Genomic DNA, 57,671 nt, shown 5'->3' with positions numbered 1-57,671 from the left:
CCGCTTTTTAATTTTAACGCCCAGGATTTTAAAGGGTTTCTGAGACATTCTTGGGACGGCAATCGCGTCGGTTAAATTGTTTTGATCAAGAAAACTGGGAGAGCAGGGTAAAATGACAAAATCAGACAACATGATGGCTTTGAATGCGGCCGGCATGTAGTTTGGCGGTGTGTCTAAAAGTACAAAATCGTATTGTTTACGCAGGTGCTCAATTTTATCCATGGGCTTGTCATCGAATAGCGGCTCAATGAATTTGATGGCAGTCCCCTGTTGTGCCCACCGAATGGCGTCAGGTTTGTCTTTATCCATGTCAGCGACAATGACTTTATATCCATGTTCAATCAGCGCTCCCGCCAGATTGACGCTGGTAGTCGTTTTGCTACTACCCCCCTTTGCTTGACTTACCGCGATGACAAATCCCATAGTTGCTCCTCAAAGAAGACGCTTCGATCAAACAATACCTCTTTGACATTGTTTTCGCCCGTTTCTTAATTAACTTTAGCAGAATCTTAAATGCCTGGATTTTCCAGACTTAAAATTCCTGTATTAAAGTCATAAGCAAATATCTCGGCATATCGCCCCCAGTCAATCATGGTGCGCAATACGCGTTCTGCCTCTTTTTCGCTTAAATAGTCTTCCAGCTTGGATAAAAAACGTTCTTCTGACACCCGATGCCCGATTTTTTCATCCAGAACCCGGCGAATATAGCGGGCTAACGGCACGTTTTCCAGCAATCGGCGCGCGAACAGCGTCTTGCGCTCCTGCAAATCCGCCTCCGAAAACTGCTTGCCCAGCTCGCTCAACTGGATATCGCCATGCGATACCTTGGCAAAACCTAAAATCTCCAGGGTTTCAAGAATAGGGAATAAATCGTCGATGTTCATCATCAACTCGTCGGCCAATTCCGGCAAATCAATGCGCTCTTCAAACGACGTCATGGTTTCAATCAAACCGGACAATTCCGACGGCTCAACGTCCGGTAAACGGTAACCTAAACCAATTTGCCGCTCCCGCAGTGCGCGCTTGGCTTTTTCTTTTGGACCCGTGGTCATTAAAGTATAGATAGTATCGACCAAATCGCGAAATTCCGGCGTTTCGGGATTTCGGGGTTGATGCAGAGGCACCTGCAATTCGGCGCGGATATAGCCAGGATCACTGCCAAAAATAACAATGCGATCAGCCAGCATCGCGGCTTCTTCAATATTATGGGTCACTAACAGAATGCCATTGGTATTGGTTTTTTTCTCCTGCCATAGCTCGAGCAAGTCTGATTTCAAATTCTCGGCGGTTAACACATCCAGAGCAGAGAACGGCTCGTCCATCAACAACACGTCAGGATTAATCACCAGGGCGCGGGCAAATCCTACGCGCTGGCGCATTCCACCTGACAATTCCTTGGGAAAGGCGGACTCAAACCCGTCAAGGCCAATAATATCAATGGCATCAATGGCGCGTTGCCGCCGTTCTTCACGGCCTACTCCCTGCGCCTCCAGCCCTAACTCCACGTTTTCAAGAACGGTAAGCCAGGGCATCAACGCAAAGGATTGAAACACCATGGCAATGCCCGGCACAGGACGGGTCACGGGTTGCCCCCGATACGTCACTGTACCCGAAGACGGCGGGACCAGACCGGCAATAATGCGCAGCAACGTCGACTTACCAGAACCTGATTTACCGAGCAAAGCAACGATTTCACCTTCCTGTAGTTTGAAATTCACGTCTTCCAAAACCAATAAATCCTGGGCGGACGCCTTTTTAAAGGATTTGCGGCAATTTTCAAGGGCGATAATCGTTTCTGCCATAGGATGCCTCAGTTGAAATTAAAGCGCTCTTCCGCCAAACGGTAGAGAGGTCGCCAGATTAATTGATTAAACGCCAGTACATAAGCACACATCATCATGGTTCCTAACGCAATACGGGGAAAATCCCCGGCAATGGTACTGGCCTGAATGTATTCGCCAAGGCCGGTGGCACGCAGGGTGGTATTCCCCCAGGTCAGCCACTCGGCCACAATGCTGGCGTTCCAGGCGCCGCCTGCGGCGGTAATGGCGCCGGTAATGTAAAAAGGAAAAATACCGGGCAAGGCCAGACGCTTCCACCAGGGCCATCCCTTCAATCCAAAATTATCCGCCGCGAGGTATAAGTCGCGCGGGATGGTGGAGGCACCGGCAATCACATTAAATAAAATATACCATTGTGTACCCAAAATCATCAAAGGCGTGACCCAAATCTCAACGTTTAAATGAAATTGAACGATGGCAATCACAAACAGCGGGTAAAACAAATTGGCAGGAAACGCAGCAGCAAACTGGATAACTGGTTGAATTTTCTGAGCAAGGCGTGGACGAAGACCAATCCATACGCCGACAGGAATCCATAGCAACGAACTGAAAATAATCAGCACAATCACTCGCGTACCGGTAGCGGCCCCCAGCAGAAAGACGTGGATGATGTCGCTCAAATGCAGTTTAGCGAGAATGAAGCGCAGCAGGAACCACCCGCCAGCAACAATGGCCAGAATCAGCAGGGTATTCCATATCCAGTCCATGTGTCTCTGACGTCGGTAGTCAATTTCTTTAATGGCTTTCGGGCCTAAACGGCTAAACCAGCGGGCATTGACAAAATTGTCTTTAATGATAGCAACTCCCCGGCCCACCCGCTTCATCAGGCGGCTGCGGCGAATTAAATCAACCAGCCAGGACTGATACTCTTCCTCGTCAGGCGACTGCTCCATCTTAAATTTTTCCGACCAGGCAATCAGAGGTCTGAATAAAATCTGGTCATATAGAAAAATAACAATGACCATGGTCAGGATGGCGTAGCCTACGGCATGCAAATCGCGGCGTTCGATGGCCAAGGCGATGTAAGAACCGACTCCTGGTAAGCGGATATCCTGATGCGCGACGGCAATCGCTTCAGACAAAACCACGAAAAACCAGCTTGCCGACATCGACATCATCATATTCCATATCAGTCCGGACATGGAAAACGGCACCTCCACTTTCCAGAAACGCTGCCAGGCGGACAATTGAAACATGGCAGCGGCTTCCTTCAGGTCATGCGGCAGGGTTTTAAGCGACTGGTAGAACCCAAAGGTGATATTCCAGACCTGGGCGGTAAAAATGGCAAAAATCGACGCACACTCCGGTCCTAAAAGGCTGTTGGGAAACAAACGGATAAATCCGGTGACTGTGATCGACAAGAAGCTCAATACCGGCACCGACTGCAAAATATCAATGGCAGGAACAATGACTTTTTCCGCACGCCGGTTTTTAGCGGCTAAAGCCCCCACAATAAAGGTAAAAATAATCGACAGAATGAGAGCGATGAACATGCGCAATACCGTACGCAAGGCATAGAATGGCAACTTCTGCGGCGCAAGCGAAATAGGCAGGGGATCGCCCAATTGATAAGGACTTGCCATCTGCTGACCGGCCCAGCTTAAAAAATATATCACGGAGAAAATAAGGATCAGCAGAAAAAAATCCCAGCGGTTAAAAAAACGGCTGACGTTTTCGCGATTGGCAAAATAAAAACGACTATTGCGCACGAAGTCTCCCCGATTGATAACCTCATCAGTACTGCCTGAGATTAATAATCAATTAAATGACGCTTTGTTAGCGAATACACAGGTTCTGGCCGGGATTACACAAACCCAACCGTCACGTCCTTCTCTTGTTATTGTCCCTCGGAAATGAGACTGTCAATTTACGATCTGGCAATTTTGCGAGGCTGTCTCAGGGCATGAAACGACATCCCCAACGACAAGACAGCCTGGTGAAATTGCTGAATACAAAAACCGATTCTCCCTATCCTGCAAGCTATAAAATAGCATAAATGCCAAAAATCTCATAAACCCTGAGCATGGCTGCAGGACTTTTCAAAAAAAATCCCCGCCAGGGCGGGGATTGTCGGGGCTAGCCCAGTAGGGTCCAGGCCTGAGACCAGGCAAGACCAACACCCGGTTCATAATAGGCGGCTGACTGCGTGCACCAGCCGGAATAAGGCCAGGGTTTGCACTGATAGCGTTTGTGATCGAGACGGCCTAAAACGATGGTACCCGCCGTGTACGTGCTGATTCCGTCGGGGTAGACCAAATCCGTGCTGGTGGAAGGCTCAGTAAAATCAACCATCACATGGTAGCTGCCCGTGTCGGCATCACTGAGGTAAATTTTATTGGCCTGATTGGCAGCCAGCACCACCTGACCGCTTTCCGGGTCGAGTTGACCAATACGCACCAAGCTAGATGAATTATTGACCACCGTCCCTAAAGCCAGGGGCCACTGCGTGCCGGTGTGGTTGCTGTCATTGACGGTAATGCTATTGCTTTCCACTTCCACTTCGTGTTTAAAAACCCGTAAAGTGACTTTGGTGTTCACCGCAATGTCGCCAGTGCCATAAAAATTCTCAAGTTCATGCCAGGTTGGCGCCTGCGCTGCGCCGTCGATGAAAACATCACTGCACGCATAAAACGCTTCAGGACTGTCTTCGCGCTGCCAGATCATGTAAAAAATACGTTTTCCTGTCATATTGGCAGGCAAAGGACAATCCATTTGATAGCGGCCGTTGGCCAGGGTCACGCTGGTGATGGTACAAAAGGGGCTGGCTTCTAGATCAGACCATTTCAGAGGCGTGTTGAAATCATAGCCGTCTTTGGTGGCGTAAAATTTGAAATACTTGGTTTTATGCGGCGCTGTCGCTACAAAAACGAATTGAAAATGACCATTGGCGTCAGGATGCACAACGGAGGTGGTCCAATCGCTGCGCGCTAAATTGAATCCTTTAAAAAAATCCCTGCCGCCGGCACACAACTGCCCATCGGCAATCAGTTCACGGTGCTGATCATTGGCGGCCCCCTGGTTCACTTCATGCCAGTTATACAAAGGCTGCGTACCGCCCACCTGCACAGCCGCCTTACAGGCAGCGGACTTCGGGCTTTCCGGACCTTCTTTGTAGCATTGATAGGTTCTGGAAATGGGCGTTTCCAGCGACCCATGGGCGAACAGTGAAAAACTGGCCACTGCAAGGCCGAGACTTCCGACTAATTTTTTCATCATTTATCCTGTTATGAATTAAGTAAAAGAGACAGGCGCCTCAACGAGGCGCCTGCTTACATCAGTTACATACACCATTGATAACGCAATTTTTGAGGTCCGTGGCAAACCGGAAATTGTTGCTTTGATCAAACGTCACTTCCCAGTTGAACACGCCCCCGATATTGCCATAGGCGCGGGGAGGAACATACGAGCCGCAACTGCTGCTGCCGGCCGTTGCTGTTTTCAGGCACTGAATGGCGCGTTTGATGGTGCCTGTTGGAATCACCGGCGAACCGTCACCGCTGCCATTGGCATTGGCGGCCAGATAACCAATGACCACTTGCGAAGGATTAAGGTGGCTGATGTAGGGCTGGAACCCGGTGTTGCTGCCATTGGGTAATTGTGCCGGCCAGTTTTCAAGCAGGTCTGTCGCCATCGCGACACTGAAATCTGGGTTGCTGGTTGGCGTGGGACCGTAGCAAACCATGTCAATGCCGAACATGCAGCCGGTATTGTAAAGCTGAATACCAACCCAGGCTAAGGCATCATGCGTCTGCATAATGAGGGAAGCATAATTACCCCAGACCCCATCAAACCCGCTGGTTGCCGCCACGTTGGCTGTTTGTGGCGCCATGGTAATCAGCAGATTAGGATCCTGACTGTACATGGTATTGATGATGCTGGCTAAGACGGCAATGTCACCCTGCGGGTTGGCAAAGGTGCCGCCGCCATTCAATCCATGCTCGATGTCGATATCAAAGCCGTCAAACCCGTATTCGTCCATCAACCCGCGAAGCGACGACATGAAGGTTTGTTTGAACGCATCCGGTGACGCGGCCGCCGTTAAGGCCTGGTGGAAGTCCACCGTTGTATTCGGCAAGCTGGTCAACGCACCGCCTAAGGACAGAATGACCTTGATGCCTTTCTGATGCAGCGACTGGATGTAGGGCTTGGTTACCGTATCAAACGCCGGTGTAATCTGGCCCGGGTTACTGGTGCTGAATACCCCGAAAGCCACCATCATGTGAGTATAACCCGCATCGGCAAGCGCCTGCGCAGTCGGCGGCGTTTTCCAGCCTGGCAGATAACCAATGATGCGTCCATTACTGACCGGGTTAGCTGTTAAGGTCACGGTTTCAATGGCATTCGCCGTGGCTGTCAGGGGCTGGGGTGAGAAACTCAAGCTGTAACCGGATACCGCCTGACCGGACACCGTGTAAATGACGCCATCCGTTAAAGTCACCACGGAAGTGCCACTGCCGTTGACCAAATCCACGGCCTGCACAATCGGTGCGGATTGATTATTGGGGGTGAACGTCACCGTCAGCGTGGTTAACGACGCAGGCGCGCCCTGGACATTTAAGGTCACTGAATCCTGTACTACCTGCACACATTGGTAGGTGAGGCTGGTGCTCGGAACGGTGGTTTCGCTGGCAATGACAGAAGCCGGCGTAAAGACAGGCTGGCACTGGGTATTGTTGAAGGAAATGGGCGCTGTTGAAAACTGGTAAGACGCACCATTCTTCAATTGCGTCACCGTCACCGCATTACCCCAGGTCACGGTTTGCGCTTGTGCGGCGCCGGTTTGCGTATTGGTCAGCAACACCGAGGGATTTTCCGTATAGCCCGTCAATTCAGGCGGCAGCGCTTGCAGATTGATGGCAATTTTTCCAGTTTGCGGTACCAGCGCATAGCTGATGGTGGCATTGGCTGTCTGGTTAGCGGTAACGGCCACGGTACTTGGAACGGCTGTGCCCTGATAAACATTTCCATCGGTGCCGGTGACTGTTTCAGCGGAGAGTCCATAGGAGCCGGCAGCAAGGCCACTGATCAATTGCGTACCATTCCAGGGAAGTTGCACGTCCCGTACAGGCTGCCCGTTTAAGGTCACATGAACCAGCGCATAATTGTTAACCACATTGGCTGGTTTTGCCGCGCTGTTCGTCAACTGCAGGCTTCCAGTATTCACCGCGGTACCGGAATACACATTCACCGTGCCGTCCACGTGGCTGTCGGTAAAATCACCGTATTGAATAGTGATTGAACTGCCGGCGGGGAGTTGGTTTTTAGCGCCAGGGAAAGTGGGAAAGTGCAGGGTCAATGTAGCCAGGTAATTGCCACCCGGTTGTGGTTGAGAGCTGATATTCAAGGTATTGTCAGGATAAGACAAAGGCCCGAAATCGCCCCAGAACGAGGTATTTAGCGCAGCGGTTGTCTGAAAAGTAACCGTTGAGTTTTGAAAATCAACCGCTTGCCCGCAACTGTTGGTTAATTTTAAATTAATGGATTTCCAATGCTCGTTGCCGGTGGCAGTGAATTGGGAGGTAATGCAGGCGATGGGCTGAATGGTGGTCGGAGGAGGGGTCGAATACGCGGTAACCGTTGAAATGGTAGTCAGCGCTCCCAAACCCAATAATAAGTATTTCATTCTCTCCTCCCTGTGATAATAGGATTTTTAATCTACCATAAATTTTCCTTATTTAACAAATAGGTAGATCAATCGCTTTCCCGGCCTGTTTCTTATGGAGAAGTATTTTTGATTTTCGGGAACTTTTACTGAAAGGCCGTGTCTAACCCAGTGAGCATTTCCCCGAATGCTCATCCCGCATTGCCCTCTTTTGCGGGAATGCGCTCTCTGAGCGCAGTAACTTCCCCGGTATTTTTACCGGGGTTTTTTTGCTTTTAAAACCTGTCTATACTCTCGTAGTCATATGAAATTCTTCAGGCTAAGGATAAATCATGCCGCGTATCGCCCCGTTCTGGCTGTTCGTACTTCTGTTATTGCCGTTGACGTCGCAGGCTATACCTGACCAGACGCAATTGTCCGTCTGGGCCAATGAAGCCATTGTGGCCACTTACTCTTATGATCATAAAAATTACTTGAATCAGCAGCGCGCCATTGCCAAATATTTCAGCGCTCAGGGATGGACGCAGTACAGTGCCGCACTCAATGCCTCGGGCTTGCCGGAAGCCGTGCAGAAAAATGCCTATTTTGTCAGCGCAGTGGCTTTGTCTCCGCCCACCGTTAAAGCCATCAGTGACCAGCAATGGCAGGCTGTGATGCCGCTTTTGGTGGTGTACAAAAACCCCCAATATGAACAGAAGCAGACTCTGGAAGTGAACATCACCTTCAGTCAAGCTCCCTCAGGACAGGGAATACGAGGCTTAGCCATCAATACCCTGCAGGCTAAAATTAAAAAGCCGGCCTGCCGGTGTGACATGGAAGAGGAGGCTAGTTCAGCCAGCGATAGCCCACAATCGTTAAATGGAGTGCAATAAAAAACAGCAGCAGCAGAATGATAACATTCAATTTCTTCGGCATCTTGATGTCAAGAACAGCCTGCTCGGGAGCCTCTGGATTGTAATAGACCTCGACGGCTTCGTTACGCTCGAATGCCATTGCTGCCCGATAGGCGACTTTGCGGGCATGCGCACTGGAGAACGTGGTGTGTGCACTTTTCAACAGCAGGGCGTCCCCAATGTATTCCTGTTCGTTTACCCAATAGGCATAGGTGATTTTTGGCCACAACTGATGCCCTTCTTTTGTCCAGTTAAACTGCGTTATATGACCAGTCGTTTGCGGCCATTGAAGGCTCTTCTTCAGGTGTCGCCTTTCCTGCCAGAAATAAAAGAGCATACTCAACAGGAAAAGCAACCAGATCAGATCAAGAACCGCATGTCCAAACACACCCATTGTTTTCCTTAATTATGGCGCCTGCGACCCCTCGGGAGAGGGTGCGGGCACAACGGCCGCTTTTTTGGCACGTGCTTTAATGAGTAAGAAACCACCGACCACCAGCAATGCAATCAAACCCACCGACAGCCAGGGCCGGGTCGCAAACCAGGCGATGGCTGTGACGAGAATCCACACCGAAAGCCCCAGCAGGAAGGCGACAAAACCCGTACCAAAACCAACCAGAGTCCCCAGAAACGGCAACACATCCGCTAAAACCACCAGCGGATTTAAAATCAGCGAAAACCCACCAATCAACATGAGCAGTGTAACACCGCGAAGAATCCAGGCCAGCATGGTGTTTTCTGATTGCGCCTGCTTAAACATCTGCTCAGGCGATTGCTGTCCGGTTTCCAGCAACAACACGGTTTCACCGGCAGGAGCCAGATAGCCCTGCAGCGTGTTGCCCGTTTGTTGAGCCACAATACTGACTGTCTGCGGGTAAACCGCATTGAGATTAATGCGCAAATCGCCGGGCTGGGGATTTTGTGGATCCTGTCCCAGGTAAAGCTGGTCACCGCTGATATGGACAGGCTTGTTGTACTGGTTTTTCAGGGCATCGGCATTCACCTGGTTTAAATCAATGGGCTTGCTGACGTCAATTTGCGTAATCAACGAGGGAGGCAGTGAAAAATCCCCTACCTTGACCTCTTTGGCATACTGCTGCTGCGATGAAATGGGCATGGACGACGGGTTTTGATGCCCCTGCGGTTCTTTAAAACGACTGCTGTCAATGACACTGTCTGACCAGGTTTTATTATAGGAATAGGTCTTGATTGTTCGTTCCGAACCGCCCATCTGCGACTCGGTACGGGTTTCTGTTTTTTCCTGCCATTGGTACATCTCCACCTGGCGGTTGAGACCTATCGCTGTCACGGTAATATCAAGAACCCCATCGGTCAGTTTGTCGTTGGTTATCGCCTCGCCACTTAAATAGACGACTTTCATGTTATTTTTTTCATCAATGGGAGCATTGGGCACGGAAACCAGTACTTTTTGCGCCTGCTCAAGCGACTGGGCGGTATGCAGGCTGTGCCTTTCATTCCAGAAAGACAGTGCAATGGCCGCCGCAATCAGCACGAAACCAATTAAAATACCAACCAGTGCGTCCTTAAGACGGCTCCCCCATGAGCGCGTGCTGATTTCTTCAGTCATGCAGGCTTTCTCCCTTCAGCGAATCAATTAGTGCTTTTTGCTCATGTACACAATCGCTTGCGTCAACGCCTCATCAGAACAGTTCGTGGTTACGGATTCATTGCATAACCCGTTGTGATGCATTAAACCTTTACCAATTTTGACATTGTAAAGCAGGTAATCCATCGGGGTTTTAAATTGAGACGGGTTTTCTTTCGCTTTGACGGCCGCACGTTCAAAAACAGTGCTCCAGGCCTTCTCATCAAAGGCAGCGGGGGCTTTAACACCGCCTGCAAGATTCGGCGCATGGCAGTTCTGACAGGCAGCCTCGTACGTTTTTTGTCCTAAATCACTCTCGGCTAAAGCCAATGGGCTCATCGCCATGAGCAAGGCCAGACTCCATCCTCTGTACATATCCCTCTCCTTTTTTTTCTTTTATAATCAGTGTAGAGGGCTTACAGAAAATATTCCATGGCCTCCAGAGACTGAATGAAAAAGCTGCTTAAAAACAGCGCAGGGATGTCGCGGCCAGCCTGTCAATCCGCTATTTAAAGAGCCTGGGGGCAGGCAACCAATCGCGGATTACCCCTAGAAACTGCATGATGTACAGGACCAGCAGGGCCAAAAGAAACATGTTGAATAATAAATTGATCAAGGGAGCAATGACAACGTAGCCATTCACCAGCCATAATAGTAAGGCACAAATTAAAACCATGATGAATTGATTTGGATTAAACATGATCGCTGTCAATCGCATACCTTGTGTTTAATTTTAGGCCAAGTAATCGCATTCTGTCATCCCTGCTTTACCTGACATAAATAGATATCACGGAGAGAACTATGACTAATCAAGTATCTGCTGCACCGGAAGGATACAGCACCATTACCCCCTACCTCATTGTCGACGATGCCAGCCAGGCCATTGATTTTTACAAGCAGGTTTTGGGCGCGGTGGAAGTGATGCGTTTGGATAATCCCGATGGCAAGGTCGGCCATGCCGAACTTAAAATCGGCGACTCTAAGATCATGCTGGCTGATGAATGCCCGGAGATGGAAATTCATGCGCCGGACAATTACGGCGGCTCCCCTGTCGGGATTCATGTCTATGTCCATAACGTGGATGCCACCCTGGGCGAGGCCATCAAGGCCGGCGCCACGCTCTGCCGTGAAGCAGCCGATCAATTCTACGGCGATCGCAGCGGCGCGTTTAAAGATCCATTCGGCCACACCTGGTATGTCGCCACGCATGTCGAAGACCTTTCTGAAGACGAAGTCAGACGTCGCGCCGCTGAATTATTCGGCAAACAATAGCCAATTGGCTTGGCTATACTAGATTTAAGGGCTGTTGGTCATGCTGCAACAGGGAAAAAGGGTCTTTTCCCTGTCCATGTTCATTGGCTGTACCTCTTGTTACCAAAACTGAACTGAGTATAATCATTCGCACCCCGTGCGAGAAAAGGAAGGAGTCACTATGATCGCAAAGACACCGCTGCACGCCGCGCACCTGTCTTTAGGCGCCAGAATGGTTGATTTTCATGGTTGGGACATGCCGCTGCATTATGGCTCGCAACTTGACGAGCATCACGCGGTACGCAATGACGCCGGCATGTTCGATGTGTCTCACATGACCATCGTGGACGTGCTTGGTGCGGGTGGACGGCAATTTTTACGTAGACTGCTCACCAATGACGTGGACCAATTGCAGCACACCGGCCGTGCGCTTTACAGCTGCATGTGCAATGAGCATGGGGGAATCATTGACGATCTCATTGTCTATCAACGCACGTCCGATAATTACCGTCTTATTTTAAACTCAGCCACCCGCGACCATGATTTAAAATGGATTCGGGAAAAAAGCAGCGGCTTTTCCGTCGGCCTGCTCGAGCGTCCTGAACTGGCCATGCTGGCCGTGCAGGGTCCCAACGCCATTACCAGGGCCTTGAGTGTATTAACGCCTGCGCAAATTGATGCCATCTCTACCTTAACCGGCTTTGAATGCGTGGATGTCGATGATTATTTTTTTGCCCGAACCGGCTATACCGGTGAAGACGGCCTGGAAATCGTCCTTCCAGCCCGACAAATCGGCCAACTCTGGGATGACTTACTGAAGGCCGGCGTCAAACCCTGCGGCCTCGCGTCACGCGATACCTTAAGACTCGAAGCCGGGATGTTGCTTTACGGTCAGGACATGGATGAAACCACAACCCCGCTGGAATCTGGCCTTGCCTGGACCATTAAATGGCAACCTGAAGACCGCGATTTTATCGGCCTGGGAGCCTTGTTATCCCAAAAACGACAGGGACTTAAGCGCAAAATGATTGGCCTTATCCTTAACGACAAAGGCATTATGCGCCCAGGCCAACGGGTGGTCGTCCCTGGCCATACCGACGGCGTCATCACCAGCGGCACGTATTCCCCCACACTGGCACAGTCCATTGCCTTAGCCCGTGTTCCTGTCGAAACCGGCGAAGAGGTCATGGTGGATATCCGCGGCAAACTGATTCCCGCCCAGGTCACCAAACCCCGCTTTATCAAGCAGGGCAAACCAGTCTGAGGTCATGGGCAAGGCTTGTATTAAAAAAAGGAAGAAGAATGAACGATTTAAAATTTACCCAAACCCACGAGTGGTTGAAACAAAATAACGGGGAAATGATTGTGGGCATTACCGATCATGCCCAACAGCTGCTGGGCGACATGGTGTTTGTGGAATTACCCGAAGTAGGGGATGTAGTCAGCGCCGGCGATGAGCTCGGCGTGGTGGAATCAGTGAAAGCCGCTTCGGATTTCTATGCCCCCTTAAGCGGGACAGTCATCGCCGTGAATGAGGAAGTGAACAGCAATCCTGCCCTTGTGAATTCCGATCCTTACGGCGCAGGCTGGCTGGTCAAAATGAAAGCCAGTAATCCGGCCGAGCTGGAGAACCTGCTCAATGCCGAACAATATCAGCAAGAGATAGCAGAGGATCATTAACATGCCTTACACTCCGCATACGCAAGAGGACATTCAGGCGATGCTTAACACCATAGGCGACGCCGGTATTGAAAACCTGTTTGATGAAATCCCTGCTGAACTCCGCTATCAAGAATTAAAAAATATCCCTCCGGGGCTCAATGAGATGGCCATGCTGAGGCAGGCTCACCACCTGGCCTCTAAAAATAGCAATGCCTGCTGCTTTATCGGCGCGGGCTGTTATGAACATCACATCCCCGCCGCCGTCTGGGACATTACCTCGCGAGGCGAGTTTTTAACCGCATATACGCCCTACCAGGCCGAAGCCAGTCAGGGAACGCTGCAGTTATTGTACGAATACCAGACCATGATTGCTGAATTGACTGGCATGGATGTCGCCAACGCATCCATGTATGACGGGGCAACAGCCCTGGCCGAAGCCGTGCTTATGGCGGTACGCATTAACAAACGCAGTAAAGCAAACCGTATTCTTGTGGCCGGCACGGTTCATCCCCTTTACCGTGAAACCCTGGAAACGGTGGTTCGCAATCAGCACATTGAAGTGATTACGCTGCCTTTTGACGACCAACAGGGAATTACGCCGCTTGCTGCTGTAGAAAAGTACAGCAACGAGGACATCACTGCCCTGGTGATAAGCCAACCCAATTTCTTTGGTTGCCTTGAAGAAGTGGATGGCCTGTGCGATTGGGCTGCTGAGCATCAGGTGATCAGCATTGCCTGCGTCAACCCGGTGTCTCTGGGCTTATTAAAATCACCGGGCGAATGGGGAAGCAAAGGGGTCGACATCGTCTGCGGCGAAGGCCAACCCATGGGATCGCCCATGGCCTCTGGCGGACCTTATTTTGGGTTTTTCAGCACCCGCATGGATTACGTGCGGCAAATGCCCGGACGCCTCATCGGCAGAACAGTCGATAAGGATGGAAAAACCGGCTTTACCCTGACCTTGCAGGCCCGCGAGCAGCACATCCGTCGCGGCAAGGCCATGTCTAATATTTGTACCAATCAGGGCTTGCTGGTTACTGCAGCGACCATTCACATGAGCCTGCTTGGTCCGGAGGGGCTTCATCAGGTCGCATTAAGTTGTCATCAGAATACCCGGGAACTGGCCACCTCCCTGTGCCGTATCCCCGGCGTGGAACGGGTTTTCTCCGCACCGTTTTTCCATGAAGTGCTGTTGAAATTCAATCAGCCGATCGATGACGTGCTCCATGCGCTTTACGCACGGGGAATTGCCGGCGGTTATCCCGTCGCAAGCCATTATCCCGCGTTAAAGGACACCCTGTTAATCTGCGCCACCGAAATGCGTACTCCCGAGGAAATCAAACAGTATGAAGAGGCGTTAACCCAAATCCTGAGTAAGCGAGGCAGCTGATGTTTATTGTGCAATTGACGTATAAAACACCGATTAGCGAAGTCGACAAATACCTGCAGGCGCATCGCGAGTTCCTTGACTACCACTACAAACAGGGCTTGTTGCTGGCATCAGGTCCCATGGTGCCCCGCACCGGCGGCATCATCATCGCCGCCACGAAAAACCGCGAACACCTGGAAGACGTGTTAAAACAGGACCCTTATTATCTGGCTGAAATTGCTGACTATGAAATCATTGAATTTACGCCCGTTAAGCACCGTGACGAATTAAAGGCGATCATTCAGAATTCGGAGGGAAAATTATGTTGATTTTTGAACGTTCGCAAACGAATCGGCAAGCCACCGCGCAGGCCCCTGGACCACAGCAACCGGCTCAGGATATCCCGGCCCGGTTTTTACGTAAACACTTGCCCCGCTTCCCCTCCTGCTCTGAATTGCAGGTGGTCAGGCACTACACGCGCCTGTCGCAGAAAAATTTTTCCATCGATACCCATTTCTATCCGCTTGGGTCCTGTACCATGAAATACAATCCACGCGGGGTTCACAAGGCCGCAACCCTACCTGGGTTTAACGATCGCCATCCGTTGGCGCCGGCAGAAAACAGCCAGGGATTTTTACAGGCGCTCCATGAGCTGCAATCCTATATTGCCGAAATCACCGGCATGCCTGGGGTATCCTTAACCCCAATGGCCGGATCGCAGGGGGAATTTGCCGGGGTGGCGATGATTAAAGCCTACCATCAATCGCGCGGCGATACGGCAAGAGATGAAATACTCATTCCTGAAGCCGCCCATGGCACAAACCCCGCTTCCGCGGCAATGTGCGGTTTTAAAGTGGTGGAAATTGAAACATCCAAAGACGGCGACATCGATCTGGAGGTGTTGAAAAGCAAGGTCGGTCCGCGCACCGCCGGAATTATGTTAACCAACCCGTCGACGCTCGGCTTGTTCATGCGCCAGATTAAAGACATTGCGGCAATCATCCACCAGGCCGGCGGATTATTGTACTACGATGGCGCTAATCTTAATGCCATTCTTGGCAAGGTACGCCCGGGCGATATGGGCTTTGATGTCATGCACTTAAACCTGCATAAAACATTCGCAACGCCGCATGGCGGCGGCGGGCCGGGTGCAGGTCCTGTCGCGGTCGGCAAGCGCCTATTGCCCTATTTGCCTCTGCCGATTGTTATGAAAGAGCAGGATCAATACCGCTGGGCGACGCGTGCCGACTACCCGCAAAGCATCGGCCGCCTCTCCACCTTCATGGGCAATGCTGGTATTTTGCTGCGCGCTTATTTCTATACCCGCATATTGGGTAAGGAAGGCCTGTCGGAAGTGGCTGAACTGGCGACCCTGAATGCCAATTACTTGCTGGCGTCATTAACCAAAGCCGGATTTCAGGCAGCCTATCCAGGGCGGCGCGCGAGCCATGAATTCATCTTAACCTTAAATCAGGAAAAGAAAAATTTTGGCATTACCGCCATGGACCTGGCCAAACGACTGCTTGATTACGGCTTTCACGCACCAACAACCTATTTCCCACTTCTGGTGCCGGAATGCCTGTTGATTGAACCCACCGAAACCGAATGCCGTGCTGAACTCGACAGTTTTATTGCGGCAATGCAGGCTATTCGCGATGAGGCACAGAAAAACCCGGAACTTGTACGAAACGCACCACATACCATGCCGGTTAAACGCCTTGATGATGTGCGGGCAGCCCGGGAACTGGATTTGAATTTTTACAGCCGGGAAAATTAATTCCCGGCGGCATGGAATCTTTTTGTTGGAAACCGATAAAAAGTCTTTATTTGTCGATTATACTTAGCTTAGACGCGGTAGAGAAAAATTGATGGAGCCAGTTCTGGGAACTTTATTTGCGCGACAAGAGATTTTTAATGGTTCCGGCACGGTATGCGCTTATGAATTGCTGTATCGTGATGGCGACAGCCTACACGCCAATATCAGCACGGCCAATTCCCTGGAAGGCGATAAAGCAACCTCCTTTGTCATTTCGCATTTATTCGCTCACCTTGACCTGGAATTGATTATTGGCAGTTACCCTGCCTACATTAATTTCACACGTAAACACCTGATTGAACAAATCCCCAAATTATTGCCCAGCAATAAAATCGTCATTGAAATTCTCGAAGACACCTTTGTGGATGAAGAATTGATCGGGGTTGTTCTCTCGCTGGCCAAACGTGGGTATAAATTTGCACTCGATGATTTTGTCTATAAAGACGAGTTGCTGCCTTTAATCGCCATTGCGGATGTCATCAAAATTGATGTGTTGAATTTATCGGAAGCGGAGGTCATTGACCAGCTGACGCTGTTAAAAAATTTAAAATTCAAAGGCAAGCTGCTTGCTGAAAAAATTGAAACCAGGCAGCATTTTACCCGCTGCCAGGAATTGGGCTTTCATCTCTTCCAGGGTTATTTTTTCAACCGCCCCGATTTAATCCGTGGTGAAAAAATTTCGGAAAACAAAACCCATCTGTTGCGCCTGCTTACCGAACTGCATAATCCCGACATTCACATGGAACGTGTGGAAGAAATTATTCTGCAGATTCCCAAATTAAGCTACCGCATTTTAAGACTGGCCAATTCCGCTGCCCTGTACGCAGGAAAAAAGATTGACAGCCTGCTGGACGCCATTCAACAACTGGGGCTTATTCAAATCCGCGATTGGATTAGTCTGTTACTGGTTTCAAGTCTTGATGATGTCGCCCATAGCGTGCTCGAACAAACCTTAATTCGTGCCAAAATGTGTCAATCGCTTGCCCGGCAAACGGGGATTGCCGCACCGCATCAGGCCTACACGGTGGGTATGTTGTCAACTTTAGACGCGATTTTGAATGAACCCATGCCCACCCTGCTTGCCAAAATTTCGTTGAGCGAAGAGTTAAATAAAGCCCTGCTGCATCGCAAAGGTGGCATAGGGCAGATTCTGTCAACCGTGGAATTTTATGAACGCGGCGAGTTTGAAAAACTGAGGGATTTCAATTTTCCACAGGACAGTTTCATTTCCGCCTACCTGGATGGCATTGAATACTCCAATCACGTGATGCAATTGCTGGATTAACCCGTCAAGCGACACAACATCTTGGATAATAGTGAAAAAATTGCCGCCTTCAGGCAAAAACACTTTGCCTCTTAAAAAAAATAAGTTATAACAGATTAACCCTGTATCAAGGATTGACAGGTGAGTGGGTAGCGTCTTAATGACGCTGCAGAACGATTTCATGGAGTGAAGAATGAATAATAAAGTATTCTCACAACGTTTCAATCGTGAATTGGCGTTGTTGGATTTTCCAGAAGATATAACAGAAAAAACCAAGGCAGTAGCCAAAGTGTTCGGGGTAACCCGCCATTTGGCCAATGCCATGCTCTTTGGTCACTTGCTGCCTTCTCCGGAGCAATTGGACAAAATTGCTGAAATTCTTGAAGTTTGTCCGCAATGGCTAAGCGGCGCTACTGATCGCAAAAAAGCGTATTCCGGCAGAGAAACGGTGGAGACCGAGTAGTTTAGACGCTTTTGCGGTATACTTGCAGGCAAGCCCGTGATCGCATGGATCACGGGTACCGTTGCCATTTTGAGACCTTATTATGGAATGCCTAAGTTATTGTATCGGTAATACCATTGATCTGACGCGTCTGGATCATCATTTTAAAACAGCCCTGGTGGGTTATTCATCCGTTCGTTCCCGCGATGTGTTAAGGCTCAGTCCCATGGACTCCAATACCTACACCCTGTTTGTCTTTAAAAACGGGACCGTGGTTTCCTGGGGAATTAAACGCCATCGCATCCGCAATTACCTCGATACCATTAAACTCTTTGTCGACAAGCCAGTGCCCTTCCGCGTGCGTGATGAGTTCAGCTATCAAATCGGCGACCGAACCGCCATTGAGCCACACGATTTTTTTGATGTGGATTGCCTAATCATCGAAGGCGACAACGAGGAACTCAAGCTCAGCCTTTCCTATGGGTTTTCGCAATCGGTCAAATTGCAGTATTTTGAAACGGTCATTGAAGCATTGATTGAAAAATACACTCCCATGATCCAAAGCATTTCCAACAAAGGCCAGATGCGGATTACCCGCAATCAGATAAGGCAGGTGATTGGCGAAATTTTAGGAACTATTACTGAAATGAATCTAATCAGTAATTTCCTCTACCATCCCAAGTATTTCTGGCAGCACCCGACCCTTGAAGAATATTACACCATGCTGGAACGCTATCTTCATATTCAACGGCGGGTTAATGCCTTAAATCATCGTCTGGATACCTTAAACGAAATTTTTGATATGTTTAACAGTTACCTGGAGAATCGCCACTCCCATGGTCTGGAAGTGATTATTATTGTGTTAATTACCATTGAAATTGTTTTCAGCGTATTAAATCTCCACATCTGACATTGCCAAGTCCTCTGTTCCTTGTGTACGATTGCGTTTTACTCCAAGTACCCTTAAACCATGGAAAAAGCCAAAAAGGATGTTGCTTCGGTTTCGGTCGTCACCGAAGTCATTGCCGGTATAACCACCTTTCTGACCATGGTGTACATTGCCTTTGTCAATCCAGCCATTCTGCATGAAGCCGGCATGGATCAGGGCGCTGTATTCACTGCCACCTGCCTGGTTACCGCCTTTGCCTGCGCACTCACTGGCTGGTGGGCCAACACCCCCATTGGCGTGGCCCCCGGCATGGCATTAAACATCTATTTCACCTACAGCGTGGTGCTCAGTATGGGCATTGACTGGCCGCATGCGCTGGCCATGGTGTTTATTTCCGGTCTGTTGTTTTTTATTGTCAGCCTGACGCCCCTCCGGCGCCTGCTGCTTGAAGCGATTCCGCAAAACCTGCAGATCGCCATCCTCATCGGCATCAGCCTGCTCATTGCGCTCATTGCCTTAAAGAGCAGCCAGATCATTGTCAGTGATGAACACACCATGATGCGACTCGGTGACATCACCCGCCTGGAAAGCCTGCTTTTCTTTCTTGGCTTTCTGCTGATTCTCATTCTCGATTATTATAAAGTCCCGGCGGCCATTATCATCAGCATTCTGGGCATCAGCCTCTTAAGCCTGCTCGTCGGATTAACGCGTTGGCAGGGTATTGTGGCTTTGCCACCCTCCATGCAGGCGACTTTCCTGGCGCTTGATTTTTCGGGCCTTTCATCCATCGCCGCCATCAAAGCGACTTTTACCTTTTTTCTCATTGCGGTGTTTGATGCGACAGGTACCCTGGTTGGCTTACTGAATCAATCGCTGTTTAAACAGGAAAAGGATTACCCGCAACGCTTAAGCCGCAGCTTAACCGCCGATGCGGCAGCTTCAACACTGGCTGGGGTGTTGGGTTCCGCGAGCACCTCCCCTTACATTGAATCCGCCGCCGGCATTGAAAGCGGCGGGCGGACGGGGCTGACCGCCATGGTCATCGCCGTTGGTTTTCTTTTGATGTTGTTTTTCTTTCCTCTCGCACAGATGATTCCAAGCTACGCGGTAGGTCCTGCCCTGCTGTACGTCGCCTGCTGCATGATGAAACATGTCAATGAACTCACGCTGTCTGATCTCACCGAGACCGCCCCCTGCATGCTGACCATCATGATGATTCCGTTCACAGCGTCTATTGCCGATGGCATAGGCAGCGGTATTATTTTTTATACGGTGCTGAAATTAATCACCCGACAGAAAATCAATGCCTGGGTCATTCTCCTGACGCTGATTTTTGTGCTGTTTTTTATTATCAGTTAAGCTTTCAACTGGCGATAGCGGGCAAGAGCCAGAACCCGTGCCGCGTTATGCTCCACCAGCGGGGCAGGGTAATCGTTTGGCCGTTTCAAAGCCGGCGCATTCCAGGGTTGATGAATCCACCGGTTATCAAGGCCGCTTAACTCCGGCAACCAGCGGCGCACGTATCCCCCCTCCGCATCGAATTTCTCCCCCTGCAGCACCGGGTTAAAAATACGAAAATAAGGCGCCGCATCAGCGCCGCTGCCTGCCACCCATTGCCAACTCGCTGAATTATTGGCCAAATCGGCATCCAGCAGCGTACTCCAGAACCAGGATGCGCCCAAACGCCAGTCAATGAGTAAATGCTTGGTGAGGAAGGACGCAGCAATCATGCGCACCCGATTATGCATATACCCCGTCTGCCATAACTCCCTCATACCGGCATCAACAATGGGATAGCCGGTTTTCCCCTGTTGCCAGGCCTTTAACCGGCTTTGATCATTTTCCCAGACAAAAGCATCGAACTCGCTTTTGAAATTGCGCTCAGGCAACTCAGGATAATGGTAGAGCAGATGATAGGAAAATTCCCGCCAACCCAATTCAGACAGGAAATGGTCAGCCGATTGCCCATCGCAGACGGGATCCTGAAGTGCCTGCTCAATGGCCCGGCCAATTTGCCAGGGACTTATTTCACCGAAATGGAGGTGCGGTGAAAGCCTTGAAGTCGACTGAGTGAGCGCAGGCTGATTGCGCCTTTCTTTGTATCCCCGCAAACCCTGATCAATGAACAGTTCCAGTTTTTTCAGGGCGCCTTCCTCGCCCGGCTGCCAGAAATCGCCAAACGCCGATGCCCAATTGGGTTTTGAAGGCAGCAATTGCCAGGCTTGAAGCGACTCCGTGCTCACCCCAGCCACTGGCTTTGGCCAGCGGTTAATGCTAACCGGCGCAGGCAGGGTGATTTGTTTTAAGCTTTGCTTCCAATACGGCGTGAAGACTTTAAAATACCCGCCGCTTTGCGTTTTTACGGTCCAGGGCTCGTTAAACAGACTGCCATTCGTGCTTTCAACATGAACGCCCATGGCTTGCAGGGCCGCCTTAATGGCGCGATCGCGTTCGATGGCCGCTGGTTCGTAGCAGCGATTCCAGTAAACATGATCAATCTGGAAATCACGGATCAGTTGTTGAAGCAGGGGCAGTGGATTACCACGGCGAAGATGCAGGGTTAATCCCTGGTGTTGCAATTGCTTTTGCAGCGCGGCAAGACTATGGTGAAGCCACCAGTGCTGCGCAGCGCCTAAACCCGTGCTTTCTTCATCCAAAAGATACAGAGGCAGGAGATTGTCATGCTGGCAAGCCTTGACCAGGGCAGGGTTATCACGGCAGCGTAAATCGCTTCGAAACCAGATTAAAGCCTTCGACATGTTTTTTCTTATTGACCCGCAAGGAGAAATACCAGCATCATACTATAATGATTCTTGCCGCCAAACACCATGAACAAACCGCTTTCCCTGCATCGCATTGTGTTACCCGGACTGCTTGGCAATATTCTGGAATGGTATGATTTTGCGCTCTACGGCTATTTTGCCGCAACAATCACCCCCTTGTTTTTTCCCAATGATAACGCCACGCTGGCGTTATTGACCACCTACGCCGTCTTCGCTGTCGGCTTTATCATGCGGCCGCTGGGCGCGGTCATTTTTGGCTACATCGGCGATAATTACGGGCGAAAAACGGCTCTGTCGTCAGCCATTCTGCTGATGGCCATTCCCACCACCCTCATCGGACTGCTGCCGGATTATCAGCAAATCGGCCTGGCAGCCCCCTTACTGTTAATCGTCTGCCGGCTTCTGCAAGGCCTCGCGGTAGGCGGTGAATTCACCGGCTCCATTGTTTACCTACTGGAACATGCGCCTCAGGATAAAGGCACGTATTATGGGTCGCTGGCCATGGCCTCGGCGTTTTGCGGTTTGCTGCTGGGCTCAGCCACCGCAGCCGTGACCGATTACTTTACCGCCCCCTGGGCCTGGCGGGTTCCCTTTCTGTTCAGTCTGCTTCTTGGGGTAATTGGCCTGTATCTGCGGCATCACATGCCGGAATCCCCGGTGTTTGCCGAACTGCTGGCTGACAAAAAGGCACGGGGGGTTACGTTTGCCCATTTGTTTAAGAATCATCTCACCACCATGATCCAGGCCATTGGGCTCGTGATGCTGCCGTCGACCGGTTTTTATTTGTCTTTCCTCTACTTGGCGACTTACCTGCATCATTTTTACCACATTCAATTGCCCCACACGCTGACCATTAACACCCTGACCCTGGCTGTTATCATCGTCTGCTGTCCGATCATCGGTCATGCCGCGGATAAAATTGGTCGCTATCGGGTGTTGATGATGGGTGCACTGGCGTTCATGCTGTTGTCTGCACCGCTGTATTACTGGCTTGGCCATACAACAACCACTGCCATTGTCATTTCCCAGATTCTTTTTGCGGTGATGGTGACTTTAAGTTATGCCGTTATCCCCGCGGTGCTGATGGCCTTATTCCCGCCCGCCCTGCGCTACACCGGCCTGTCGCTAACGTACAATCTGGCCAATGCCCTGTTTGGAGGAACCAGTGCATTCGTGGCCACCACCCTGGTGCATTACACCGGCCTTCTCATCATGCCCGGCGTCTATTTAAGCCTGCTTGCGTCCGTGACCCTTGCAATTATCCTTTGGCAGCGGACGGGCAGGACGCCGGCTTAAGGCCCCTGACATACCAGGGCGGTATCATTGGATGCGGTGAACGGCGGTAGGCTGCCGTTTAGCTGGTAATGCCTCACCCGCTCATTTAACAGCGACCCGGGGGTGTTCATGTAGGCGATTTCTTTCGGGGTGAATGAATCTGACGCACCATTAATCCAGTTCAATAATTTTCTGGCCGCGGTCAGAGCTGGATTCTGGCTGCAAAAGAAAGGACTGTTTTCGCCATCCCGAATGATCTGGCGCAACTCTTTTTTTAAATCGGCCATGGGCGTTAAATGAAAACCGGCATCGAAGGCCTCGGGTGAAACCGTAAACAAGGCAATTAAATCGATGGGGACTGCGCGTTCCGGGTAATCAAACGCAATGGCGAATGTTTCAGCGAGCAGGTGAATCATCATTTCAAGAATAGCTGCACTGCCGCGGACGCAGGGCATGGCATGGGCTAAATACCAGATGATTTCCTTTAACACCCTGCCATTGCCCTCCGAGTGGTTCGCATCAAGCTGCTGGTAGAGGTCCTCTAACCGTGCAAAAATGGCCTTCAATTGCGTTCGCGGTGTATGCACAAGACCATACCAGGCAATGGGTTTTTGTCCTTCAAATCCGGTGATGGTGTAAACGCAGGTCAATTGCAGACCCTCATGCTCCAGGTTTAAATAGCTAACGGCCTTGATATTCTGCTCCTGTTTCGCGCCTAACAGAAGGTAAGCAAGACCCACGCTTTCCTGATTCAAAGGGAGGCATTGGCTTAATTGCTGATAACGATTCGCCAGGCAGGGGAAAAAACTGGCATAACGTCCCGTCTCCGGGTAAAGCAGGGTGATCGGGGTATCAATGTATTCGCAGTGCTCATCGCGCAGAATACCCAGGTATTCAAGCGACTCCTGCTGCAGGGTAACCGCGATTTGATGCCTGGCATCGGCAAGAAAACGGTACAGAGTCATAAAGGGCGGTTTCCCTTTTGTGAAAAGAGTCTTTGCTCTGGCAATGGCTTCCTGTTTCAAGGCCTTCCAGTTGTCCTGCTGGTTGGGATTCCAGGCATGGGTTAATGAATTTTGTTTTTCCCACATGATTCGACACAAAAAAAACCAACATTGTACAGGTTGACTAACCATTAGTCATGTGTATTTTCCTTTCCATTTTAATTACACTACGGTATTCATTCTGGCCAAGGAGGATTCGATGCTCGAACAGACACTGCGCCATCATTACCAGAAAATTCTCGTTGACCCCCTGGTCCGGACTTTAAATCAACGCATCACACCGCAGACCATCACCTGGCTGTCCGGTTGCTTTGGCTTAGCCTTTATCCCTGCACTTTGCCAGGGTTATAACACCCTGGCGATTGCGCTGTTGCTGCTTTCCGGCTATTGCGATACGTTGGACGGATCGCTGGCCCGTCATCAGCACCAGTCGTCGCCGATGGGCTCGGTACTGGATATCATGATGGATCGGCTGGTGGAGTTCGCGGTGGTTTTCGCGCTTTACTGGGTCAATCCAGAACGCGCCCTCGCCATTATTCTGATGTTGAGCAGCATGCTCTTGTGCATCACCAGCTTTCTGGTGGTGGGTATTTTTAGCCAGAATGAGTCTCATAAAAGCTTCCATTACAGCCCTGGGCTAATGGAAAGAGCCGAAGCATTCTGCTTTTTTATTGCCATGGTGCTGCTGCCGCACTGGTTCAATGGCTTAGCGGCGGTTTTCACTGCCCTGGTTTGCCTGACTGCCGTCATTCGCCTGATGCAGTTTGCACGTGCAGACGCTCACTTTCGCTCCCAGTCCAATCCCTTGCCTTAAAACTGCTAGACTTGTTGTATAAAGTATGCAAAGAGGCTCTCATGGTCAAAGGGTTCGTGTGTGCGTTGATGCTTATTTTTAATTCAGCCTATGCCAAGGTGGAAGAAGCCATCTTTGCCGGTGGCTGTTTCTGGTGTGTGGAGGCTGATTTCGACAAGGTGAAGGGGGTGCTGGGTACCGTGGCCGGCTTTGACGGCGGCACCAGCAAGGATCCGACCTACAAGCAGGTGTCTGCGGGCGGTACGGGATATGCCGAAGCGGTGAGAGTCATGTACAATCCCGATGTGGTGAGTTACAGGCAGCTGGTCGATTTTTTCTGGCGGCATATTGATCCTACGACCAAAGATGGTCAGTTCTGCGACCATGGCCGACAATACCGCAGTGCCATTTTTTATTTAAATGAGGAACAGAAACAAATTGCCTTGGCCAGTAAAAAGGCCATGGAAAAACGATTCAAAACCGTGTACACCGAAGTAGTCCCGTCCACTCAGTTTTACGCAGCGGAAGATTACCACCAGAATTATTACCAGAAACATAACTGGCGCTATAACTATTACCGTTACCGCTGCGGTCGCGATGCGCGTATTGATGAGGTATGGAACAATGTCAACCATTAAACCGCTGCTGCTACTTCTGCTTGCAACCAGTGTCGCTCTGGCGGCGCCGTCTTTCGACAAAGCCAGCCGTCTTAAGCAATTAACCCCTCTGCAATACCAGGTGACTCAGGAGAACGCGACTGAAAAAGCATTTGATAACGCCTACTGGAATAACAAGGCTGAAGGGATTTATGTGGATGTGGTTTCCGGTGAACCATTATTCAGTTCCACCGACCAATACGATTCAGGAACAGGGTGGCCGAGTTTCACCAAACCCATTTCCTCAGAGACCGTGGTCTTAACGAAAGAGCGCTCCTGGTTATTTTTTCAACGCACTGAGGTGCGTTCCCGGTACGGCGATTCCCATTTAGGGCATGTGTTTGACGATGGACCGCAACCGACCGGCTTACGTTACTGTATGAATTCAGCCGCGCTGCGTTTTATTCCAAAACAGGACATGGAAAAGGAGGGCTATGGGCAATACCTCTACTTATTCAAGCATTAAAACCTGGCTGTACCGCTTGTCGCCCCTGCTTCTGCTTCTTGTTGCCGCAGGCTTGTTTTTCAGCCTGGGGTTGCATCACTATTTGAATTTTGAGCAGTTACAACACCATCATCAGACGCTGAAACGCTGGGCCTCGTCCCATTATGTTCTGGTGACGGCGCTGTTTATGCTGACCTACATCGTTACCGTCGCCATTTCAATCCCGGGCGCCTTATTACTCACCTTAACGGGAGGGCTGTTGTTCGGGACGGTCTTAGGCAGCATTTATGTCGCTTTCAGCGCCACCGCCGGCGCCGTGCTGCTTTATTTTGCCGTGCGTTTTGCTTTTATGGATTTAATGAATAAAAAAGCCGGCGGCAAGCTGGCTGTAATGCGTCAGGGATTTCAAAAAAACGCCTTCACCTACCTGCTGGTTTTGCGCATCATCCCGTTGTTTCCGTTCTGGTTGGTTAATATTGTGCCTGCCTTACTGAATGTGCCAGTCAAAACTTACATTGCCGCCACCTTTCTTGGCATTCTTCCCGGCACCCTCATTTACGCAAGCGTCGGCAGCAGTTTAAATTATTTATTCGCCCGCAATAAAACACCGGATCTGACGATCATTTTTCACCCACACATCTTGTTACCCCTGCTTTGTCTGGGATTGCTTATTCTATTACCGGTCGCTTACCGCTACTGGTTCTCCAAAACGTCTTCCGCGCAAAAAGCAGCCAATGACGATACATTCGAATAACAATGTGTTAATTTACCAGACCTTATGAAAAGAGTGACCGCGTTTGTTACGCGGCATTGTGCAGGTGCGTCACAAAAAGATCCAAACTTGTGCAATAATTATTTTATTTTAACAAAGATTCCCATGTTAATTTGCAACCGTCACATCACTGGACAACAACTCAAAGACTTTGATCAATTGCTTGACGTGTGCAGGCAGGCAGATGGCGGATTGCCGGCTTTTTACCGGCATATTCTCACACAGAAAAGAGACACGGAAAGCAACGTGCTCTACTATGAAAAAGACAGACTGGTTGCTTTTTTAAGCGTTTATTTTTTCTATTCCAATGCCTGTGAAATCAGTTTGCTGGTGGCGCCCTCTCACCGCCGCCAAGGATTATCCCGTTTGTTGCTGGAAACTATCCTTCCCCTGTTAACCGCCAAACAGATGGATTTTGTCATTTTTTCCATGCCGTCCAACCTGAACGCGTCCTGGCTTGCCAATTCAGGTTTTAGCTATCAGCAAACTGAATACCACATGCAGCGCAATGGGTATAAGCCTATTCTGCTTAATCAACCCCGCCTGACTGTCAGAAAAGCTGAATTTAACGACGTCGAGACACTGTGTGCCATTGACGATGCCTGCTTCAAAGAGGGACAGATGAGCGTGCCATCGCGATTCATTACCCTGCTCGATGACACTGATTACAGCATTTTTGTGGCCCTGCTGGACGGAAAGCCTGTTGGGAAGGCCCATATCCGCTGGCAGGAAACCCATGCCTTGTTTTCCGACATTGCGATTCTCCCCGCTTATCAACGCCAGGGTCTCGGCAGCGAATTGCTCGCGTATTGCATCAATCATGCCTTAACCCAGGGTAAAGACCGGCAGGAGCTGGATGTTGAAACCACCAATCGTGGCGCACTTGATCTGTATCTTCGCCATGGCTTCAGCGTCCTTTATGAACACGACTACTGGTTTATACCGATTGATTCCTTACGAATCATGCTGGTATCGAGTATGGCTCGCAGCCAGCAATAACGGTTATAAAACAACGGCCTGCGCCGTGCCGCTTAACCCCCGCGAAAGAATTGTCAATTCGCTTGACAGGTTTTCTTGCCCCCCTTTAGTATTGCCTTTTATTGCTTACGGAAAGCCCTGAGGGTATGGAATGAAAAAGCGCGTGGTGATCACTGGCATGGAGATCGTGTCGTCCATCGGTAACGGATTAGACAAATTTTGGGCGGCAGCGGTTAAAGGCCAATGCGGGATAAAGCGCATTCAAAATTATGACCCCAGCCCCTACCCCACTCAGATTGCCGGCGAAATCCATGATTTTTCCTTGGCTCATCTTCCGGAATTCGATAAAAGCAAGCGCTACCCGCGAGCAACTCAATACGCCCTTTATTGCAGCCATCACGCCATTGAGCGTGCCGGTTTAAGCAAGGCTGAATTGGCAAAAGCCGGCACCTACATTGGCACAAGCTTAGGCGGCACGCCTGAACTGGAATCCGCTTATCAGGCGTTTTTTAATGAAGGGTGGAAAAAAATCCCTCCGCTGAGCGTCATCCGCGGCATGCCGAATTCCGTAGCCAATCACATTGCCATTGCCTTTGGTTTAGGCGGTCCCAACTCCACCATTTCCAATGCCTGTGTTTCGTCTGCGGAAGCCATTGGCAATGCCTACCAGCAAATAGCCGAAGGAAGGTTAAGCGTCGCGCTCTGCGGTGGAACGGAATCCCTGTTGTGGGAAACCATCATGGCAGCCTGGTGCAAATTGCGGGTGATGTCAACCCAGAATGAGAATCCCGCTCTGGCCTGCCGACCCTTCGATAAAAATCGCAGCGGCATGGTGATGGCTGATGGCGCGGGAATTCTCATCCTCGAAGAATATCAGCACGCCCGCGCACGGGGTGCGGCCATTTGGGGCGAAATCATTGGTTTTGGCGCCAGTTGCGACGCGTATCATGTCACCGCACCCGATTCTGAAGGTCAGATTCGTGCCATCCAGGCGGCTCTTGATGATGCTCGTCTCAGCATCAATGACGTGCAATACATCAATGCCCATGGCACAGGCACTGAACTCAACGACATCACCGAAACAAAAACCATCAAGCGCCTGTTCGGCGAGCGGGCTTACGATATACCCGTTACAGCACAAAAAGCCATGACCGGCCATCCCATTGGTGCAGCCGGCGCCATGGAAATCATAGCCACCACGTTGAGTTTAAAAGAGGACCTGCTGCTGCCGACCATTAATCTCAGCGAACCGGATCCTGCCTGTGATCTGGACTATGTCGCCAATCAGGCCCGCAAACAGCCGGTGGACATCGCCTTGTCGCAACATTTTGCTTTTGGTGGAGCCAACGCTGCCCTGCTGCTCAGAAGCGCGTCTTAGAGGTGTCATCACTGCGGCCATGACCCGGCGATAAAACATGATTCGCAACTAATCCCGCATCGCGGTATAATCGTGCTATTTTGCATGGTTTATATAGGTTCGTTGATGAAGGCATCTTTAGTTGAAATTGCAAATCGGGTACAGGGTACGGTGGTAGGGGATGAACAATTACTTGTCCAGTGCATATCTCCCATTGATAATATTCTTGCCGGCTCGCTGGTTTTTGCTGACGGGACTGACAATTTGAAGATTGCCGAGCAATCGGACGCGGCCGCCATTCTGGTGAATTTGTCAGTCACCAGCGACGTCAAACCCGTTATCCAGGTTAAAAACCCGATTAAAGCCTTTATCGAGTTACTCAACCACTTCTACCCGCAGCCGCAGCCAGCGCCCGGGATTCATCCTACCGCTGTGATTGCACCCGATGCCATCATTGGTAAAAACGTCTACATCGGCCCTTACGTGGTGATCGGCGCGCAGACCGTGATTGGCGATGAATGCATCCTGAAAGGCCATGTCCACATTGGCGAAAAAGTAACAATCGGCGCCGGTACCACCCTGCATCCCAACGTCACCGTTTATGATGGTTGCCATCTTGGCCAGCGTGTGTGCATTCATGCAGCCACCGTCATCGGTTCGGATGGATTCGGCTATACTTTTGTTGATGGACAACACCTCAAAATGCCCCACCTTGGCAATGTGGTCATCGAAGACGATGTGGAAGTGGGTGCCAATACAGTGATTGACAGAGCCACACTGGGCTCTACGGTCATTGGGGCAGGAACGAAAATTGATAACCTGGTTCAGGTTGCGCATTCCGTTAAACTGGGGCAGCACAATATCCTCTGTGCGTTCACAGGCATCGCCGGCAGTACCACCAGTGGCAACCATGTCATTTTCGCTGCCAATGTCGGGGTCAGCGATCACGTGCGCATCGATGACGGGGTCATTTTAGCCGCGCGCGCGGGTGTTCCACCTAAAAAACATTTGCTGGAAGGCAATATTTATCTGGGCAATCCGGCACGTCCACGCGATAAAGCCATTGAGCAGGAACTTTCCGTGACGCGTATTCCACTGATGCGGAAAAACTTAAAAGCCTTAAGCGAGAAAGTCAATGAATTGAGTGAGCGTTTAGCTCAATATGAAGCGAGTGAATAATGACATCCCCTTTAATTCTGGTTGACGGTTCATCTTATTTTTTTCGTGCTTTCCATGCGTTGCCGCCCTTAACCAATTCCAAAGGAAAACCCACGGGGGCCATTTATGGTGTGGCCAACATGGTCAAGCGTTTAATCAAGGATTATAAACCGCAGGATTTGGCGGTTATCTTTGATGCCAAAGGCAAAACGTTCCGCGATGACTGGTACCCGGAATACAAGGCACACCGCGCCCCCATGCCCGATGATTTAAGCTGTCAGTTTGAGCCCCTGCTGGCCTTGTTAAAAGCCATGGGCTTGCCCTTGCTCATTGTCGACGGGGTAGAAGCGGACGATGTCATCGGCACCCTCGCCGTACTGGCCGCGGCCAAAGGCCGTCAAGTCATTATTTCCACCGGCGACAAGGACATGGCCCAGCTGGTCAATCCGCAGGTAACCCTCATTAACACCATGACCAATCAATTATTAGACAGCCATGGGGTTTATCAGAAATTTGGCGTCAAACCGGAACAAATCATCGATTACCTGACTTTAATTGGCGACAGCGTCGATAATATACCCGGCGTGAACAAATGCGGCCCTAAAACAGCCGCTAAATGGCTGGAGCAGTATCAAACGCTCGATAACCTGGTCGCCAATGCGCATGCCATCAGCGGTAAAATCGGGGAAAATCTGCGGGAAGCCCTGCAGCAATTGCCGCTTTCCAAGCGCTTAGTCACCATCAAAACCGACGTTGAATTGCCAATGACCCTTGATGAATTGGCCATTCAGGCAGCCGAACAACAGTCGCTCATCGACCTGGTTCGCGAGCTTGAATTTAAAGGTTGGCTTAAAGAATTACTGAGCAGCAAAGAACCCCAGCAGCAATTGCAAATGGATATCCTTGAAGAAGAACCGTCCGTCATTCACTATACCCTGATTACCACCCCAGCCGGTCTTGACGAGTGGGTTACCCAACTCAATGGCTGCAGCCAGTTCAGCTTAGATACCAAAACCGCTCAGTTTGAACCGATGGATGGCCAACTCGTTGGGATTGCGCTGGCTACGGATTCGCAAGGCGCGGCCTATATTCCAATCGGCCATGCGAATCAGAACGAGCAACTGCCGGCGGATTTAGTCTTAAATGCCCTAAAACCGGTTTTAGAAAACCCGGGCATTGGCAAAATTGGCAAAAACCTCAAATACGATTACTGCATTCTTAAAAACCACGGCATTACCCTTCGCGGTCTCGCCTTTGACACCATGCTGGAATCCTATGTTTTAAACAGCAGCAGCAGTAGCCACGACATTGAATCGCTCTCATTGAAATACTTAGGCCACAAGACCATCCACCTTGAGGAAATTGCCGGCAAGGGTAGTAAACAATTGCCCTTTGACCAGATCCCGGTTGCCCTGGCAGCGCCCTATGCCGCCGAAGAAGCGGACATTGCGCTGAAACTGCATCACAGCCTTTACCCCCAACTGGACGAATCGCTTAAACAAGTCTTAAACGACATTGAAATGCCGTTAGTCACCGTGCTTGCTGAAATTGAAAACCACGGGGTGCTTATCGATGAAAACGCGCTTACCCGTCATGGGCAACGCCTGAAAGAACGCATGGTTGCGCTGGAAATGGAAGCGGTGCAACTGGCGGGACGGCCTTTTAATTTAAACTCCCCCAAACAGTTGCAGGAAATTCTGTTTGATGAATTGAAACTACCGGTGTTTACCAAAACCCCCACAGGCCAACCATCCACGGCCGAATCGGTTCTGCAGGAGCTGGCTTTTGATTACCGATTACCCGCCGTTATTCTTGAGTACCGCGGGTTAAGCAAACTGGTCTCAACCTACATTGATGCCCTGCCGAAACGCATTAACGCACGTACCCACCGTGTCCATACCTGTTACAATCAGGCGGTGGCCGCCACTGGACGTCTGTCGTCCAGTGAGCCCAATCTGCAGAATATCCCCATTCGCAGTGAAGAAGGACGTCTTATCCGCAAAGCGTTTATTGCTCCGCCTCATCACCGCATCATGGCGGCTGACTATTCTCAGATTGAGTTGCGTATCATGGCGCATTTGTCGCAGGATCCCAATTTGCTTAAAGCCTTCGCACAGGGATGGGATATTCATGCGGCAACGGCCAGCGAAATTTTTCAGGTCAGCCTCAACGACATTACTCAGGAGCATCGCCGCCGTGCCAAAGCAATTAATTTCGGCCTGATTTATGGCATGTCCGCTTTTGGCCTTGCCAAGCAATTAGGCATTGAACGTCAGGATGCCCAATATTACATGGAAACGTATTTTAAACGTTATCCCGGGGTCCTGGATTACATGGAACGCACCCGCAGACAAGCTCATCAATCCGGCTATGTAGAAACTTTATTTGGCCGCCGTCTGCATCTGCCGGAAATTAATACGCGCAACATCATGCGTCAGAAAGCCGCCGAGCGGGCGGCCATCAATGCCCCCATGCAGGGCACCGCCGCCGACATCATTAAAAAAGCCATGCTGGCGGTAGCCGATTGGCAAAATCAGCAAAAAGAACCGTTAGCCCGCATGATCATGCAGGTTCATGATGAATTGGTGTTTGAAGTGCGCGAAGAAGCCGTTGAACTTTGCCGGCAAACTATCCCGTCGTTAATGGAAAATGTCGTACAACTTTCCGTGCCTTTGCAGGTCTCTGTGGGTGTGGGCCTGAACTGGGATGAAGCGCACTGACAAAAAAGGCGGGATAACCCGCCTTTTCACCCGATGAACGACATTACCAGGATATCAACCCATAAAGAATGGCTGAAATAGCAATCAAGCCAATCACGGTGATAAAACCATCGGTAATCCTGTGGCGGTAAGGTTTCATTGCTGGCACTTTTAACAGCGCATACATGGGCAATAAGAACAGAATCATCGCAATCACCGGGCCGCCCAGGGTTTCAATCATCCGCAAAATACTGGGATTAATAGTAGCTACGATCCAGCAAGTGATAATGATGAAAATATCAATGGCCAGGTACAATTGATAGCGTTTGCCATCGGCTTCAATGTGTTTTTTAGCCATGGATTTGATCAATAAACCGTGCATCCCTTCACTGGCCCCGAGGTAATGCCCCAGGAAGGATTTGGAAATGGCGATAAACGCAATACAAGGTGCCGCATAGGCAATCAGCGGGTTGTTAAAATGGTTCGCCAGGTAAGACAGAATGGTAATGTTCTGTCGCTTGGCTTCAGCCAAATCCTGGGGCGATAAACTGAACACGCAACTGAATACAAAAAACAGCACAGTCACTACCATCATCAGGTGGCTGTAGCGCAGGATCTGGTTGCTGCGGCGATCCGCATCCTGGCCATACTGTTGTTTCTGGTGGACGGCGAAGGAAGAAATAATCGGCGAATGATTAAATGAAAACACCATGACCGGAATAATTAGCCACAGGCACATCAGTAAACCATGCCCGTTAGGGTCAATCGCGGCGGATTGATTTAAAATGGCCCCATTCCAGTGCGGGATTAAATAAAGCGCCAGCAGCATGAGCATGGTAATGAACGGGTAAACCAGAACACTCATGGCTTTTACCACAAACTGCTGCCCCACCCGGATAACGGCCATTAACGCCAGAATCAGGGTAATGGATAATACAGCCCGTGACGGCGGTGTAATCCCCAGCTGATTAATCAAAAAACTTTGCGTCGTGTTGGTAATGGCGACACTGTACATTAATAACAGCGGGTAAATGGCAAAAAAATAGAGGAAGGTTAAGACTTTGCCCGCCAGCGCCCCAAAATGCTCATCGACAACGGCGGTGATATCGGCTTTGGGCTTTGAGCCGGATAACACAAAACGGCAAAGGGCACGGTGAGAAAAATAAGTCATCGGGAATGCGAGCACGGCCATGATCAATAAAGGCCAAAGGCCATTCATCCCGGCATCAATAGGCAGGAAAAGAACGCCTGCGCCAATGGCTGTTCCATACAGCCCCAGCATCCAGATCGTATCCTGCTTCTGCCACTCAGAAACTTTGAGCGAAGTCTCCGTTGTTACTACCCCTGCGTCATGAGAAGACATATAACATCCTTCGTTAATTACTAAAATACGGGCTATCCGCCCTGTCGCCTGCTTGATCAAGCAATGTCTGTTTTTTATACAAACGTCGTCCAAAATAACAAATTTGAGGGGGTTACGCAAGAGTAACTCTTACGTCTTGCAGAGAAAACCCGCAACAAAGTTGAACAATATTACCACACAATGGTACAATAATGATCTTTTAATGTTCACTTTGGTGGTGAGAAAAGCCCCTTTTGGCTACATCAAGTACTACGACATTAGACCCTATATCTTTTTATTAAACCAACAGGAACCCTAATCCATGACCATGATGCTCCGTCTAAACCAAGCCGCTCGTCACGTCAGTTTTCTCCTCATTCTCCTGGTCAGTGTCGCGTCTTACGCCGCAGACCAATCCCTGTGCAATTACCTGGGAACGGGCATTCAACCCAATTTGAGCCTTCAATTGCAGGCCAATGGCGGCGACTCATGGGGTCAGTACCGCGCAGGCTATGGCAACTGCCAGCAGAATGCCGGCGCCGGGATCCCTACCCATACCGAGGCGGACAAACAATGGAGCGTGTGGTCCATTTATGATGAAAATAATAACTACTATGGCACCCTGACACTGGTAAACAATGGTTCGACCGTCCGCTTTCACCAATACAGCAATGACGCAAAAAACGGCTATTACATCGATGGACTCGAACTCAAGCAGGAGCCCAACAACCCCCGACAATGGATTATCCGCGTGTCAGACAAAGGCAAAATTGTCACTCCGGATAAGCCAACCGATGCAGGCCCCTTTGCTGGGACGCCTCGCGCCACGCCGGCAGTGTATTCAATTAATACATCCAAACCTTACCTGCTGAAGGTCAAGGGCAATCAAATTGTCGATAACGAGGGCAATGTGATTGTGATCCGCGGAATGGCAAGACCATCGCTCGAATGGAATAAACAGGGTCAGTTTCTCAGTGAAGACGACCTTCTGAACATGAAAAAATGGGGAGCCAACACCATCAGGCTCTCGCTTAAACAAAAAAGCTGGCTTGAATCCAAACCGGCAGATGTCAAGGGCTCCTATAAACAGATCGTTGACGCCATCATTTACCATGCCACACAAAACGGCATGGCGGTTATCATTGATTTGCACTGGCTTGACAAAGACGGTCAGGACGCCATGGCGTTTAAGGGATCGTCGGTTAAATTCTGGCAGGACGTGGCCCGCCAATACAAAGAGTACGGCACCGTCATGTTCGAATTATTCAATGAACCGGTCATTGATAAGGACGTCTGGCTTAAAGGTAACGCCACCTACGCGGGCTATCAGGAGCTGGTTGATGCCATTCGGGCTACCGGCGCAAACAACATTTGCATTGTGAATGGCACGGAGTGGGGATTTAATTTAAGTTTTGTGAATGCCAGCGACAATTACCACTATGCGATCAAGGGAGAAAACATCGTTTATGGCGCTCATCCCTATCAGCGGCCGTATGACCAAATCAGCGCAAGTTTACAGGGCGTTATCGGCAAATACCCGGTCATTTTTACTGAATTTGGCGACAACATGCGGGATCATTTCCCGAAAACCGCCAAGGACAGCGTCCCGGATACCTACAAGCAATCCTACACTGCTATCCTGAACTACATTCAGGATCATCAGGTTCATTATACTGCCTGGGCCTGGTGGGTAGAAGACGCCAAACCTGACTTCCCTACCTTGATTGCAGACTGGACCGGCACACCCATCAATGGTGGAGTACTGGTCAAACAGGCGATGGAAGCGAATCCAGGCACGCCCCTTCTTATCACCAGCCGCGGTAAATGACCTGAAATTAAAAGGGTAGAAATCCCGGGTTGCGTTGTGTTTAGAACGCCCCGGGATTAGCGCTTAGCGTTCGTCGCACACGGTAAAATAACCGTGACGATACGGGTTACTGCGGGAACGGAAAACGTAATCGCGGCAGCGTTGTCCATTTTCATCGGTGTAGCGTTTATCAAGACGGAAAGCAAAATCAGCAAAATTCATGTCCTGTTGTAATTCACGCTGTTGATTGGCGCGATCTTCCTCTTCCATTTTCTTAAAATAATGACTGAGCTTGCTGGCATACACGGAGGAGAAAACCAGACTCATGATGATCAGAACGATTGTTTTTTTCATATAAAAGATCCATAGTAAAACAACACGGGCAATATTAAACCATACATTGGCCCCGTTGACAAAAACTTAAGCATCACTAGGTAAAAACAGGGATATCTTCATGGACGCGAAATCGTTAAAATGAAGCCATCCTACCAACCGGATGGTAATCATGGCTCACGAACTGCCCAAACGGATTTTAACTCTCTTTTTAGTGTTTGCTTTTCTTTATCTTTTGCTGCTGCCTTTTATTGATTACCCGCTGACCACGATTTTAAAACCGCTGCCCATCGTCTGCCTGATGATCCTGGTTAAAACCATGCCGCAGGATTTCATGATTAAACTCCTGCTGACCCTGGCCCTAGGCTTTTCTTTAGCGGGAGATGTGGTCTTAACCCACCCGAGCCAGCTCGCGTTCATGATTGGGATGGTGTGCTTTTTATTGGCTCATTGTGTTTACATCAATCTTTTTTTGCGTGATTTTCAGTTTAACCGCAATCGCCTCTTCATTAGTTTAATCCCTTTAAGTCTTGCTGTTGCAGGCTACAGCTATTTTCATACTGCCTTTGGACAGTTGGCCATCCCGATTTTAGTGTATCTCATTGCTCTGCTTACCATGGTTTTTTCCGCTTTCCAGGTGAGGCAGCAGGCAGGGACTATTATTTCTGGCGCCTGCCTTTTCCTGGTCTCGGACAGTCTGCTGGGTTTAGGTCTCTTTGTTATTCCTTCACGCTGGATGCCTTTGGCCGTGATGCTCACTTATTATCTGGCGCAACTGTTTATAACCACGGGCATGCTGAATCGTCAGCTTGAGACGTCCCCTCAGTCCGTGAATCCTTACCAGTCGGTTTAGCGGCCTCAGTCAATGTTGATGAGCGATACCGCGGAGCAAGCCGCGGTATCGCAGTAAGGTTAGGATGGATTGATGCCCGGCTAAACCGCAATGGGCGCTTTGATTGCCGCGTGGCATTGATAGTTTTCAAACACAAAATCGTCGAACCGGTAATCAAACAGGCTGTCTGGACGACGGGCTAAGCGCAGTTGCGGTAAAGGCAAGGGCTCGCGTGCCAATTGCGTGCGGGCTTGTTCCAGATGATTTAAATACAGGTGGCAATCCCCGCCAGTCCAGATAAACTCCCCCACCTCCAGATTGCACTGTTGTGCGACCATGTGGGTCAGCAGGGAATAGGAAGCGATATTAAACGGCACACCTAAAAAAATATCGGCAGAACGTTGATACAGTTGGCAGGATAACTGACCGTTAGCGACATAAAACTGAAAAAGCGCATGGCAAGGCATTAAAGCCATTTTGTCGAGTTCACCGACATTCCAGGCACTGACAATCAATCGTCTTGAATCAGGGTTGTTCTTAATCTGCTGAAGCAGGTCGCTTAATTGATCGATGGTACGGCCATCCGCCGCCGGCCAGGAGCGCCATTGCTGTCCGTACACGGGGCCCAGATTGCCTTCACTGTCGGCCCACTCATCCCAGATGGTCACGCCGTTTTCATGGAGGTAAGCAATGTTGGTGTCGCCTTTTAAAAACCACAATAATTCATGAATAATGCTTCGCGTGTGTAATTTCTTGGTTGTAACCAGAGGGAAGCCCTCCTGTAAATTAAAACGCATCTGGTAACCAAACACCGACAGCGTACCGGTACCGGTACGATCCGATTTTTTTACCCCTGTATCCAGTACATGTTGTATTAATTCAAGATATGTTTTCATGATTCAGCCCGCCACCACAACCAGAGTCCTAAAATAAGCATGGGAATTGATAACAACTGCCCCATGGTTAACCAACCCAATGCCAAATAACCCAATTGCACATCGGGCACCCGGAAAAATTCGACAACCATCCGGCTGATAGCATACCCGATTAAGAACAAAGCCGATACCCGTCCTGCCGGACGCGGCCTGGAGGCATACCACCAGAGTAGAATAAACAAAGCAATTCCTTCAAAGCCCAGTTCATACAGTTGCGACGGATGCCGCGGCAGCCCGTCCGAATGAGGAAATACCATGGCCCAGGGAACAGTCGTTACCCGCCCCCACAACTCCCCATTAATAAAATTCCCTGCCCGACCGGCGGCCAATCCCAAAGGCACCAGCGGTGCAATGAAATCCCCCACTTGCAGAAAGGTTTTGTTGGTTTTACGGGCAAACAAAGCCAGCGCAATCATCACCCCCAGCAATCCGCCATGAAACGACATGCCGCCTTCCCATAACCTAAACAAGGACAACGGGTTGGCAAGGAGCTGCTGGGTCCCATAAAACAGCATATACCCTAAGCGGCCGCCGAGAATGACACCAATGGCCGCATAAAAAATCAGGTCGCTGATTTGTTCACTGCTCCAGTCAAGCGCATACCGTTTCGCCCGCCAATGCGCAAGCAACCAGGCCATGACAAAGCCAAAAAGATACATTAATCCATACCAATGCACCTGCAGGGGACCAATGGAAAAAGCAACGGGATCAATGGAGGGGAATGGCAGCATGATAACCTCAGTAAATTGGTGTCAGAACAGCAGGCTCAGGGCTGTACAAAACAAAATAACCACAAAACCGTAACGCAATTGTTTTACCGGCAGAATATAATTTAGTTTTGCGCCAAGGGGTGCAAATAACACACTGGGTATGGCCACGGCGACCACCGCCGGCCAATAAATAAATCCGGTGGCATAAGCAGGAAGCCCAGACTCCCGGCTGCCGGTCAGAATAAAAATAAGGGTGCCGAGGAGAGCGACCGTCAACGTGCATAAGGACGACACCGGGGCAATCTTTCGGGTATCCACCCCGCAATAAGTCAAGTAGGGAATAATCAGCACGCCACCGCCAACGCCTAACAATCCTGATTTAAAACCGATAATCCCTGTCACCAGGGCATTAATCCACCCACGAGGAAATTGGCGATGCCGGGTTACTTTCTCTTCGCGAAGCATTTTAACGCCCACTAACAACAAAAAGAGACCAAAAATAATTTCAAGCACCCGCGTCGGAATAAAATAGGCACTGACCGCGCCGGCAATCACACCCACGAAAATACCCGGCCATAAGCGCTGATAAACGCCCCATAACATATCACCCAGTTTAAGGTGTGAGTAAATGGACGATTGTGAAGTAAAGATCATCACCGCTAACGATGTCCCCGCCGCAAAATGCATGCTTAAGGGAGGCGGAATCACGTCTTGCTGCTGGAAAATAAAAAGCAGGGCCGGCACCACCACAAGGCCGCCGCCAATGCCGAGTATGCCCGACAACAAACCGGCAATCACACCGGCGATGGCATAAATCAGCGAGGTGAGTAAAAAATCCGGCATCTAGGACCGCCCAGCCCGAATCAGGCCGCCCAGGCCTTCCGCCTCCAGCGCGCGCTGCAGGTGCAAACGTATGGCCTGAGGGTGCTCAAGCTCAAGCACCTCGGCTAAAATTTTACGGGCATTGGCTAACGAGAAATTGCGAATCACCCATTTGACGCGAGGCAAACTGACCGAATTCATGCTTAAAATATCAAAGCCCATGGCCATTAATAAAATAACCGCCAGGGGATCGCTGGCCATCTCGCCGCAAATGCTGACCTCGACACCCGCGGCATGTCCGCCTTCCACCACTTTCATCAAGGTCTGCAACATGGCCGGGTGAAACGAATCATACAGGCCGGCAACCCGGGCATTGTTACGATCGACGGCCAATAAATACTGCGTTAAATCATTGCTGCCGACAGAGAGAAAATCAACACGCTTCGCCAATTCGCGAGCCAGATAAACCGCGGCGGGGACTTCCACCATGACGCCAAGACGGGGTTTTTCAATGTTGCAGCCTTCTTCCAGTAATTCACGATAAGCCTGTTCAATCAGCAAGATCGCTTCTTCCACCTCGCCTAGGGTTGTCACCATCGGCAACATGATTTTAAGGTTATTTAATTCTTCACTGGCCCGCATCATGGCACGGATCTGCATCAAAAACACATCGGGATGATCCAGGGTGATGCGGATGCCCCGCCAGCCTAAATACGGGTTGTCTTCTTCGACAGGAAAATAAGGCAGGGTTTTATCGCCGCCAATATCCAGGGTGCGCATGGTGACGTAACGCGGAGCGAAGGCCTTCAGAATTTGACGGTAAATGATGTATTGTTCGTCTTCAGAAGGAAACCTGTCGCGGCTCATGAATGGGATTTCAGACCGGTAAAGACCGACCCCCTCAGCGCCAACACTCATGGACAGACCCGCGTCCATGGCCAGACCGGTATTCACCTGGAGAGAAACCCGGTAATTATCCAGGGTTTCCGCTGGCTTGTCGCGCAGACTGACCAAGCTCTGATTCAAAGCCTCCTCTTCTTTGGCAAGCTTTTTGAATTCAGCCAATACCGATTTGGACGGCGAAAGATAGATATGCCCGAGAAAACCGTCGACAATAATGGCCCGCCCGCTTAACTGCTCGACCTTCAACCCCCTCACACCCATCACGGTGGGCACATCCAGGGCACGCGCTAAAATGGCCACATGAGAATTATTGGCGCCACGCGCCGACACCACGCCCACTAACTGGCCTTTGGGCACTTCCGCCAATGCCGAGGCGGGGATTTCCTCACCAATAAGCACCGTGCGGAGCGGATAGGTAATTTCCTCACGCTGGCCACGCTGCAGTTCGGCCAGCACTCGCCGACCAAGATCGCGAAAATCGCTGGCGCGTTCACGCAGGTATTCATCCTCCATGCTTTCAAATTGCTGCACGTGTTTTTTAATCACGACGGATAAGGCGGCCTGGGCGCTTAATTTTTCCTGGCGGATGACTTCCTCCACTTCCGCACCCAGGCTTTCATCATCGAGGATACGAACATACACATCGAACAGGGCATGCTCTTCTTCCGCCACATTGCTTTTCATACGCCGGCTCAAGCGTTGCATGTCTTCGCGAGCAACCTGCAGCGCCTCATAAAAGGTCGTCACTTCCTCATCGACGTCCTCTTCCTCAACCGGAATACGAGGCACGGCATCAATGTCTGCGGGCGGATAAACGACCACGGCACTGCCAATCCCGATACCCGGCACACTGCCTATCCCGCTTAATGAGGTCTGCACCACATCGGCCCTCTGTGCACCGATGGGTTTTGGCTGAGTGAGTTCGGCCAGTTCCCCTGTCGCCTCAGCATGGGCAATAATGCCGCCGAGCTGGGCGGCGAGGGTAATTAAAAACGCCTCTTCCGCGTCGTCGAAACAGCGCCGATCAGACTGCTGCACGGTAATGACGCCGTATAATTTACGGTGCTGAATAATGGGCACGCCGAGGAATGCTTTAAACTGCTCTTCTTCGAGCAGTGGATCATGGTGAAAATCCGGATGATTGGGCGCATCCTCGACATTGATGGGTTCTTCACGCCGCCCTACCAGGCCAATGATCCCGCTGTCCAAACCCACCCGGACTCGAAACTGAGCCAGTTTGTTTAATCCGTCAGTTGCAATCAGGACGTACTCGGCATGTTTGCTGTCAATGAGGTAGACAGAGACAGCATCGGTGTCAACAGCTTTTCTGACCCGTTGTACCAATATGTCCAAAGCCTCTGTCAAATGGTTGGCTGTGGTGACGTCCTGTACGATGCGCTTGAGAATTTTTAACATTTATCGATTATGATTACCTCGCTTGCGGCGGTGGCTGAATGGGCTACGGCGTTTTTTTAATAAATACTCAAGTTCTTTCATAGCCTGAGCATACACTTGTCGTTTAAAAAAAATAACCTGCGCTGGCGGCTCGTTGTAATCAATCCAGCGCCAGCTGTCAAACTCGGGTGAGTCGCTTAAATCAAGACGGACTTTCTGCTCACTGGCGACCAACCGCAACAGGTACCATTTTTGCTTTTGACCAATGACTAAAGGTTCGCTGCCATGGCGCAAATATTGTTTGGGAAGGCGGTATTTAAGCCAGCGACGGGTGGAGCCTAAGACTTCGATGTCTTCTTTATCAAGCCCCACTTCCTCCCGCAACTCACGAAACATGGCATCCAGCGCGGTTTCCCCCTGCGCTAAACCGCCCTGCGGAAATTGCCAGGCATCATGACCGTGCCTTCGCCCCCAAAAAACCCGTCCAGAGTCATTAACCAGGATGATCCCTACATTCAGCCGATACCCGGCACGATCAATCACCATCTCATCACTGCTTAGACTAAATCACTAATGGCATAATTTTTCCATAAACTGCAAGACCTTGGCAAATAAATCTGCGATTATTGTTGGCTGAACGAATAGGGGGACAAATCTGACTCCTCCTGAATCTGTTTTGCTGGTGAATTAAAGCGCAGACCATACAGCGCATACAAGGATGGAAAATCGGACGGTTTGGACTCAGGCGCCGGCATCTGAATGTCAAGAGAAACGTCCTTGATGGCCGCGTCCACTCGGAGCTTCGTGATCACCTCGGAGGTTAAACAGAGTGCACTGCGCAGCAGCTCTCCGCGATAATCAATCTGATTTTCACACACAGCCATGTAAAATGCCGTGATTTCAGCAATGACCGTTTCCATGAATGTCGGGAGAATAGTCAGCGTGCCGGCCAGAGAAGAGTAGGTGAATTGATTATCGAATAAGTCAGCCGCTATGCCTTTAAGTAAACGCTGCCATTCGGAATCCTTGGCAAAAAACAACAGGGAACTGTTCGGGTGTTTTTTATAGCAATCCTCAATCACTCGGGCAGCCAGTTCAAATTGATTAGCGAGGTGGGCGGCCTGCAGTTTCATAGCATGATCAAACTCCTCCTGCCCCTCTCGAATAGACACCAGCAAGGTTTTAATGACACGGGCATTGTCTTTGGCCTCATGAAAAAGCTGGGCCGCATCGTATTGGGACTGCTGTGTTTCCTTGTGAATACCCGTTGCCTTTTCCAGACAGCCTTTGTGGCTGTCCACTTTTGAAAACGGGTAATTACAACAATAAATTTCATAAATACCTAAATACACCCGATAAATGCTCAACGCACCGGCAAATTGCTGCATAAAAAGCTGAGCCTTCGGCGTGTAGGGTTTTTCCGGTTGAAATTCATACCCCGTATTTACCCGTTTAAGCAATAGCCCACTCTGGGTAACCTGGTAATCCAGTGCGTCAGTAATGCTTATTTTGTCGGACGACTCTGACTGCAGTTTGTCAGCGCGTCCCGCCAGGACTTGTTCTTCCGGCAAACAGTTTTCCATACCGGGCTTAATGCTCTCCCAGTCAAACCATTGCTGCCCGCTGGCTGTTCTTTCATGCAAATCCTGGTTTACTTCATTAAAAAAATAGCTGCAGAGTTGTAATCTTACTTTTTTTAATGTCTTTAAGTAGTTTACTCGCCGCGCTTCCAGCGGGGAGGAAACCTTCTCCATTTGAAGTTGCAATTCTTCCAGTTTACTTTTAGCCATGCCACTCTCCTTGACATCATCCCTGGCGGTAATTTCAACACTACGAGCCGAAGGCTGTCAAGGCGATTATTATTTTTGCGTAAATGTCACGTCTTTCTGGAAGACCTCAGGCAATGAACGCTATAATTAAGAAAGAATAAATCAGTCCTCATCATGAAAAAAAGAATACTCATTATCAATACCGGCGGCACCATCAGCTCCGTGAAAACCGAACACGGTTACGAACCAGCGGAAGGCTATGTGTCCGCGGCCCTGGCGCTGGTGCCTGCCTTGCGTCATCAGGAGATGCCGTTCTACTCCATTAAAGAATACAAGCCGTTGCTTGACTCTTCCAACATGACGCTTAATGACTGGAACTTAATCGCTCGTGACATTGCTGAAGAATATGAGCATTACGATGGCTTTGTTGTCTTTCATGGGACCGACACCATGGCTTACACCGCCTGTGCGCTGTCTTTTATGCTTGAAAATTTAGCCAAGCCCGTCATCATTACCGGATCGCAGATTCCTTTAGCCGAAGTGCGTAATGACGCGCTGGACAATGTGGTCACCTCGCTGTGGTTGTGTGCCCATCAGCCGATCAATGAGGTTTGCATTTACTTTAACCAACGCCTGTTGCGTGGCAATCGCTCCCGCAAAATCAGTGCGCAAAGTTTCGATGCCTTCGACTCGCCCAACTACCCGCATCTGGCTTCCATCGGCATCAACATTGAATTGCATTACGACAATCTGCTGCCACCGCCTTCAAAACCCTTCCATCTGCAACCCATACAGCCGCATTTTATTGCCAATTTTCGCCTGTTTCCGGGCTTTGCAGCGGATGTGCTTAACTACCTGTTGCAACAACCCTTGCAGGGGCTGGTGTTAGAAACCTATGGCGCCGGCAACGCGCAGAATAAGGATCCTCGTTTTTTAAGCATTCTCAAGGAAGCCTGCGATCGCGGCATTATCATCGTGAATTGCACCCAATGCCAGCAGGGGCGCGTCGAAATGAATCAATACGCCACCGGCCATACATTGAAAGAAGCGGGGTTAATCAGCGGCCATGACATGACGCCGGAAGCGGCGCATTGCAAGCTGCTTTACCTTTTGAGTAAAAACCTGACTTCCGGAGAAGTCAGGGAACGCATGGAGATGAACTTGTTTGGGGAGCTCAGTCATTAAACTAGCTGTTGTAAGTGGCCGCGGTATGTAGCTCTTCCTTACTCTCTTCCTTGTCGCCCCCTAACTCTTTGATGGCCATCATAATGCATTTTTTTAGCTCCCCGGAATGAGGTCCCAGTGCAGGACCTGAAACAGTTGCCGAGGCAAAAAACGAAATGGTCACCGGAATTTCTAAGTTCGTACCATGATGCTCAACCAGTTCTTTATTTTTAAGCAGCAGTCGCCGAAGGAATTCCAGCACTCTTTTAGTGCAGACGTCTCTATAATCCTCAAGGTCTTCTTTAATCGTTTTGAGATCTTTGTCGCATTCCCTGATAAAACTCACCACAGCATCCTGTTTTTGTTTTTCCAGGAGATTGAGGGACGTGATTTTGGGATTATGGGTAATGGTTTTTAGTGTGCTTTGCGAGTTATCCCGGTTTTCTTTCACTTTGTGCGCCAGATAAACGCCTGCCCAGTAGCGAAACACGGTCAAAGGGTGTCGTTCTGAATCTTTGGCGTTGTAGGGAATGTCCAATAAACCGGCTGCGGCAAAACGATCATACAGTTGAGTGAGCAGGGTACTGACCTCATTCATGGCAGGCCCGAATGTTCCCTCCGAATAGCCTTTTTCATCGGCTTTCTCTCGTGCTTTTCTCCGGCATTCACTCAATAAATGATTTAATGCCCCGACGTTATTTTCATCCGACGCATCCGATGCCAGATTGCGAATGTCCGTCCGTAATATGTCCGTCAACTCGCGCTTGCATTGAGACAAGCTTTCATCACGGCCTAGCCCCAACCAACTGCACACCGTATTACCTACACTTTTATCTGAAGCCACTGACGTATCGCTTATTTTGGTCAGTTCTTTAATGAGGTATTCTTTCGCTATTTCAAGAAAAATAGTCATTGCACTACTCCTTTTGTCGCAATTTTTTTATCATATCAGTAATTTCAGGATTCGCAACATAAATGCAGACTGTTTAATTCGGCTACGGCCAACACATAAACACGACATAACGCAAGGATTAATTTATTCATGTCATTAGAGATTGTTATTTTAGCGGCCGGGATGGGCAAACGAATGTACTCCGATTTACCCAAAGTCCTTCACCCCTTGGCCGGCAAACCCATGCTTGAACGGGTGGTGGAGACAGCACAACAGCTACGTCCCCAGGCAATTCATGTCATTTATGGCCATGGCGGGCAGCAGATCAAAGAGGCGCTTTCGCATCTATCCGTCAACTGGGTGGTGCAGGAGCAACAACTAGGCACAGGGCATGCCCTGCTTAAAGCCCTGCCTCATTTAAATCCGAAGGCGCAGGTCCTCGTGCTTTCAGGCGATGTGCCTTTGATTCAGGCCGACACGTTAAAGGCACTGGTGACTTCGGCGACAGACGCTCAGGCCTTAACCCTGCTGCTGGCCACATTGGAGGATCCCACCGGCCTTGGCCGCATCGTCCGTAACCCCAATAAGGCCATTGAAGCCATCGTCGAGGAAAAGGATGCGACACCAAAACAACGTCAAATCCGCGAAATCTACAGCGGCATCTGTTGTGCCAGAGTCAGTGATCTCGCCCGCTGGCTGCCGCGGTTAACCAACGATAACGCGCAGGGAGAATACTACCTGACGGAAATCATTACCCTGGCGGTGAACGAAGGCCAAACCATAGGTTCCATGCCCACCCCGCACGTGTTTGAAATTCAAGGCGTCAATAATCGCCTGCAGTTACAGCAACTGGAGCGCATCTGGCAGCAGTACCAGGCCGAAAAACTCATGCTTCAGGGCATTGGCATTGCCGATGCTGCACGGATTGACATTCGCGGCGAATTAGAATGCGGCAAAGACGTTTTCATTGATGTGAATTGCGTTTTTTCAGGCAAGGTGACGCTTGGCAAAGGCAGCCGTATCGGTCCTCATTGCACCTTGACCAATGTCACCCTGGGCGAGCATTGCGAAGTCCTGGGCAACAGCGTCCTGGATGGGGCGGTGCTGGGTGATCATTGCCAGGTCGGCCCGTTTGCCCGCCTGCGTCCGGGCACCCGCTTAGCAGAACACTGTAAAATAGGTAATTTTGTTGAAACCAAAAACGCGGTGTTTGACACCGGCAGTAAAGCCAGTCATTTAAGCTATCTGGGGGATGTCACCTTAGGCAAAAAAGTCAACGTCGGTGCGGGGACCATTACCTGCAATTATGACGGCGTCAACAAACATCAAACCATCATCGAGGACGGGGTGTTTATCGGCTCAGACACGCAATTGGTTGCACCGGTCACGGTGGGCGCCCATGCCACCATTGGCGCTGGCAGCACCATTCGTAAAAATGTCCCCTCCGGCGAACTGACCCTCACTGAAAGCCGGCAGAAAACCGTCTTTGGCTGGAAACGGCCAATCAAAAAAGAACAGTAACCGGCTTAAGCCGGCAGATCTTTAAATCTTGCCGGCCCGGCTGTCCATCAGGCCCAGCGACTGCCGCTTCCTCACCAGGCGGTAGAGCCAGAACACCAGAGGCAATCCTAAAACCACCATCACCAATTTATAAACCCAACTCGTAATCGCCAGACTAAAAATCTGCTCGTAGGGGTAGATGCCGGCAAAAAGCAGGCTGTAGTTGACCAGGCATAACAGGGAAATGGCAATACTGTTAGCCACAAAGAGACGCAGGCTCTGATTCCCCCCTGCGTAGCCGCTTTCCTTTAGGTTCTTAAGCAGCACGGCATTGCAGGTCAAGGTGACAAACAAGGCCAGGGTAGTCGCTGTGATGCGGCGGGGCATAATGAAATGGTAAAAGGGATTGAGATCAAAATAGGACGGTGACGGCAGAACGATCGTCGTCATCAACAACACATCAAAGGTTAATTCACTCAGTAATACCACAAACATCAGACGCAAATTGGCGCGATAATCATAAATCTCGCCCACCAAATTACTGGCAACCAGTAGAAACGGCGACAGGATACCGCTGGCTGGTAAGGTCCAGCCATTGTTAAATGAAACCAGCCGGTACTCGCAGGCTAAGCAGATCAAAGTAATGACGACGGAAAAGCCAAGCAGGTAATGGTAAAAGGGGGACAGCAGATAATCCGGCGGCGTCGACCGGCGAAACAGCCGCAAACGGCTGCCAAACAATAAACCGGCCAGATACAGAATACTGGCGGTGAACATGATGCCGGAAGCAATCATGAGGGAATCGATGTAAATCTGCTGAAAATTAGGCACCTTCGGATCAGAAAAGAGCAGAAAAAAATCCAGGGTAAAAAAACTGAATCCACCGAACAAAGCCAGCAACAGCCGCTTGCGAGGCGACGCAAAGGTGTCATTCTGAGGGGAGCAGCACAGCAGATGGGGGATATAAAAGCTCAAGCCAAATGCGAGGGTAGCGGCGAAAAATTTCTTGGGAATGTCTTCAAAAACAATCTGATAAGCCATGTTGTCGCGGACATAATCCACAGAAGGCAAATTGACTAACAAATAAACCCCAATGGAGAACAGATAAAGAGCAAGCAGCGATTGATGAAGCACCTGCCGTTGCTGGGTCAACGTGCATTCTTTCAAAACCAGCAGATAAAAACAGGCCACCAGAGGGCAAAGCACGCTACTGGCTGTAAATACCATTCCCTGCAGGCTAATGATTTTAAAGGACACATTAATGAGCAGCGGCAGGAAGGTCATCATGGCCACAGAAAGGATGAGGTAATGACGAGGCTGAGATGAAGTCATAGAAATATCATGCAATTTGCCAATCTGAGGGCAAAATAAAGCCTTTACCGTGGCTGTTTACAAATTGTCCACTAATATAGCATTATTTCCATAATTTTGGCAAATTTATTGCAACCAGCACCCTGCCTCTTCCGAGTCCTCAGTCTCCATGGTGCTTGAGGGGTTGGAATCCCCGCTGTCATTTGCTTTAAATGACGGGAAAAACAGGCAGGAATAGCCTGAATGAGTGCAGGGGGTTTTAGGCGGCTGGTAGTAAGCGCTCATTTCCTTATGAAACTCACTGCTTTGTTTGCGGCAGTCCTCAAGCAGGATGTCGGCTATTTCGGCGGATTCTTCATTCACAAACTGCTGCAGACGCTCATGGTCAATCATGGCATTGTGATCAATTAAGGCAAACACTTCTTTTTCTATCGTCAGTATTTCTTTTACGGCCGCCGCTTTTTGACCTGGATTTTTTAAAAAAACAAACTCTTTTTTATAGAAATCAGCCGTCGACAGGACAAAGTAACTCTCATCCTGTTTAATATAAAGAATCATCAGGCCTAACAGCAGTTCTGCAAAGGCATCGGCGTCCCATTTGCGTTTATGGTAATTTCTATCGGATTTAAACTGGGTAATGAACTGGTGATTCAGCACTGCATCCTTAAGCGCCCCCCCTAAAATACGGTTAGCCCGCGCAACGTATTTCAGTAAATCAAACGTATAAAGCGGCGCATCCTTGTCGATAACCAGCTTAAGCGTCAACTGATTCATTTTAACCTTTAGCAGGTCGATGATCGAATCCGGCATCACTCCGAGCAGCACAGCGGGTAAGGAGAGGTAAAAATGCTCCGTCACGGCGAGAACAGTCTCCTCATTGAGGTTTTTATTCAATGGCAGACGAAGAATGGCATTCTGCAAGTGGTCAAGAAAAAGGTACCCGGTCGCGGACTTAAAAAAATGAGGTGGAAAAGGGGCTGAATTCACGGCACTAAACAACGATAACGATGGATCGTCAAGCTGTTTTTTCAACGATGCCCTGACGATGGCGGTAACATTAGCCGGCGTTAACGGGCTATTGATTTCCCATAAGAAAAGATAAAGCCGCTCTGAGGCAGCAATTAAATCCTCTTCTGTTTTTTGATTGAGGGATAAATCATACACTTCCTTGTGCAGGTGAACATAGAATTCCTGACCGGAAGAAGTCTTGAAAAACCCATTCGGGAACTGCTTGAAATCGTTTAAGTCTAAAAGGGGCGGGACTTTCTCGTTTAAGTGTTTTTTTAATGCATTCCCAGTGGAGAGGATTAAATTCCTGATGGCCGTCTGGGTTAACTGAATACCTGCCAGTTCCCATAAAATCAAATACAGTCGGTCGGCTGCGGCCACAATCTCACGGGCATTATTTTCCTGACCACTGACCAGCAGATGATACAATTCCTTTTCGACATGCAGGGCGAATGTCTGGCAGGCGTCAGTGGTCCACCACGAATTGACGCCGCCAATTTTTTGGTACAACACCCGCGCGGTTTCATTGGGTATGCCGCTCATGTGCACAATGGCCTGGAGAATAAACGCATGATCATCGTTGGGCAGGGTGTAAATCCCATGGAGAATGTCTAACAATTTGCTCAACACACCAAAGCAGGTCTCCAGCGACAGGAGTCCTTTCCCCTCATCAATGTGCTGAACAACTTGGTTAAACATCAGGATCACTTCTCGCCGAAGGGTGTCTTCAGTCGGTGTTTTAGGCCCAAGCGGTTGCTCTTCGGCAGACGAGTCACTGGCAGACGAATCACTGCTGACCGACTGTTCTTCCTCCGTGACGCTCTCGTCCTGAACAGCGGTCTCCTCATTCAGGGGAGTTCCCTCATAAACGAAAATGTCTTCGCTGAATGACGCCTCCGCTTCCTTTTTCTTCAGATCCGGCGTGCCTTGCGCTTGGAGATGCTTTTTGTTTGGCCATTTTAATGACGACATCGTCGCTCTGATGCACTCCTCCGCCTCCGTGAGCAGATCGCTAAGAGGTGTTGTATTCTGAGGGTTCCTCTGGGTTAGAAAATAGTCATACGCCAAGTCGCTCAACTCGACCTTCATCCGCCACAGGCGTTCTTTATTGCCCTGGTAGTCAATCACTCCCAAATCGACGCCATGCAATGCAGATACCCCTCTGATTTCAACCGGGGTATTACTGGCACAAATTTCCAGAGAATGCTCAAGGATAATATCGACATAGAATTTGGCCGCTTCACGTTCTTTTTCAGACACGTAATGATCAACCAGGCTATACAGCAGTTTATAAAACCATTCCATGGTGCTAGAAACTGAAGGAGTGATACCCTATCATGTCACAATAACCTGCCTACTGAAAGGATTGTTCATGGCGAAATATCGGCGAAAAGCTTCGGCCAAAAGCGGCATGTTGCCCGGTTCCGCGGTGTATGTCGGGGACAAAGAGCCGCAAGCAACCCAAGTCATCATCCATGTTTTTGATGCCAACTCCTATCATCGCTATGACCACTTTAGTGCCGAAAAAATTCATGAAGCCCTTGCTGCCCACCAGAATGTATGGGTGGACGTGCACGGCCTTTCAGACAGCAGCAGCATTGCAGACTGGTGCAATGAATTCCACATTCATCCGCTGGTGATTGAGGACATCTTAAATACCCATCAACGTCCAAAGCTCGACATCCTCGATGACAGCCTTTTTATTGTTCTACAATTGCTGGACACATCCAGTGACGAGGTGACTTACCAGCGCGAGCAATTCAGCATGCTGCTTCGCAAAAATCTGTTATTCACTTTTCGGGAATCGTCGCGTTTTAACCTCACTTCGTTGTACGAACGATTAAGTAATCCCCATTCATTGGTCTGTCAGCACCGCATGGAGTACTTGGCCTACCTGCTCATGGATACGATTGTTGATGATTACTTTAATTTTGTGGAAGAGACGGAGAAAAAATTAGGCGAGATTGAAGACATCATTATCATTAACCCCTCCGCCATTTCATTGCGCGAACTCTATACCATCAAGCGCCGCACCATGACGCTTCGCAAAATCATCGCACCCATGCGAGACATCGTCCATTTGCTGATAACCGAGCATGCCCGTCTGATTGATTCCCATTATTATCTTTACTACCGTGACCTGCATGATCACAGTATCCGCCTGGTTGAATTAATTGATCTGCATCGTGAAATGTCAACCGGCATGCTGGAAATTTACCTGTCGGCCGTCAATAATCACATGAATGAAACCATGAAAATTTTAACGTTGTTTGCGAGCTTGTTTATCCCCTTGTCATTTATCGCCGGGGTGTACGGCATGAATTTTGAATTCATGCCGGAATTAAAATGGCGCTATGGTTATCCCGCCATTTTAACCTTGATGATCCTGCTCGCCATGCTGATGTTTTATTTTTTCAAGCGCAAAAAGCTGTTATAAACCCCTTTAGAACAAGGGGTCTGCATTTAACCCAGGGGATCCTTCCCCAGACTTTTGCTGCTGGAATGGGAACTTATACCCATCAGGCTGGCCGGATCTAAATCGTCTTCATTTCTGCTATTCACCTTCCTCGCAAAAAAATCACTGGTTAAGGGATCTTCCCTCAGACTCTTGCTGTCAGAATTGGAACTTATCCCCATCAGGCTGGCCGGATCTAAATCGGCTGCATTTTTGCTACTCGCCTGCTTCGCAAAAAAACCACCGGTCATCAAAAGACTCGGAGAATAGTCCTTGTTGTCGCGCGTTGCATAGCCCTCTTCTGGTAGAGGTTGCGGCGTTGAAACCTCTCTGGAGCCATGGATTACCTCGTCTGGTGAGAGCAGAGTTTTCTTGATAACAGATTCGGACTTTTCCCCCTTTTTTTCTTTTTGAGGTGAAGACAGATGCAGGTATTCCATCTGCCTTAAATTTTCCTGCTCCGGCAGATCGACAATGTGCATGGCCTCCAGACGCCGGCGGAAATCCGACAAGCGTTTCATGAATGGCTCATTGCCCATCAGTTTTAAGACAAAGGCCACAACACCCGGCGGGGCTCCCAAGAACCCCGCAACCTTCGCCGAAATTTTAGGTATTTTTGTGGCGGCGGCAACAAGCAGCTTTTGACTGTATTTTTCAATCAACTGAATCGCCGCAATTATCCGGGTGCGCAGACTTTCCCAATTGGGTTCGACCACCGGATCGCGATAAAACGCCTTTTTCCCATGCAGCATGCGGGGCAAAAAGATGATTTTTGCCGTCTGTGTCGACGGGTGGTACCACAGGGTTTTCATCACAGCGAATACCTGCGCCCAGGGGATAACAGATTCGTTTTTAAGCATTTCGGGGATTTTGGCCTTCAGTCCATAACCGATGACATCCAGTCCTACCTGCAGGCCGGCCTTGTAAAGCCTAATGGGATCAGGCACTTGCCGTTTTGATTCGGCAACGGGCGGTGGAAGACGCATGTGCGCGGCGACAGCGATGAGCATCACTACCCCTGTCTGGTTGATGATGGTTTCATACAATGCCCGAGGAACGCCCGTCCTGTTTTCAAGGTAATCATTCACGTAATACGACAGGACGGTATGGGTGATGCCCAGTACCCAGGCATATTCAGGGTATTCTTGCAAATAGGCTTGCACATGCTTTGGGGCCATGCCTTTTAAAACCGAGGTCAGAATGTAGTCGCCTGTGTGCTTGGCGGCGAGGCCATGGCCGGCTACAGGACCCACCACAGGAATCCGTTTGACCCCCTGGTTGATCGTGAGATCGGTCAGGGTATACTTAACCAGATCACTCAATGCGCCAATGATGCCACTTAATTTTGATTCGTCCTTGCTGATCTCCCCCATCCTGTCCAATTGAGGATTCGCCGAGGTAATGGTGCCGCTCGCCTCAATCGAGACCGTGGCCAGGCGGATACCTATCTGGATGCGTTTACGGAATGCGTAGGCTGTGTGAGTCGTCCTTAAAAGCATCAGCGCCAGGGATAACGCCGTACTGGTGCTTAGCCAGGGCTGCCCTTCACTGCCTTCAAGTGCGGCCAGCAGAATGGATTCAAGGTTTTTTTCGATTTGGTAGGCGAGCACCAGAGCGCCGTAATCCTCAACACCAATGCGGGTAAGATGCCCAAACGTGCGGCGAGTTTTGGGGTGCAGAAGAGCAGCCTTCAACACGTGAGGCAAGGCCGCCACTTCTTCTGTCAGCCCAATCAGCGTGTTATACGAGAACTTTGCCGTCTCAACCGCGACCGCGGGTAAAGACACCGAATTCAAGGTGTATTTAAATGTTACCGCTTGCGTCCAGGCTGACTGTGCCCAATCACTGGCTGTTTTCCAAACATCATTCCATCCCATTTAGCTCTCCTGCAAACAGTGGAATTTCATTCTAGGGTGAATGCTTACTAATTACCAGATCCGCCGGTTTTTTTTACGAAGGAAAGTTATTTTGTTTTATCAGGGTATTCGCACAAATCGAGGATAAGGCACTGTGGACAACGGGGCTTGCGGGCGACACAGACATAGCGTCCGTGAAGAATCAACCAATGGTGGGCATCCTGCAGAAATTCCTTATCCACCCTGGCCAGTAAATTCATTTCCACCGCGAGCGGTGTTTTACCCGGAGCAATGCCGGTGCGATTGGCCACCCTGAAAATGTGCGTATCCACCGCCATGGTGGGCTGGCCGAAGGCGGTATTAAGCACCACATTGGCGGTTTTTCGGCCGACACCCGGCAATGACTCCAGGGCTTCGCGGTTATCCGGCACCTGGCCGTGGTAGCGTGTCAGCAGAATCTGGCAGGTTTTAATGACGTTGGCGGCTTTGCTGTTATAGAGTCCGATGGTTTTGATGTATTCTTTTAATCCATCCTCCCCCAGCGCAAGCAACGCCTGCGGGGTATTGGCAATGGGAAAGAGGCGCGCTGTTGCCTTGTTGACGCTGATGTCAGTCGCTTGCGCAGACAACATCACGGCAATCAGCAGTTCAAACGGTGAGCGGTAATGGAGTTCGGTGGTGGGGTGCGGGTTTTGCGCGCGAAAGCGCTCAAAAACTAGCCGTCGTTTGTTTTTATCCATTGGTTTTCTTTTTTGCTTCAACCCGCGCCAGCGCCTGAAGAATGTACTCCTGCTTTGCCTTTAAATCCTGTTGATTGCTTTCCTGAAGAGCCAATCGGCTTTTTTGGCGGTATTGCTGTTGCTTTTCATGTTCTTCGCGCAAAAGACGCGTTTGGCGGGCGCGATGGCGCTGACGCGCCAGTTGGCGGTCATACTGCGGCTCCTCAAGCGGGTGCAAATCAATGCAATCCACGGGGCAGGGCTCAACGCATAGACCGCATCCGGTGCATTCATGGGTGATAACGGCATGCATGCGTTTGGCGCTACCAAGGATGGCGTCCACAGGGCAGGCCTGGATGCATTTGGTGCACCCGATGCATTCTGCCTCGCGAATACGCGCAAACGCCGGTGCACGGGTATTGAGTTCTACTGCGGCAAGCAGCGGCTTAACATCCACATTCAGCAATTGACCCAGGGCCTTTACGGTATTGACACCTCCGGGCGGGCAGCGATCGATGGTGGCCGTGCCGTGTGCCAGGGCTTCGGCATAAGGCAGACAACCGGCATAACTGCATTCCCCGCATTGCGTCTGAGGCAAGCGTGCGTCAATGTCTTCGACCGTGGCCATTATTTAACTTTCATACCGGGTTGCGCCCCGTCGTCCGGATTGAGCAGAAAGAGTCCTTTGCCGTCACCTGCCGCCAAGACCATGCCTTCCGATACGCCAAAACGCATGGTACGCGGTGCCAGATTAGCGACCATCACCGTCAATCGGCCAACCAGTTGCTCCGGCTGATAGGCGCTCTTGATACCGGCAAACACCTGTTTTTGCTGCTCGCCCAGATCGAGTTGAAGCCGCAGCAGTTTGTCAGCGCCTTCAACGGGCTCGGCCGCAATGATACGGGCTATGCGTAAATCGATTTTGCTGAAGTCGTCAATCGAGACTGTGTCTTCCTGAGCAGGGCTCTGCATTTTCTTTTCCTCACTGGGCTTCGCGGCCGTTGACTTGCCTTCACTCAGCATGGCATCAATTTTTTCGCGTTCAACACGGGTTATCAACGGAGTGAAAGGGTGAATGGTATGATTAAGCAAGGGGGCATCCACAGTAGACCAGTCAAACGGCGCACAATTTAGAAAAGCTTCCGCTTCCCTGGCCATGTCAGGAAGGACTGGTTTTAGGTAAGTCATCAACACGCGGAATAAATTGAGGCCCATGGTGCAAATGCGCTGCACCTCGGGAAGGCGCTCATTGTCTTTAGCCAGCGTCCAGGGTTTATTGGCATCGATGTATTGATTCACCCGGTCAGCACATTCCATGATCAGTCGGACAGCACGGGCATAATCGCGTTGCACAAACGCGTCAATCACCGCCGGCTTAACCGCCAGTAAATCCTGGTAAAGCGCAGGCTCAGACAATTCGGCGGCCAGGCGGTTATCAAAGCGTTTGTTGATGAATCCCGCACAGCGGCTGGCAATGTTCACCACCTTTCCGACCAGATCCGCGTTTACGCGATTAATAAAATCATCAAAATTTAAATCCAGATCATCCACACGCCCATTGAGTTTAGCCGCAAAATAATATCGCAAGTATTCTGGATGCAAATGCTTAAGGTAAGTCCGCGCCTCGATAAACGTCCCGCGTGACTTGGACATTTTCTGCCCTTCCACGGTTAAAAACCCATGGGTGTAAACCGCGGTAGGCAAGCGGTGGTTGCTGCCCGCCAGCATTGCCGGCCAGAACAGGGCATGGAAATAGACAATGTCTTTACCGACAAAATGATACAGCTCCGTTTGAGAATTTTTATCCCAGAATTCATCAAAGGACAGCCCCTTTTCGTCGCAGTATTTTTTAAAGCTGGCCATGTAGCCTATCGGCGCATCCAGCCACACATAGAAATATTTGTCCGTTTGACCAGGAATGGGGAAGCCGAAATAAGGTGCATCCCGCGAAATATCCCATTGCTTTAAGCCGGCGGCAAACCATTCATCCAGCTTGTTGGCGACTTCCGGCTGCAGATGGCCTTTCCGCGTCCAGTCTTTTAAGAGTTGCTCGTAGCGTGGCAAATCAAAAAAATAATGCTCCGACTCTTTTTCAATGGGGGTGGCGCCGGAAATGGCAGACACGGGATTCACCAAATCCGTCGGCGCATACGTCGCACCGCAGGCTTCACAATTATCACCGTACTGATCGTTCGCGCCGCATTTGGGGCAGGTGCCTTTCACATACCGGTCGGGCAGGAACATCGCCTTCAATGGATCATAAGCCTGGCGAATGGTTTTGGTCACGATATCGCCATTGGCTTTAAGCCGTTCGTAAATTAAACCCGCCAGGGCCTGATTTTCCGGGGAGTGAGTGGTATGGTAACAATCGTAAGCAATGGAAAAGGCTTTAAAATCGTGTTCATGGCTGGCCTTCATTTCTGCAGTCAGCGCCTCCGGCGTGACACCCATCTGCTCGGCCTTGAGCATGATCGGCGTACCGTGCGCATCATCACCACAAATACTGATGCACTCATGCCCCAGCATTTTATGGGTACGAACCCAGATGTCGGTTTGAATGTGTTCAACGAGATGGCCCAGATGCAAATGGCCATTGGCATAGGGCAGCGCGCTGGTGACCAGCATTTTTCGAGAATCGCTCATACGTTTGCCTGCGCAGTCAAAATGGCCGATTATAACTCATGATTGTCAAGAATGCATGACAGAGAAATAAAAAAACGCGGCTTACGCCGCGTTAACAGAAACAGGGACCGATTAGGAAGTGAAAACGGTCGACGTGCTTGGATTGTGGGTTCCCTCGTCATGGTGTAGAGGGGGCAGGACAGTCGGCTTGTCGTCTTTAACCTCTTTTTTGTCATCTTTTTTGACGTCTTTTTTGTTCTTTTCAGTCTCTTCCTCTTCCAGATCGTCCTCGTCTTCAAAGGAAGTAAGCGTTTTGTTAGGGGGTTGTCCACCTAACATTGCCATAGGATTTGGAGAAAGCAATCCTCTTTGGGGCGCTTTTGGAGAATTGTGCGACTCATTGTCTGATTCTTCATCGTCAACCAATGGGCTGAAGGCTGGTTTCTTCTCTTTTCCTGGGGGATTAATCCAGCCATCCAGCAAATTGGTTAGTTTCACACCCAAGTTCCATACTGCGGCAAAAGCCAATGTGGCGGCAGTACCTAAAGCACCCACAACAAAAGCACCAGCCACAGGCGACATTGCTGTAATCGCTGCACCAATCGCAGGCGCGTTAACTGCGAGGAAACCGGTTATAGTGACAGCCACAGGCGGAACGAAAAAAAACAGTGCGGTCAGAACAGCACCAGCCAGCAGGGCCAGTAAAACCGCAGTGACTAATTTCCAGTTATTTTTTAACCA

The 57,671-nt window shown here is 50.0% G+C and carries 52 protein-coding genes (2 of these 52 running past the window's edge); 25 read left to right on the top strand and 27 right to left on the bottom strand.

Features of this window, described 5'->3' with window-relative positions:
• The 5 genes from DYE45_RS00810 to DYE45_RS00790 all read right to left on the bottom strand — a co-directional run.
• Positions 1-423 carry the 5' portion of a ParA family protein gene (locus tag DYE45_RS00810; RefSeq protein ID WP_108291322.1) on the bottom strand. It extends 261 nt beyond the left edge of the window, so 423 of the gene's 684 nt are visible here — the first part of the coding sequence; the start codon lies at positions 421-423; the stop codon falls past the left edge of the window.
• Positions 424-509: 86 nt separating this feature from the next.
• The gene (locus tag DYE45_RS00805; protein ID WP_108291320.1) at positions 510-1,802 is read right to left on the bottom strand and encodes an ABC transporter ATP-binding protein; all 1,293 of its coding nucleotides are present in this window, start codon (positions 1,800-1,802) and stop codon (positions 510-512) included.
• A gap of 8 nt (positions 1,803-1,810) precedes the next feature.
• Positions 1,811-3,550 (bottom strand): ABC transporter permease, encoded by a 1,740-nt coding sequence (locus DYE45_RS00800; RefSeq protein ID WP_108291318.1) that lies wholly within the window; start codon positions 3,548-3,550, stop codon positions 1,811-1,813.
• Between the two features lie 367 nt (positions 3,551-3,917).
• Positions 3,918-5,057 (bottom strand): lytic polysaccharide monooxygenase, encoded by a 1,140-nt coding sequence (locus DYE45_RS00795; protein ID WP_248296052.1) that lies wholly within the window; start codon positions 5,055-5,057, stop codon positions 3,918-3,920.
• A gap of 58 nt (positions 5,058-5,115) precedes the next feature.
• Positions 5,116-7,464: a glycosyl hydrolase family 18 protein gene (locus DYE45_RS00790; RefSeq protein ID WP_115300258.1), complete on the bottom strand. Its 2,349-nt coding sequence runs from the start codon at positions 7,462-7,464 to the stop codon at positions 5,116-5,118.
• A gap of 311 nt (positions 7,465-7,775) precedes the next feature.
• Here DYE45_RS00790 and DYE45_RS00785 point away from each other — a divergent pair, with 311 nt between their 5' ends.
• Positions 7,776-8,315, top strand: a complete 540-nt coding sequence (locus DYE45_RS00785; RefSeq protein ID WP_115300257.1) for a DotI/IcmL family type IV secretion protein — start codon at positions 7,776-7,778, stop codon at positions 8,313-8,315.
• On the opposite strand, the gene DYE45_RS00780 is transcribed toward DYE45_RS00785, so the two are convergent.
• From DYE45_RS00780 to DYE45_RS00765, 4 genes are all read right to left on the bottom strand, one after another.
• Complete coding sequence (locus DYE45_RS00780; protein WP_108291310.1) at positions 8,269-8,730, bottom strand: DUF3592 domain-containing protein; 462 nt, start codon at positions 8,728-8,730, stop codon at positions 8,269-8,271. The two genes, DYE45_RS00785 and DYE45_RS00780, sit on opposite strands and share 47 nt — an antisense overlap.
• Before the next feature lie 12 nt (positions 8,731-8,742).
• Positions 8,743-9,924, bottom strand: a complete 1,182-nt coding sequence (locus tag DYE45_RS00775) for a TMEM43 family protein (protein ID WP_108291308.1) — start codon at positions 9,922-9,924, stop codon at positions 8,743-8,745.
• Positions 9,925-9,951: 27 nt separating this feature from the next.
• Positions 9,952-10,317 (bottom strand): c-type cytochrome, encoded by a 366-nt coding sequence (locus DYE45_RS00770; protein ID WP_108291306.1) that lies wholly within the window; start codon positions 10,315-10,317, stop codon positions 9,952-9,954.
• A gap of 130 nt (positions 10,318-10,447) precedes the next feature.
• Positions 10,448-10,642, bottom strand: coding sequence for a hypothetical protein (locus DYE45_RS00765; RefSeq protein ID WP_058532760.1), 195 nt, complete (start codon positions 10,640-10,642; stop codon positions 10,448-10,450).
• A gap of 101 nt (positions 10,643-10,743) precedes the next feature.
• On the opposite strand from DYE45_RS00765, the gene DYE45_RS00760 reads away from it, so the two are divergent.
• The 10 genes from DYE45_RS00760 (at position 10,744) to DYE45_RS00715 (ending at position 19,994) form a co-directional block, all read left to right on the top strand.
• A complete protein-coding gene (locus DYE45_RS00760) occupies positions 10,744-11,214 on the top strand; it encodes a VOC family protein (protein ID WP_108291304.1) in 471 nt (156 codons plus the stop codon).
• 160 nt (positions 11,215-11,374) lie between these two features.
• Entirely contained in the window at positions 11,375-12,457 is a 1,083-nt protein-coding gene (gcvT, locus tag DYE45_RS00755) for a glycine cleavage system aminomethyltransferase GcvT (RefSeq protein WP_108291302.1), read from the top strand.
• Between the two features lie 38 nt (positions 12,458-12,495).
• The gene (gene gcvH / locus DYE45_RS00750; protein ID WP_108291300.1) at positions 12,496-12,873 is read left to right on the top strand and encodes a glycine cleavage system protein GcvH; all 378 of its coding nucleotides are present in this window, start codon (positions 12,496-12,498) and stop codon (positions 12,871-12,873) included.
• A 1-nt stretch (position 12,874) separates the two neighbouring features.
• Positions 12,875-14,245, top strand: coding sequence for an aminomethyl-transferring glycine dehydrogenase subunit GcvPA (gene gcvPA, locus DYE45_RS00745; RefSeq protein ID WP_108291298.1), 1,371 nt, complete (start codon positions 12,875-12,877; stop codon positions 14,243-14,245).
• Entirely contained in the window at positions 14,245-14,553 is a 309-nt protein-coding gene (locus DYE45_RS00740) for a YciI family protein (protein ID WP_108291296.1), read from the top strand. The genes gcvPA and DYE45_RS00740 overlap by 1 nt, the downstream gene beginning before the upstream one ends.
• Entirely contained in the window at positions 14,547-16,001 is a 1,455-nt protein-coding gene (gene gcvPB / locus DYE45_RS00735; RefSeq protein ID WP_108291294.1) for an aminomethyl-transferring glycine dehydrogenase subunit GcvPB, read from the top strand. Before DYE45_RS00740 ends, gcvPB begins: the two co-directional genes overlap by 7 nt.
• Before the next feature lie 91 nt (positions 16,002-16,092).
• Positions 16,093-17,325, top strand: coding sequence for an EAL and HDOD domain-containing protein (locus DYE45_RS00730; RefSeq protein ID WP_108291292.1), 1,233 nt, complete (start codon positions 16,093-16,095; stop codon positions 17,323-17,325).
• 172 nt (positions 17,326-17,497) lie between these two features.
• Positions 17,498-17,767, top strand: a complete 270-nt coding sequence (locus tag DYE45_RS00725; RefSeq protein WP_108291290.1) for a hypothetical protein — start codon at positions 17,498-17,500, stop codon at positions 17,765-17,767.
• An 82-nt stretch (positions 17,768-17,849) separates the two neighbouring features.
• Complete coding sequence (locus DYE45_RS00720; protein ID WP_108291288.1) at positions 17,850-18,656, top strand: RMD1 family protein; 807 nt, start codon at positions 17,850-17,852, stop codon at positions 18,654-18,656.
• Between the two features lie 60 nt (positions 18,657-18,716).
• Positions 18,717-19,994, top strand: a complete 1,278-nt coding sequence (locus DYE45_RS00715) for an NCS2 family permease (RefSeq protein WP_108291286.1) — start codon at positions 18,717-18,719, stop codon at positions 19,992-19,994.
• Here DYE45_RS00715 and DYE45_RS00710 read toward each other — a convergent pair.
• Positions 19,991-21,394, bottom strand: coding sequence for a cryptochrome/photolyase family protein (locus tag DYE45_RS00710; protein WP_108291284.1), 1,404 nt, complete (start codon positions 21,392-21,394; stop codon positions 19,991-19,993). The genes DYE45_RS00715 and DYE45_RS00710 overlap by 4 nt on opposite strands.
• Positions 21,395-21,463: 69 nt before the next feature.
• Between DYE45_RS00710 and DYE45_RS00705 the strand changes: the two genes are divergently transcribed.
• Positions 21,464-22,714: an MFS transporter gene (locus DYE45_RS00705; RefSeq protein ID WP_108291282.1), complete on the top strand. Its 1,251-nt coding sequence runs from the start codon at positions 21,464-21,466 to the stop codon at positions 22,712-22,714.
• Here the strand turns inward: DYE45_RS00705 and DYE45_RS00700 are convergent.
• Positions 22,711-23,784 carry a hypothetical protein gene (locus DYE45_RS00700; RefSeq protein WP_160160652.1) on the bottom strand — a complete coding sequence of 358 codons (1,074 nt, stop codon included), beginning with the start codon at positions 23,782-23,784 and terminating at the stop codon, positions 22,711-22,713. The two genes, DYE45_RS00705 and DYE45_RS00700, sit on opposite strands and share 4 nt — an antisense overlap.
• A 112-nt stretch (positions 23,785-23,896) precedes the next feature.
• Here DYE45_RS00700 and DYE45_RS00695 point away from each other — a divergent pair, with 112 nt between their 5' ends.
• From DYE45_RS00695 to polA, 8 genes are all read left to right on the top strand, one after another.
• Positions 23,897-24,511 (top strand): CDP-alcohol phosphatidyltransferase family protein, encoded by a 615-nt coding sequence (locus tag DYE45_RS00695; protein ID WP_115300256.1) that lies wholly within the window; start codon positions 23,897-23,899, stop codon positions 24,509-24,511.
• Positions 24,512-24,552: 41 nt separating this feature from the next.
• Entirely contained in the window at positions 24,553-25,128 is a 576-nt protein-coding gene (msrA, locus tag DYE45_RS00690; RefSeq protein WP_108291276.1) for a peptide-methionine (S)-S-oxide reductase MsrA, read from the top strand.
• Positions 25,115-25,612: a peptide-methionine (R)-S-oxide reductase MsrB gene (msrB, locus tag DYE45_RS00685; RefSeq protein WP_108291274.1), complete on the top strand. Its 498-nt coding sequence runs from the start codon at positions 25,115-25,117 to the stop codon at positions 25,610-25,612. Before msrA ends, msrB begins: the two co-directional genes overlap by 14 nt.
• On the top strand, positions 25,581-26,345 hold the full coding sequence (locus DYE45_RS00680) for a TVP38/TMEM64 family protein (RefSeq protein ID WP_242602669.1): 765 nt from the start codon (positions 25,581-25,583) through the stop codon (positions 26,343-26,345). The genes msrB and DYE45_RS00680 overlap by 32 nt, the downstream gene beginning before the upstream one ends.
• A 123-nt stretch (positions 26,346-26,468) precedes the next feature.
• Positions 26,469-27,362 carry a GNAT family N-acetyltransferase gene (locus DYE45_RS00675; RefSeq protein ID WP_160160651.1) on the top strand — a complete coding sequence of 298 codons (894 nt, stop codon included), beginning with the start codon at positions 26,469-26,471 and terminating at the stop codon, positions 27,360-27,362.
• 130 nt (positions 27,363-27,492) lie between these two features.
• Positions 27,493-28,719: a beta-ketoacyl-[acyl-carrier-protein] synthase family protein gene (locus DYE45_RS00670; protein WP_108291270.1), complete on the top strand. Its 1,227-nt coding sequence runs from the start codon at positions 27,493-27,495 to the stop codon at positions 28,717-28,719.
• Positions 28,720-28,824: 105 nt separating this feature from the next.
• Positions 28,825-29,877 (top strand): UDP-3-O-(3-hydroxymyristoyl)glucosamine N-acyltransferase, encoded by a 1,053-nt coding sequence (lpxD, locus tag DYE45_RS00665; RefSeq protein ID WP_108291268.1) that lies wholly within the window; start codon positions 28,825-28,827, stop codon positions 29,875-29,877.
• Complete coding sequence (gene polA, locus DYE45_RS00660) at positions 29,877-32,576, top strand: DNA polymerase I (protein ID WP_108291266.1); 2,700 nt, start codon at positions 29,877-29,879, stop codon at positions 32,574-32,576. The genes lpxD and polA overlap by 1 nt, the downstream gene beginning before the upstream one ends.
• Positions 32,577-32,619: 43 nt before the next feature.
• Here the strand turns inward: polA and DYE45_RS00655 are convergent, their stop codons facing one another.
• Positions 32,620-33,918 carry a serine/threonine transporter gene (locus DYE45_RS00655; protein ID WP_108291264.1) on the bottom strand — a complete coding sequence of 433 codons (1,299 nt, stop codon included), beginning with the start codon at positions 33,916-33,918 and terminating at the stop codon, positions 32,620-32,622.
• Between the two features lie 301 nt (positions 33,919-34,219).
• Between DYE45_RS00655 and DYE45_RS00650 the strand changes: the two genes are divergently transcribed.
• Positions 34,220-35,725, top strand: a complete 1,506-nt coding sequence (locus tag DYE45_RS00650; RefSeq protein ID WP_108291262.1) for a glycoside hydrolase family 5 protein — start codon at positions 34,220-34,222, stop codon at positions 35,723-35,725.
• Between the two features lie 63 nt (positions 35,726-35,788).
• Here DYE45_RS00650 and DYE45_RS00645 read toward each other — a convergent pair whose 3' ends face one another.
• Positions 35,789-36,058: a hypothetical protein gene (locus tag DYE45_RS00645; RefSeq protein ID WP_058532823.1), complete on the bottom strand. Its 270-nt coding sequence runs from the start codon at positions 36,056-36,058 to the stop codon at positions 35,789-35,791.
• A 151-nt stretch (positions 36,059-36,209) separates the two neighbouring features.
• On the opposite strand from DYE45_RS00645, the gene DYE45_RS00640 reads away from it, so the two are divergent.
• Positions 36,210-36,890, top strand: a complete 681-nt coding sequence (locus tag DYE45_RS00640) for a lysoplasmalogenase (protein WP_115301042.1) — start codon at positions 36,210-36,212, stop codon at positions 36,888-36,890.
• 80 nt (positions 36,891-36,970) lie between these two features.
• Here the strand turns inward: DYE45_RS00640 and thyA are convergent, their stop codons facing one another.
• The 6 genes from thyA to DYE45_RS00610 form a co-directional block, all read right to left on the bottom strand.
• The gene (gene thyA, locus DYE45_RS00635) at positions 36,971-37,765 is read right to left on the bottom strand and encodes a thymidylate synthase (RefSeq protein ID WP_108335289.1); all 795 of its coding nucleotides are present in this window, start codon (positions 37,763-37,765) and stop codon (positions 36,971-36,973) included.
• Complete coding sequence (gene lgt / locus DYE45_RS00630) at positions 37,762-38,535, bottom strand: prolipoprotein diacylglyceryl transferase (protein ID WP_108291258.1); 774 nt, start codon at positions 38,533-38,535, stop codon at positions 37,762-37,764. Before lgt ends, thyA begins: the two co-directional genes overlap by 4 nt.
• A gap of 21 nt (positions 38,536-38,556) precedes the next feature.
• Complete coding sequence (locus DYE45_RS00625) at positions 38,557-39,357, bottom strand: sulfite exporter TauE/SafE family protein (protein WP_108291256.1); 801 nt, start codon at positions 39,355-39,357, stop codon at positions 38,557-38,559.
• The gene (gene ptsP, locus DYE45_RS00620) at positions 39,358-41,655 is read right to left on the bottom strand and encodes a phosphoenolpyruvate--protein phosphotransferase (protein ID WP_108291254.1); all 2,298 of its coding nucleotides are present in this window, start codon (positions 41,653-41,655) and stop codon (positions 39,358-39,360) included.
• Positions 41,656-42,180, bottom strand: a complete 525-nt coding sequence (locus tag DYE45_RS00615; RefSeq protein WP_058532733.1) for an RNA pyrophosphohydrolase — start codon at positions 42,178-42,180, stop codon at positions 41,656-41,658.
• 77 nt (positions 42,181-42,257) lie between these two features.
• A complete protein-coding gene (locus DYE45_RS00610) occupies positions 42,258-43,424 on the bottom strand; it encodes a hypothetical protein (protein WP_108291252.1) in 1,167 nt (388 codons plus the stop codon).
• Positions 43,425-43,577: 153 nt separating this feature from the next.
• Here DYE45_RS00610 and ansA point away from each other — a divergent pair, with 153 nt between their 5' ends.
• Complete coding sequence (gene ansA / locus DYE45_RS00605; protein ID WP_108291250.1) at positions 43,578-44,588, top strand: asparaginase; 1,011 nt, start codon at positions 43,578-43,580, stop codon at positions 44,586-44,588.
• Between the two features lies 1 nt (position 44,589).
• Here the strand turns inward: ansA and DYE45_RS00600 are convergent, their stop codons facing one another.
• Positions 44,590-45,480 carry a hypothetical protein gene (locus tag DYE45_RS00600; protein WP_108291248.1) on the bottom strand — a complete coding sequence of 297 codons (891 nt, stop codon included), beginning with the start codon at positions 45,478-45,480 and terminating at the stop codon, positions 44,590-44,592.
• A gap of 129 nt (positions 45,481-45,609) precedes the next feature.
• Between DYE45_RS00600 and glmU the strand changes: the two genes are divergently transcribed.
• Entirely contained in the window at positions 45,610-46,980 is a 1,371-nt protein-coding gene (gene glmU / locus DYE45_RS00595; protein ID WP_108291246.1) for a bifunctional UDP-N-acetylglucosamine diphosphorylase/glucosamine-1-phosphate N-acetyltransferase GlmU, read from the top strand.
• A gap of 21 nt (positions 46,981-47,001) precedes the next feature.
• On the opposite strand, the gene DYE45_RS00590 is transcribed toward glmU, so the two are convergent.
• The gene (locus tag DYE45_RS00590) at positions 47,002-48,291 is read right to left on the bottom strand and encodes a VUT family protein (RefSeq protein WP_108291244.1); all 1,290 of its coding nucleotides are present in this window, start codon (positions 48,289-48,291) and stop codon (positions 47,002-47,004) included.
• Positions 48,292-48,396: 105 nt separating this feature from the next.
• The gene (locus tag DYE45_RS00585; RefSeq protein ID WP_108291242.1) at positions 48,397-50,583 is read right to left on the bottom strand and encodes a hypothetical protein; all 2,187 of its coding nucleotides are present in this window, start codon (positions 50,581-50,583) and stop codon (positions 48,397-48,399) included.
• A gap of 67 nt (positions 50,584-50,650) precedes the next feature.
• Between DYE45_RS00585 and corA the strand changes: the two genes are divergently transcribed.
• Positions 50,651-51,715 (top strand): magnesium/cobalt transporter CorA, encoded by a 1,065-nt coding sequence (gene corA, locus DYE45_RS00580; protein WP_115300255.1) that lies wholly within the window; start codon positions 50,651-50,653, stop codon positions 51,713-51,715.
• 26 nt (positions 51,716-51,741) lie between these two features.
• On the opposite strand, the gene DYE45_RS00575 is transcribed toward corA, so the two are convergent.
• The 5 genes from DYE45_RS00575 to DYE45_RS00555 all read right to left on the bottom strand — a co-directional run.
• Positions 51,742-53,610 carry a hypothetical protein gene (locus DYE45_RS00575; RefSeq protein WP_108291238.1) on the bottom strand — a complete coding sequence of 623 codons (1,869 nt, stop codon included), beginning with the start codon at positions 53,608-53,610 and terminating at the stop codon, positions 51,742-51,744.
• 86 nt (positions 53,611-53,696) lie between these two features.
• Positions 53,697-54,329, bottom strand: a complete 633-nt coding sequence (gene nth, locus DYE45_RS00570; RefSeq protein ID WP_108291236.1) for an endonuclease III — start codon at positions 54,327-54,329, stop codon at positions 53,697-53,699.
• A complete protein-coding gene (locus tag DYE45_RS00565; protein ID WP_108291234.1) occupies positions 54,322-54,936 on the bottom strand; it encodes an RnfABCDGE type electron transport complex subunit B in 615 nt (204 codons plus the stop codon). The genes nth and DYE45_RS00565 overlap by 8 nt, the downstream gene beginning before the upstream one ends.
• Entirely contained in the window at positions 54,936-56,951 is a 2,016-nt protein-coding gene (metG, locus tag DYE45_RS00560; RefSeq protein WP_115300254.1) for a methionine--tRNA ligase, read from the bottom strand. Before metG ends, DYE45_RS00565 begins: the two co-directional genes overlap by 1 nt.
• Before the next feature lie 111 nt (positions 56,952-57,062).
• Positions 57,063-57,671, bottom strand: the 3' portion of a protein-coding gene (locus tag DYE45_RS00555) for a hypothetical protein (protein ID WP_108291230.1). The gene runs 9 nt beyond the window's last position; only the last 609 of its 618 coding nucleotides appear in the window; the start codon falls outside the window, past its right edge; it ends in the stop codon at positions 57,063-57,065.

Origin of the sequence: Legionella taurinensis (assembly GCF_900452865.1) — a bacterium.
Classification (GTDB): Bacteria; Pseudomonadota; Gammaproteobacteria; order Legionellales; family Legionellaceae; genus Legionella_C; species Legionella_C taurinensis.
This window is presented reverse-complemented; position numbering and strand designations above follow the sequence as displayed.

Bases quoted from the DNA above. Each gene is read 5' to 3' on its own strand.
- DYE45_RS00805 (WP_108291320.1), bottom strand. From the start codon at position 1,802: ATGGCAGAAACGATTATCGCCCTTGAAAATTGCCGCAAATCCTTTAAA.
- DYE45_RS00795 (WP_248296052.1), bottom strand. From the start codon at position 5,057: ATGATGAAAAAATTAGTCGGAAGTCTCGGCCTTGCAGTGGCCAGTTTT.
- DYE45_RS00790 (WP_115300258.1), bottom strand. From the start codon at position 7,464: ATGAAATACTTATTATTGGGTTTGGGAGCGCTGACTACCATTTCAACG.
- DYE45_RS00785 (WP_115300257.1), top strand. From the start codon at position 7,776: ATGCCGCGTATCGCCCCGTTCTGGCTGTTCGTACTTCTGTTATTGCCG.
- DYE45_RS00780 (WP_108291310.1), bottom strand. From the start codon at position 8,730: ATGGGTGTGTTTGGACATGCGGTTCTTGATCTGATCTGGTTGCTTTTC.
- DYE45_RS00775 (WP_108291308.1), bottom strand. From the start codon at position 9,924: ATGACTGAAGAAATCAGCACGCGCTCATGGGGGAGCCGTCTTAAGGAC.
- DYE45_RS00770 (WP_108291306.1), bottom strand. From the start codon at position 10,317: ATGTACAGAGGATGGAGTCTGGCCTTGCTCATGGCGATGAGCCCATTG.
- DYE45_RS00765 (WP_058532760.1), bottom strand. From the start codon at position 10,642: ATGTTTAATCCAAATCAATTCATCATGGTTTTAATTTGTGCCTTACTA.
- DYE45_RS00760 (WP_108291304.1), top strand. From the start codon at position 10,744: ATGACTAATCAAGTATCTGCTGCACCGGAAGGATACAGCACCATTACC.
- gcvT (WP_108291302.1), top strand. From the start codon at position 11,375: ATGATCGCAAAGACACCGCTGCACGCCGCGCACCTGTCTTTAGGCGCC.
- gcvH (WP_108291300.1), top strand. From the start codon at position 12,496: ATGAACGATTTAAAATTTACCCAAACCCACGAGTGGTTGAAACAAAAT.
- gcvPA (WP_108291298.1), top strand. From the start codon at position 12,875: ATGCCTTACACTCCGCATACGCAAGAGGACATTCAGGCGATGCTTAAC.
- DYE45_RS00740 (WP_108291296.1), top strand. From the start codon at position 14,245: ATGTTTATTGTGCAATTGACGTATAAAACACCGATTAGCGAAGTCGAC.
- gcvPB (WP_108291294.1), top strand. From the start codon at position 14,547: ATGTTGATTTTTGAACGTTCGCAAACGAATCGGCAAGCCACCGCGCAG.
- DYE45_RS00730 (WP_108291292.1), top strand. From the start codon at position 16,093: ATGGAGCCAGTTCTGGGAACTTTATTTGCGCGACAAGAGATTTTTAAT.
- DYE45_RS00725 (WP_108291290.1), top strand. From the start codon at position 17,498: ATGAATAATAAAGTATTCTCACAACGTTTCAATCGTGAATTGGCGTTG.
- DYE45_RS00720 (WP_108291288.1), top strand. From the start codon at position 17,850: ATGGAATGCCTAAGTTATTGTATCGGTAATACCATTGATCTGACGCGT.
- DYE45_RS00715 (WP_108291286.1), top strand. From the start codon at position 18,717: ATGGAAAAAGCCAAAAAGGATGTTGCTTCGGTTTCGGTCGTCACCGAA.
- DYE45_RS00710 (WP_108291284.1), bottom strand. From the start codon at position 21,394: ATGTCGAAGGCTTTAATCTGGTTTCGAAGCGATTTACGCTGCCGTGAT.
- DYE45_RS00705 (WP_108291282.1), top strand. From the start codon at position 21,464: ATGAACAAACCGCTTTCCCTGCATCGCATTGTGTTACCCGGACTGCTT.
- DYE45_RS00700 (WP_160160652.1), bottom strand. From the start codon at position 23,784: ATGTGGGAAAAACAAAATTCATTAACCCATGCCTGGAATCCCAACCAG.
- DYE45_RS00695 (WP_115300256.1), top strand. From the start codon at position 23,897: ATGCTCGAACAGACACTGCGCCATCATTACCAGAAAATTCTCGTTGAC.
- msrA (WP_108291276.1), top strand. From the start codon at position 24,553: ATGGTCAAAGGGTTCGTGTGTGCGTTGATGCTTATTTTTAATTCAGCC.
- msrB (WP_108291274.1), top strand. From the start codon at position 25,115: ATGTCAACCATTAAACCGCTGCTGCTACTTCTGCTTGCAACCAGTGTC.
- DYE45_RS00680 (WP_242602669.1), top strand. From the start codon at position 25,581: ATGGGCAATACCTCTACTTATTCAAGCATTAAAACCTGGCTGTACCGC.
- DYE45_RS00675 (WP_160160651.1), top strand. From the start codon at position 26,469: ATGTTAATTTGCAACCGTCACATCACTGGACAACAACTCAAAGACTTT.
- DYE45_RS00670 (WP_108291270.1), top strand. From the start codon at position 27,493: ATGAAAAAGCGCGTGGTGATCACTGGCATGGAGATCGTGTCGTCCATC.
- lpxD (WP_108291268.1), top strand. From the start codon at position 28,825: ATGAAGGCATCTTTAGTTGAAATTGCAAATCGGGTACAGGGTACGGTG.
- polA (WP_108291266.1), top strand. From the start codon at position 29,877: ATGACATCCCCTTTAATTCTGGTTGACGGTTCATCTTATTTTTTTCGT.
- DYE45_RS00655 (WP_108291264.1), bottom strand. From the start codon at position 33,918: ATGTCTTCTCATGACGCAGGGGTAGTAACAACGGAGACTTCGCTCAAA.
- DYE45_RS00650 (WP_108291262.1), top strand. From the start codon at position 34,220: ATGACCATGATGCTCCGTCTAAACCAAGCCGCTCGTCACGTCAGTTTT.
- DYE45_RS00645 (WP_058532823.1), bottom strand. From the start codon at position 36,058: ATGAAAAAAACAATCGTTCTGATCATCATGAGTCTGGTTTTCTCCTCC.
- DYE45_RS00640 (WP_115301042.1), top strand. From the start codon at position 36,210: ATGGCTCACGAACTGCCCAAACGGATTTTAACTCTCTTTTTAGTGTTT.
- thyA (WP_108335289.1), bottom strand. From the start codon at position 37,765: ATGAAAACATATCTTGAATTAATACAACATGTACTGGATACAGGGGTA.
- lgt (WP_108291258.1), bottom strand. From the start codon at position 38,535: ATGCTGCCATTCCCCTCCATTGATCCCGTTGCTTTTTCCATTGGTCCC.
- DYE45_RS00625 (WP_108291256.1), bottom strand. From the start codon at position 39,357: ATGCCGGATTTTTTACTCACCTCGCTGATTTATGCCATCGCCGGTGTG.
- ptsP (WP_108291254.1), bottom strand. From the start codon at position 41,655: ATGTTAAAAATTCTCAAGCGCATCGTACAGGACGTCACCACAGCCAAC.
- DYE45_RS00615 (WP_058532733.1), bottom strand. From the start codon at position 42,180: ATGGTGATTGATCGTGCCGGGTATCGGCTGAATGTAGGGATCATCCTG.
- DYE45_RS00610 (WP_108291252.1), bottom strand. From the start codon at position 43,424: ATGGCTAAAAGTAAACTGGAAGAATTGCAACTTCAAATGGAGAAGGTT.
- ansA (WP_108291250.1), top strand. From the start codon at position 43,578: ATGAAAAAAAGAATACTCATTATCAATACCGGCGGCACCATCAGCTCC.
- DYE45_RS00600 (WP_108291248.1), bottom strand. From the start codon at position 45,480: ATGACTATTTTTCTTGAAATAGCGAAAGAATACCTCATTAAAGAACTG.
- glmU (WP_108291246.1), top strand. From the start codon at position 45,610: ATGTCATTAGAGATTGTTATTTTAGCGGCCGGGATGGGCAAACGAATG.
- DYE45_RS00590 (WP_108291244.1), bottom strand. From the start codon at position 48,291: ATGACTTCATCTCAGCCTCGTCATTACCTCATCCTTTCTGTGGCCATG.
- DYE45_RS00585 (WP_108291242.1), bottom strand. From the start codon at position 50,583: ATGGAATGGTTTTATAAACTGCTGTATAGCCTGGTTGATCATTACGTG.
- corA (WP_115300255.1), top strand. From the start codon at position 50,651: ATGGCGAAATATCGGCGAAAAGCTTCGGCCAAAAGCGGCATGTTGCCC.
- DYE45_RS00575 (WP_108291238.1), bottom strand. From the start codon at position 53,610: ATGGGATGGAATGATGTTTGGAAAACAGCCAGTGATTGGGCACAGTCA.
- nth (WP_108291236.1), bottom strand. From the start codon at position 54,329: ATGGATAAAAACAAACGACGGCTAGTTTTTGAGCGCTTTCGCGCGCAA.
- DYE45_RS00565 (WP_108291234.1), bottom strand. From the start codon at position 54,936: ATGGCCACGGTCGAAGACATTGACGCACGCTTGCCTCAGACGCAATGC.
- metG (WP_115300254.1), bottom strand. From the start codon at position 56,951: ATGAGCGATTCTCGAAAAATGCTGGTCACCAGCGCGCTGCCCTATGCC.